The sequence below is a fragment of the Paenibacillus sp. J23TS9 genome (assembly GCF_018403225.1).
In the GTDB taxonomy this organism is placed as follows: Bacteria; Bacillota; Bacilli; order Paenibacillales; family Paenibacillaceae; genus Paenibacillus_AQ.
This window is the reverse complement of record NZ_BOSG01000004.1, coordinates 460,942-502,836: the sequence shown is the minus strand read 5'-3', so window position 1 is coordinate 502,836 and position 41,895 is coordinate 460,942. Positions and strand designations below refer to the sequence as shown.

General features: G+C 48.9%; 41 protein-coding genes and 12 tRNA genes (1 of these 53 only partly in view). 41 read left to right on the top strand and 12 right to left on the bottom strand.

Going from position 1 to position 41,895, the window contains the following annotated elements; all coding sequences use genetic code 11:
- Positions 1-53 precede the first annotated feature (53 nt).
- The 20 genes from KJS65_RS24030 to KJS65_RS23935 all read left to right on the top strand — a co-directional run bounded on the left by KJS65_RS24030 (position 54) and on the right by KJS65_RS23935 (position 7,759).
- Positions 54-130 (top strand) — tRNA-Met (locus KJS65_RS24030).
- A 31-nt stretch (positions 131-161) separates the two neighbouring features.
- A tRNA-Asp gene (locus tag KJS65_RS24025) sits at positions 162-238 on the top strand.
- A 39-nt stretch (positions 239-277) separates the two neighbouring features.
- Positions 278-353, top strand: a tRNA-Phe gene (locus tag KJS65_RS24020).
- A gap of 21 nt (positions 354-374) precedes the next feature.
- A tRNA-Thr gene (locus KJS65_RS24015) sits at positions 375-450 on the top strand.
- A 5-nt stretch (positions 451-455) separates the two neighbouring features.
- Positions 456-540, top strand: a tRNA-Tyr gene (locus KJS65_RS24010).
- 4 nt (positions 541-544) lie between these two features.
- Positions 545-618, top strand: a tRNA-Trp gene (locus KJS65_RS24005).
- A gap of 34 nt (positions 619-652) precedes the next feature.
- Positions 653-728: transfer RNA gene (locus KJS65_RS24000), tRNA-His, on the top strand.
- A gap of 16 nt (positions 729-744) precedes the next feature.
- Positions 745-819, top strand: a tRNA-Gln gene (locus tag KJS65_RS23995).
- A gap of 5 nt (positions 820-824) precedes the next feature.
- Positions 825-899: transfer RNA gene (locus KJS65_RS23990), tRNA-Gly, on the top strand.
- A 10-nt stretch (positions 900-909) separates the two neighbouring features.
- Positions 910-983, top strand: a tRNA-Cys gene (locus KJS65_RS23985).
- 14 nt (positions 984-997) lie between these two features.
- Positions 998-1,071: transfer RNA gene (locus tag KJS65_RS23980), tRNA-Arg, on the top strand.
- Between the two features lie 13 nt (positions 1,072-1,084).
- Positions 1,085-1,167: transfer RNA gene (locus KJS65_RS23975), tRNA-Leu, on the top strand.
- 327 nt (positions 1,168-1,494) lie between these two features.
- The gene (locus KJS65_RS23970; protein ID WP_213652338.1) at positions 1,495-2,697 is read left to right on the top strand and encodes an SLC45 family MFS transporter; all 1,203 of its coding nucleotides are present in this window, start codon (positions 1,495-1,497) and stop codon (positions 2,695-2,697) included.
- A gap of 252 nt (positions 2,698-2,949) precedes the next feature.
- A complete protein-coding gene (locus KJS65_RS23965) occupies positions 2,950-3,246 on the top strand; it encodes a LiaF transmembrane domain-containing protein (protein WP_136603605.1) in 297 nt (98 codons plus the stop codon).
- A gap of 50 nt (positions 3,247-3,296) precedes the next feature.
- Positions 3,297-3,974, top strand: a complete 678-nt coding sequence (locus KJS65_RS23960) for a PspA/IM30 family protein (protein ID WP_136603606.1) — start codon at positions 3,297-3,299, stop codon at positions 3,972-3,974.
- A gap of 4 nt (positions 3,975-3,978) precedes the next feature.
- Entirely contained in the window at positions 3,979-4,455 is a 477-nt protein-coding gene (locus KJS65_RS23955) for a PspC domain-containing protein (RefSeq protein ID WP_213652337.1), read from the top strand.
- Positions 4,456-4,458: 3 nt separating this feature from the next.
- Positions 4,459-5,160, top strand: a complete 702-nt coding sequence (locus KJS65_RS23950; protein WP_213652336.1) for a PspA/IM30 family protein — start codon at positions 4,459-4,461, stop codon at positions 5,158-5,160.
- 218 nt (positions 5,161-5,378) lie between these two features.
- A complete protein-coding gene (gene liaF, locus KJS65_RS23945) occupies positions 5,379-6,026 on the top strand; it encodes a cell wall-active antibiotics response protein LiaF (RefSeq protein ID WP_213652335.1) in 648 nt (215 codons plus the stop codon).
- A 19-nt stretch (positions 6,027-6,045) separates the two neighbouring features.
- Positions 6,046-7,131, top strand: coding sequence for a sensor histidine kinase (locus tag KJS65_RS23940; protein ID WP_213652334.1), 1,086 nt, complete (start codon positions 6,046-6,048; stop codon positions 7,129-7,131).
- Positions 7,103-7,759, top strand: a complete 657-nt coding sequence (locus KJS65_RS23935) for a response regulator transcription factor (RefSeq protein ID WP_244864761.1) — start codon at positions 7,103-7,105, stop codon at positions 7,757-7,759. The genes KJS65_RS23940 and KJS65_RS23935 overlap by 29 nt, the downstream gene beginning before the upstream one ends.
- Positions 7,760-7,854: 95 nt before the next feature.
- Here KJS65_RS23935 and KJS65_RS23930 read toward each other — a convergent pair whose 3' ends face one another.
- On the bottom strand, positions 7,855-8,208 hold the full coding sequence (locus KJS65_RS23930) for a hypothetical protein (protein WP_213652332.1): 354 nt from the start codon (positions 8,206-8,208) through the stop codon (positions 7,855-7,857).
- Between the two features lie 171 nt (positions 8,209-8,379).
- On the opposite strand from KJS65_RS23930, the gene KJS65_RS23925 reads away from it, so the two are divergent.
- From KJS65_RS23925 to KJS65_RS23915, 3 genes are all read left to right on the top strand, one after another.
- Entirely contained in the window at positions 8,380-9,144 is a 765-nt protein-coding gene (locus KJS65_RS23925; RefSeq protein ID WP_213652331.1) for a YwmB family TATA-box binding protein, read from the top strand.
- Positions 9,145-9,392: 248 nt separating this feature from the next.
- Positions 9,393-10,943 (top strand): glucose-6-phosphate dehydrogenase, encoded by a 1,551-nt coding sequence (gene zwf / locus KJS65_RS23920; RefSeq protein WP_213652330.1) that lies wholly within the window; start codon positions 9,393-9,395, stop codon positions 10,941-10,943.
- A gap of 106 nt (positions 10,944-11,049) precedes the next feature.
- Positions 11,050-12,633, top strand: coding sequence for a peptide chain release factor 3 (locus KJS65_RS23915; RefSeq protein ID WP_213652329.1), 1,584 nt, complete (start codon positions 11,050-11,052; stop codon positions 12,631-12,633).
- A 53-nt stretch (positions 12,634-12,686) separates the two neighbouring features.
- Here the strand turns inward: KJS65_RS23915 and sspI are convergent, their stop codons facing one another.
- The gene (gene sspI, locus KJS65_RS23910; RefSeq protein ID WP_136603616.1) at positions 12,687-12,920 is read right to left on the bottom strand and encodes a small acid-soluble spore protein SspI; all 234 of its coding nucleotides are present in this window, start codon (positions 12,918-12,920) and stop codon (positions 12,687-12,689) included.
- A gap of 129 nt (positions 12,921-13,049) precedes the next feature.
- Here sspI and KJS65_RS23905 point away from each other — a divergent pair, with 129 nt between their 5' ends.
- From KJS65_RS23905 to pulA, 3 genes are all read left to right on the top strand, one after another.
- On the top strand, positions 13,050-13,712 hold the full coding sequence (locus KJS65_RS23905) for a potassium channel family protein (RefSeq protein ID WP_136603617.1): 663 nt from the start codon (positions 13,050-13,052) through the stop codon (positions 13,710-13,712).
- A gap of 46 nt (positions 13,713-13,758) precedes the next feature.
- The gene (locus KJS65_RS23900; RefSeq protein WP_213652328.1) at positions 13,759-14,553 is read left to right on the top strand and encodes a TrmH family RNA methyltransferase; all 795 of its coding nucleotides are present in this window, start codon (positions 13,759-13,761) and stop codon (positions 14,551-14,553) included.
- A gap of 312 nt (positions 14,554-14,865) precedes the next feature.
- On the top strand, positions 14,866-16,824 hold the full coding sequence (gene pulA / locus KJS65_RS23895; RefSeq protein ID WP_213652327.1) for a type I pullulanase: 1,959 nt from the start codon (positions 14,866-14,868) through the stop codon (positions 16,822-16,824).
- Positions 16,825-16,892: 68 nt separating this feature from the next.
- On the opposite strand, the gene KJS65_RS23890 is transcribed toward pulA, so the two are convergent.
- From KJS65_RS23890 to KJS65_RS23880, 3 genes are all read right to left on the bottom strand, one after another.
- Positions 16,893-17,747, bottom strand: coding sequence for an SDR family oxidoreductase (locus tag KJS65_RS23890; protein ID WP_213652326.1), 855 nt, complete (start codon positions 17,745-17,747; stop codon positions 16,893-16,895).
- On the bottom strand, positions 17,744-18,832 hold the full coding sequence (uxuA, locus tag KJS65_RS23885; RefSeq protein ID WP_213652325.1) for a mannonate dehydratase: 1,089 nt from the start codon (positions 18,830-18,832) through the stop codon (positions 17,744-17,746). The genes KJS65_RS23890 and uxuA overlap by 4 nt, the downstream gene beginning before the upstream one ends.
- Positions 18,833-18,899: 67 nt before the next feature.
- Complete coding sequence (locus tag KJS65_RS23880; protein WP_213652324.1) at positions 18,900-19,583, bottom strand: GntR family transcriptional regulator; 684 nt, start codon at positions 19,581-19,583, stop codon at positions 18,900-18,902.
- Positions 19,584-19,811: 228 nt separating this feature from the next.
- Here KJS65_RS23880 and ric point away from each other — a divergent pair, with 228 nt between their 5' ends.
- From ric to KJS65_RS23825, 11 genes are all read left to right on the top strand, one after another.
- On the top strand, positions 19,812-20,510 hold the full coding sequence (ric, locus tag KJS65_RS23875; RefSeq protein WP_213652323.1) for an iron-sulfur cluster repair di-iron protein: 699 nt from the start codon (positions 19,812-19,814) through the stop codon (positions 20,508-20,510).
- A 324-nt stretch (positions 20,511-20,834) separates the two neighbouring features.
- Positions 20,835-24,509, top strand: a complete 3,675-nt coding sequence (locus tag KJS65_RS23870) for a nitrate reductase subunit alpha (RefSeq protein WP_213652322.1) — start codon at positions 20,835-20,837, stop codon at positions 24,507-24,509.
- On the top strand, positions 24,499-26,034 hold the full coding sequence (narH, locus tag KJS65_RS23865) for a nitrate reductase subunit beta (RefSeq protein ID WP_213652321.1): 1,536 nt from the start codon (positions 24,499-24,501) through the stop codon (positions 26,032-26,034). The genes KJS65_RS23870 and narH overlap by 11 nt, the downstream gene beginning before the upstream one ends.
- A complete protein-coding gene (gene narJ, locus KJS65_RS23860; RefSeq protein WP_213652320.1) occupies positions 26,027-26,605 on the top strand; it encodes a nitrate reductase molybdenum cofactor assembly chaperone in 579 nt (192 codons plus the stop codon). The genes narH and narJ overlap by 8 nt, the downstream gene beginning before the upstream one ends.
- A complete protein-coding gene (narI, locus tag KJS65_RS23855) occupies positions 26,592-27,284 on the top strand; it encodes a respiratory nitrate reductase subunit gamma (RefSeq protein WP_213652319.1) in 693 nt (230 codons plus the stop codon). The genes narJ and narI overlap by 14 nt, the downstream gene beginning before the upstream one ends.
- Positions 27,285-27,333: 49 nt before the next feature.
- A complete protein-coding gene (locus tag KJS65_RS23850) occupies positions 27,334-27,798 on the top strand; it encodes a GAF domain-containing protein (protein WP_213652318.1) in 465 nt (154 codons plus the stop codon).
- Positions 27,795-28,874, top strand: a complete 1,080-nt coding sequence (locus KJS65_RS23845; RefSeq protein WP_213652317.1) for a sensor histidine kinase — start codon at positions 27,795-27,797, stop codon at positions 28,872-28,874. The genes KJS65_RS23850 and KJS65_RS23845 overlap by 4 nt, the downstream gene beginning before the upstream one ends.
- Positions 28,871-29,518, top strand: coding sequence for a response regulator transcription factor (locus KJS65_RS23840; protein ID WP_213652316.1), 648 nt, complete (start codon positions 28,871-28,873; stop codon positions 29,516-29,518). Before KJS65_RS23845 ends, KJS65_RS23840 begins: the two co-directional genes overlap by 4 nt.
- A gap of 161 nt (positions 29,519-29,679) precedes the next feature.
- Positions 29,680-31,233: a nitrate/nitrite transporter gene (locus KJS65_RS23835; protein ID WP_213652315.1), complete on the top strand. Its 1,554-nt coding sequence runs from the start codon at positions 29,680-29,682 to the stop codon at positions 31,231-31,233.
- A gap of 37 nt (positions 31,234-31,270) precedes the next feature.
- Positions 31,271-32,287 carry a GTP 3',8-cyclase MoaA gene (gene moaA / locus KJS65_RS23830; protein ID WP_213652314.1) on the top strand — a complete coding sequence of 339 codons (1,017 nt, stop codon included), beginning with the start codon at positions 31,271-31,273 and terminating at the stop codon, positions 32,285-32,287.
- 56 nt (positions 32,288-32,343) lie between these two features.
- Positions 32,344-33,069: a YwiC-like family protein gene (locus KJS65_RS23825; protein ID WP_213652313.1), complete on the top strand. Its 726-nt coding sequence runs from the start codon at positions 32,344-32,346 to the stop codon at positions 33,067-33,069.
- 62 nt (positions 33,070-33,131) lie between these two features.
- Here KJS65_RS23825 and clpP read toward each other — a convergent pair whose 3' ends face one another.
- Both clpP and KJS65_RS23815 read right to left on the bottom strand, forming a co-directional pair.
- Positions 33,132-33,719, bottom strand: coding sequence for an ATP-dependent Clp endopeptidase proteolytic subunit ClpP (clpP, locus tag KJS65_RS23820; protein WP_136603633.1), 588 nt, complete (start codon positions 33,717-33,719; stop codon positions 33,132-33,134).
- Positions 33,720-33,752: 33 nt separating this feature from the next.
- On the bottom strand, positions 33,753-34,424 hold the full coding sequence (locus KJS65_RS23815) for a sigma-70 family RNA polymerase sigma factor (protein WP_213652312.1): 672 nt from the start codon (positions 34,422-34,424) through the stop codon (positions 33,753-33,755).
- Between the two features lie 245 nt (positions 34,425-34,669).
- Between KJS65_RS23815 and yunB the strand changes: the two genes are divergently transcribed.
- On the top strand, positions 34,670-35,515 hold the full coding sequence (gene yunB, locus KJS65_RS23810; RefSeq protein WP_213652311.1) for a sporulation protein YunB: 846 nt from the start codon (positions 34,670-34,672) through the stop codon (positions 35,513-35,515).
- 64 nt (positions 35,516-35,579) lie between these two features.
- On the opposite strand, the gene KJS65_RS23805 is transcribed toward yunB, so the two are convergent.
- Positions 35,580-36,668: a M23 family metallopeptidase gene (locus KJS65_RS23805; RefSeq protein WP_213652310.1), complete on the bottom strand. Its 1,089-nt coding sequence runs from the start codon at positions 36,666-36,668 to the stop codon at positions 35,580-35,582.
- A 176-nt stretch (positions 36,669-36,844) separates the two neighbouring features.
- On the opposite strand from KJS65_RS23805, the gene lipA reads away from it, so the two are divergent.
- Positions 36,845-37,726, top strand: a complete 882-nt coding sequence (gene lipA, locus KJS65_RS23800) for a lipoyl synthase (RefSeq protein ID WP_213652309.1) — start codon at positions 36,845-36,847, stop codon at positions 37,724-37,726.
- 42 nt (positions 37,727-37,768) lie between these two features.
- Positions 37,769-38,221: a YutD family protein gene (locus tag KJS65_RS23795; protein ID WP_213652308.1), complete on the top strand. Its 453-nt coding sequence runs from the start codon at positions 37,769-37,771 to the stop codon at positions 38,219-38,221.
- Between the two features lie 42 nt (positions 38,222-38,263).
- Here the strand turns inward: KJS65_RS23795 and KJS65_RS23790 are convergent, their stop codons facing one another.
- Both KJS65_RS23790 and ylbJ read right to left on the bottom strand, forming a co-directional pair.
- On the bottom strand, positions 38,264-39,067 hold the full coding sequence (locus tag KJS65_RS23790) for an NAD kinase (protein ID WP_136603639.1): 804 nt from the start codon (positions 39,065-39,067) through the stop codon (positions 38,264-38,266).
- A gap of 65 nt (positions 39,068-39,132) precedes the next feature.
- Positions 39,133-40,401 (bottom strand): sporulation integral membrane protein YlbJ, encoded by a 1,269-nt coding sequence (ylbJ, locus tag KJS65_RS23785; RefSeq protein ID WP_213652307.1) that lies wholly within the window; start codon positions 40,399-40,401, stop codon positions 39,133-39,135.
- 487 nt (positions 40,402-40,888) lie between these two features.
- Here ylbJ and KJS65_RS23780 point away from each other — a divergent pair, with 487 nt between their 5' ends.
- Positions 40,889-41,590, top strand: coding sequence for a DUF2225 domain-containing protein (locus KJS65_RS23780; protein WP_213652306.1), 702 nt, complete (start codon positions 40,889-40,891; stop codon positions 41,588-41,590).
- Between the two features lie 63 nt (positions 41,591-41,653).
- On the opposite strand, the gene KJS65_RS23775 is transcribed toward KJS65_RS23780, so the two are convergent.
- Positions 41,654-41,884: a hypothetical protein gene (locus KJS65_RS23775; RefSeq protein WP_213652305.1), complete on the bottom strand. Its 231-nt coding sequence runs from the start codon at positions 41,882-41,884 to the stop codon at positions 41,654-41,656.
- Positions 41,881-41,895, bottom strand: partial view of a YycC family protein gene (locus KJS65_RS23770; protein ID WP_213652304.1) — the 3' end only. It continues 156 nt past the right edge of the window; 15 of the gene's 171 nt are visible here — the last part of the coding sequence; the start codon falls outside the window, past its right edge; its stop codon occupies positions 41,881-41,883. Before KJS65_RS23770 ends, KJS65_RS23775 begins: the two co-directional genes overlap by 4 nt.

The window sequence follows — 41,895 nt, the reverse complement described above, 5'->3', positions numbered from 1 at the left end:
GGGGGTTCGAACCCCTCAGCCTCCACCATAAAACTTTATACTTTTATTACTGACGCGGGGTGGAGCAGCCCGGTAGCTCGTCGGGCTCATAACCCGAAGGCCGCAGGTTCAAATCCTGCCCCCGCAACCAATTAACTTTCTTACATAGAAAGTGCCTCTGTGGAACCGTGGTGTAGAGGCCTAACATGCCTGCCTGTCACGCAGGAGATCGCGGGTTCGAATCCCGTCGGTTCCGCCATTTTATATTTGCACTGTTTTCTCATAAGTGATATAGTTAGGCTCGGTAGCTCAGTCGGTAGAGCAGAGGACTGAAAATCCTCGTGTCGGCGGTTCGATTCCGTCCCGAGCCACCATGTAATTTTAAAAGCATAAAAGCCGGTGTAGCTCAATTGGTAGAGCAACTGACTTGTAATCAGTAGGTTGGGGGTTCAAGTCCTCTCGCCGGCACCATTTTCGGAGGCTTAGTGAAGTGGCTAAACACGGCAGACTGTAAATCTGCTCTCTACGAGTTCGGTGGTTCGAATCCATCAGCCTCCACCATTTTAGGGGCATAGTTTAAAGGTAGAACAACGGTCTCCAAAACCGTTGGTGTGGGTTCAATTCCTGCTGCCCCTGCCACATAGTTTTTCAATTAATGAATAGGTTTGATATGGCGGTCGTGGCGAAGGGGTTAACGCACCGGATTGTGGCTCCGGCATTCGGGGGTTCAAGTCCCCTCGATCGCCCCATTTTATTTTAAACTGTTGGGGATTAGCCAAGCGGTAAGGCAACGGACTTTGACTCCGTCATGCATAGGTTCGAATCCTATATCCCCAGCCAGTTATGCGGACGTGGCTCAGCGGTAGAGCATCGCCTTGCCAAGGCGAGGGTCGCGGGTTCGATTCCCGTCGTCCGCTCCAATGATTTTACGGCGCCATAGCCAAGTGGTAAGGCACAGCTCTGCAAAAGCTTTATCCCCAGTTCGAATCTGGGTGGCGCCTCCATTACAACCTCATATGCGCCCTTAGCTCAGCTGGATAGAGCGTTTGACTACGAATCAAAAGGCCAGGAGTTCGAATCTCTTAGGGCGCGTATATTTTTACTTGCTGGTGTGGCGGAATGGCAGACGCGGCGGACTCAAAATCCGCTTCCGGCGACGGAGTGGGGGTTCAAGTCCCTTCACCAGCATCATGATTTTAAAAGCACTTTATCTGTACAATCAGATAAGGTGCTTTTTTGTTTGTTGCAGCCGTCTGAATAATGGAATGAAAAAAATTTACATTCCAATAATGTTTGCTTAAAAAAATAAACAGTATGTAAATAAACTTAATGTATAATATAGAAAAATAATTGCCGATTGGGGGCTTGCTAATTGAAAGACAACCTCACGACCACCTGCCAAGTTACACTTGGCGAATCTTTTAACTCATTCATTTTGAAAACGCTTCAACTACATGTAACAGCAGACTTATGCCATCCGCCTTTGTTGCCCGCTGAAACGGAGGTTCATCCTTCATGAAAAAAACATGGCTGCTTGGATTCGGATTTTTCAGTATCAGTATCACCTGGGCACTGTATAATGCATTTGTCCCTTTCTTTTTAGATTCGTATATCCACAAAGCTTCTTTAATTGGTTTTATGATGACCATCGATAACTATTTTGCTTTATTTTTGCAGCCATGGATCGGTAACCTGAGCGATAAGACAAATACCCGCTTTGGCAGGCGTATGCCGTTTATGATCATCGGAATGCCGCTCGCCGCAGTGTTTGTGATTTTAATACCATTTCATACGAGCTTTATTACATTAGTTCTATTCATGATGCTGATGAACTTGTCCATGAGCGTGTACAGATCGCCTACGGTCGCCCTCATGCCGGATATCACTCCGGATCATCAGCGTACAAAGGCAAACGGCATTATTAACTTTATGGGTGGTTTTGGCGGTATTTTGGCTTTTGGAGCCGGTTCGATGTTATATGGAGCGAATCCAGCCTTTCCTTTTATCGCTGCAGCTGTCATCACATTGATTTGCTTGTTTATACTGGTGCGATTCATCAAAGAAAAAAGAGATGTCATCGTATCGGTTCCTGCGGAAAAACAGCAGAGAACCAAGCTGAGGGGTGAGCTGGACCGTACGACCGTGCTGCTGCTCATAGCAATCTTTTTCTGGTTCGTCTCCTATCAAGGGGTTGAGGCGATGTTTACCTTATACGGTAAGCACTACATGGGATTATCTGAGAAGGCGTCCGGATTCTCACTCACGTTCTTTTCATTATTTTTCGTGTTGTTTGCGATCCCAAGCGGCTGGCTCGGCAACCGGTATGGCAAACGAAAAATTATTATCTCGGGCGTCATCGGATTGTTTCTAGTGTTTGCAGTCATTCCTTTGGCGAAAACCGTGCTGCTTCTCCGTATTCTGCTTGCCTTGGGCGGCATGTGCTGGGCTTTGATCAACATCAATTCCTATCCGTTTGTCGTATCCATCGGCAGCGAAACGAGTATTGGGACGAGAACGGGACTATATTATCTGGTATCTTCACTCGCAGCCATCGCTTCACCTCCACTGCTGGGTTGGATCATCGATCAGTTTGGATACGGCTCTTTGTTCATCTATGCATCAAGTGGTATGCTGGTCGCGCTCTTGTTCATTTTCCTGGTGAAGCATAATGGAAAAAGCGCTGCCGTTCCAAAGGAAACGATCCAGGCGAATGTTTAATGGGAGTGCAGTAGCAGGCAGAATACGATACCAGTTGAAGAGCGCATGGAGGACATCCTGCGCTCTTTTTGCGCGTGTAGGGCATAGCGCATGGGAGAGGTACATAGTGAATAAACACGGGTAGCCTTAGCTCTGAAGAGTTCCCCGACTAAGGTCTAGGATGAAAAACCGTCTGCAGTCTGTTTTGGAAAGAGGCAGAACCACCTAAAATAAAGACATAAGGTTGATGCAATGAAAGGAAGTGAGAAATGCATGAAAAAACGCAACAACGGAACAGCAATCGTATTAATCGCTATTGGGGCTTTGATGCTCTTCGGATTGTTCGCACCACTGTTTGGTAAACTGATTGGTCTGCTTTTCCCGATTCTGATGATCGTCCTTGGCTATTACGGAATTCGTAGAGGCAGAGTGTTAATCGGAACCATCATCCTAGCGTTCGGTGTTTTATCGCTGCTGGCGAAACTGTCCTGGTTCATCGGACCGCTGCTCGGTATCGCGCTAGTGATTTTCGGAATCTCCCTTCTGAAGGGGAAAAGAAATTCCTACTAACATAAATAACTTCTATGAAGGAAAAAACGAATAAGGAGGGGCTACACAAAATGAGTGTTTTTCGTCGGGTGAGGGATATCACCGCAGCAAATTTAAATGAACGGTTGGAGCAAAGTCAGGATCCGGTTCGATTGATCGATCAGTTTCTGGCAACCACACGGGATGACATCGTCGAAGCAGAAAAGCTTGTACAGCAGTCCTCAGCACATATGAGACAGCTGAAGCAGCAGGTTGATCAGGCGGAATCGATGAAAAGCAAACGTGAAGAACAAGCGCTGCTGGCCTTAAAGGCCGGAGAAGATCATCTCGCCAAGCTGGCTTTGCAGGAAAAGATCATTTATGAAGAAAAACTGGACCAGTACAGCGAACTGCTGAATACAACCAGAAAGTCTTTGATCGATCTGGAAAGCCAACTGAATGACCTGAAAATGGAATATCAAACCGTATATAACAAACGTCAATACTATGCGGCACGCATGGAGACACTTCGGCTTCAGCAGCGCATGAATCAACGGATGGACGGCTATGGCAGCGGTCAGGACGTACCTAAAATGTTCAACCGCCTTGAAGACCGGATATCTGATTGGGAACTCGAAGCTCAAAGCCTGCGCGATCTGCGCCGTATGGGGCAACAGTACTTAGATCAGGCGAGTGACACGGTATCCGGTATTTTGGAAAAGGAACTGGCTCGTTTGAAACAAAAGCTGAATAACAGCGGAAAGGAGTAACAGCATGAGTAAACTATACCGTTCGACCCGAGATAAGATGGTAACAGGGCTTTGCGGCGGATTGTCGGAGACAATAGGCATTGATTCAACACTGCTGCGGATTCTGTTTGTCATCTCCATATTCTTCACCGGTGGAACGACGCTGTTCATCTATTTCATCGCATCCCTGGTGGTTCCGAAAGAGCCAGTACCTCCATACAATCCGTATGGACACGGTCCTGGCCCCGGAGCAGGCGGCTATTATGGCGGCCAGCCCGGCAACGGCAATTATTACGGAGGAAACGGCAGCTACAGCGGCCCTTCCTTTGATCCAAGAACCAAATATAACGATCCTTCTTTTGGCAGCAGACCTGCTGGAGGTTTCTCCTCCCAAGCATCCAATCTGGATGCCATGATGGAAGATATCGAAAAGAAAGCCATGAAGAAAGAACTTGAAGATCTTAAGAAAAAACTGTCTCAATATGAGAAGGGAGAAGTGTAAAACATGGGAGTATTTAAAAGACTGAAAGATATGACAAAGGCGTCGGTAAATGAATTGTTGGATAAGGTAGAGGATCCGATTGTAATGCTGAATCAATATCTCCGCGATATGGAGGCTGAAATTCACGAAGCTGAGGTAACCGTTGCAAAGCAAATGGCTAATGAGCGCCGCATGAAGCAGCGTGTTGAAGAAGCGGAGAAAATGTCCGTACAGCGTGAAGCTCAAGCTGAGCTGGCTCTGAAGAACGGTCAGGAGGAAGTGGCCCGCAAGCTTTTGGAAGAAAAGATCTATTTTGATCAGAAGCTTTCGGAATACCGCGATCTCCATGTGCAGTCCGAAAACCAAGCCAAGGAATTGGTGCAGCAGCTGCATGACATGAAAGATGAATTCTATAAAATGCGCAACAAACGCAATGAATTGGTGACCCGCGCACAAATGGCGAAGGCCAAAAAGCAAATGTCCCAGATCAACAGCCTGCATACCATTGAAGGTGGCGGCGCATCTCTTGGATTCCATCGCATGGAAGAAAAAATCATGCAGCTGGAAGCTGAAGCTGATGTTATGCGTGCCCCTTACCGTCCGGCAGCAAGCACATTCACAAGCCCGGTAGACGCTGAGAAACAATTGAAGGTGGAAGAACAGCTGAACGCCTTGAAAAGCAAAATGAACCCGTCAAGCAGCGCTTCCAAAACAACGAAAGAATAAGTATATTCAAGATATCGGACAATATGATATGCTATACAGAATGAAATGAAGTAAACTGATCTTCATCTCATTCTGTGCTATACGGAATGAAATAAAGATAGCGAATTCTTTAGTTCAGTCGATCTGAAAAGAGGAAAGCCATATTGGTGTGATTGCGCACCATATGGCTTTTCCGACCTTTACTATAAGTGTAACAAGACATCACAAGGAGGTGCGGCATGGAAAAAAGAAATCGCATCATTGCGCTTATACTTATCGGCATTGGCCTTCTCATGCTGGTCGGCAAGTGGTTCGGCTTCTTTACCATCGTCGCACTCTTGTTCATGTTAATGGGAATCTATACGATACGTGGCGGTAAGGTGAAGAGAGGCTATCGATTGCTGGCTGTCGGCGCCATTTTGCTGCTTCTTGATCATTTGATGATGGTGCTGGGTATTGCGCTTCTGTCACTAGGCTTCTTCTTTATCAAGGCGAAAAAGGTTCAGCCGAAGGAAGGCTTCATGCAAAAGCAGAATTTTTCCTCTCATTTTGACTGGGATCAGCAGCCCTGGGTGATGCGCAGCATGAGTGTATGGCATGTGCTTGGAGAAGCGGATCTTGACTTGTCACTGGCTATGCCGGAAGACCATCAAACCGTGATGATGTTTCAGGGGATTATGGGGGATATGGATCTCCATATTCCGGAATATTACGGGGTGGAGATTGAGGCGTTTGTCTTGTTTGGTTCCATTGATTTTCAGGGACAGCGTGACAATGGCATGATGAACCGTCTGAACTGGAAATCACCGAATTATGACACCAGCGACCAAAAAGTGAAATTTATTATTTCTTATCTCGTAGGAGATTTGGATATTAATATATCATAGAGAGTAGGGGGTTCCCCGCATGAAATCAAAGAAGCCGGTTAATATGGTCTCCCGGAGCATGGGCGAGGGGGCCTTTCTTTCTTTTATTTTGCTTCTTATTATTTTTTATGTGATGTATACATATGGATATCTGGCACCTTTTGACTCCTGGACGAGAGTGGTACAGGCAGTTACGACCTTGATTCTCGTTCCAGTGGGCATTGGTGCTGTATACGGCTTTTATCAAAGCTATCGTACGAAAAGAAGACTTGAGCTATTGCGGGAGACGCTGTTATCCTGGGAAAAAGGGAATTTAACACGTGATGTTCCCGAGCTTGGAGTGGACGAAGTGGGGCGGCTTGGCGAACAATTGGGACGGATCAGCAAGAAATGGGAGGAGCAGGTCACCTCGCTCCAGCGCTTGTCCACCAATAACGCTCAACTAGCTGAACAGGCAAGAGTGTCTGCAATCGTAGAGGAACGGCAGCGCCTTGCCCGAGAGCTGCATGATGCGGTATCACAGCAGCTGTTTGCGATATCGATGACGGCGACAGCTGTAGGTAGAACGCTGGTCAAGGATTTTGATAAGGCACAACGGCAGGTGGCCTTGATTGAGGAAATGGCTGCTGTGGCGCAGTCGGAGATGAGAGCGCTCCTGCTGCATTTACGGCCGGTATACCTTGAAGGCAAGCCGCTCGAGCAGGGCTTGAAAGAACTGGTTAAAGAGCTTAAGGTTAAAGTACCTATGGATATCGTATTTGAGATGGATGAGGGCATTCAACTAATGAAAGGAATCGAGAATCACCTGTTCCGGATTATCCAGGAGGCTATGTCCAACACGCTGCGGCATGCAAAGGCAGAAAAAATGGAAATCCGGATTCATCAGAAGCATGAAACCGTATGGGTGATGCTGCGTGATGACGGGCAGGGATTTGAGCTGGATGAGAAAAAACAGGCCTCTTATGGCCTTTCGAATATGCAGGAACGGGTGAATGAAATTGGCGGTTCGATTCAATTCATTACAGCCCCCGGAAAAGGAACGCGGATTGAAATTACGATTCCAATCGTAAATGAAGATAAGGGAGGGGATGAGGAACATGGAGGAACTGGAAAAGCCGGCAATTAAGGTGCTGCTTGTGGATGATCATGAAATGGTGCGCATCGGCTTGGCGGCTGTCCTCGGTACGGAAGATGGGATCGAGGTCGTGGGCGAGGCTGGCAGCGGTGAGGAAGGCATCCGTCTGGCTGATGAATATAAGCCTGATGTCGTACTGATGGATCTGGTCATGGATGGAATGGATGGGATTGAAGCTACAAGACAACTGCTCAAGCTTTATCCTGATTGCAAGGTTATCGTACTGACCAGCTATCTGGATGACGAGAAGATGTACCCCGTGATAGAAGCAGGCGCCTTCAGTTATCTGCTGAAAACATCGAGAGCCAGCGAGATTGCAGAGGCAATACGTGCAGCGGCACGCGGACAGTCTGTTTTGGAATCCCAGGTTGCCTCCAAAATGATGAACCGGTTTCGTCATGCGGAGACGGAGGCGCCTGCTCACAAAGAGCTTACGGAGCGTGAGATGGACGTACTGAAGCTGGTCGCAAAGGGGAAATCGAATCAGGAAATCGCAGATGATCTGATCATTGGCATTAAGACGGTCAAGTTCCACGTCACGAATATCCTCGCCAAATTAGGTGTGGATGACCGGACTCAGGCCGCGATTTACGCTTATAAAAATGGACTTGCCGAATAAAGTAGATTCATTGCTCAAAGAAAAATGCACCCGCTGGTGCCAACCGAGAACCTGATAAGGATCCTGGGGAAGCAGCAGCGGGTGCATTTTATTTTTCAGATTAAAAAGAGCAGTGCAAGCAAACCGAGACTTAGGGCAAGACCGGAGCCATAGCCGAAACCATAGCCATAAGACGGATAGCCGTACCCATAGCCATAAGGAGGATATAGTGCTCGAACCTGGGCTTTGGGTGCAGGCTTTTTACTCTTGACCGCGTTTGGACGTTTCTTGGTGGTTTTGACATTAGCCGCATGTAAAGCCGTTTCATTCTCACCATTCAATATGATGTGACCATCTTTGCAATGTGTTAATCTCCCGATGAAGGTTCTGCCGTCATGTGTACATGCCAGCACCATTTTGCCGCGATGCTGAAGGATGTTATCCTCTGAAAGGGGGTAAACAGGGATCATGTAAAAGGTCAATCCTCCCTCTTATATTTTTGTTATCAATGTATTCATGCTTAGGTTTATGCGCCATGGTCATTCACCCAATTATCCGTACCACATAAGGTATAAAAGTCTCTGATCCCGGACATCCTTTTTAGTAGATTGATAGTTTAGGGTCGAGGGGATGGATAGGGTATGAAGTCAGCAGCTAAATGGACGGGCGTTGGTTTGGTATGTATGACCGTATTGGGATGCATGCTGGGTTATTTCTGGAACGGAATGACAACAGCAGAAGCCAAGGCTGAGCATGCTGAGCTGCGCACGCTGCTTGACCTCGGGAACCAAGTGGTGGATCGGCCGGTGCGTGTCGTTGTAAAATGGCAGGGCGCATGGGATGGAAGCGGGGGAGAGGGTGCCGAAGCTGCTGCCCAGAAATTATCCCAATCACTTCAATTGTCACCTATAAATGAACTGATGGAGAACGGACATACAACCTATCGGGTTATCGACGAAAAAAATGCGGTGAATATACGTTTTAACTGGCAGGAGATTTCCGCTGATCAAAGTTATGTTATTATCCAATTGGAGGCTGATGATCCTGCGCAATGGAGCAATCTCTCCGAGCTGCAAGAGCAATACGGCCAGAAAATGCGTGATTCAGGCATTAAAGCTGAATGGAATGCATCCTTACAGGGAAACGCTAATGATCATGATAAAGTAAAGGCTGCAGATACGATGAATCGTATTGAAGGCAGTCTGCAAAATACAATGGAAGCTGTTCAAAAGGAAACTTATGAGGACGCAACAACGGTAAGTAATGCTTATCAAGTGCCGTCTCTCACCTCGCGTGTAAGAAGTGGAAACACATGGCTGAACATGCAGGTAGCTGTCCATGAGGATGATATGAGCGGGAAAAACCGCGTCACCATTGGGCTCCCCATGATCACGATCGAATATTGAAATAAGGGATTCATTTTGTAAAGAATGGTCATAATATCTGAGTATTTTTGTAAGAAAACTAATAGCATCATTTTCATGAATATGCTAAAATGACGTAACATCATTTTTACGATTATAGGAATTACCATTTTCAGCGGAGCTGAATCATCTATAATCGCTAGAAAATGCTTGTACCTGTAGGAGTGCGGGTATCAATTCCTTTTTTGTATAAAAAAATACACTATACTACATAGGAAAGAATGAGGGCCATGGCTGAAAATAAAAATTTGGAAATGTTGCAAACACCAGGCGCTGTATTTTTTATTTTTGGAGCAACCGGGGATTTGGCTAAACGCAAGCTGTTTCCGGCGATTTATAGTTTATACCGTGAAGGAAAGCTGGCTGAGGACTTTGCCGTTATCGGCGTGGCGCGGCGTCCGCGTACACAGGAAGAATTCCGTGAGGATATTTATAACTCCATTCAGGAATTTTGCCGGTACAAAGCGGAAAATAATGAAGATTTCAAATTATTTGCACAGCATTTTGAATATAAATCCCTGGATATCAACAATGTGGATGGCTTCCGTGAACTGAACGAACAAACCATCGCATTGGAAGAACGTTTCCATATTCCAGGCAACCGTATTTTCTACCTGGCACTTGCTCCTGAACTGTTCGGCAGCGTGTCCTTTAACCTGCAAAAAGGCGGCATGCTGGAAGGCGCTGGCTGGCAGCGGCTTGTAATCGAGAAACCTTTCGGTTACGATCTGAAATCGGCTGAAGAGCTGAATGAACAAATCCGCCAGGTATTTAAGGAAGAAGAGATTTACCGGATTGACCATTATCTCGGCAAGGAAATGGTTCAAAACATCGAAGTGATCCGTTTCGCAAATGCTTTCTTTGAACCGCTGTGGAACAATAAGCATATTTCGAACATACAAATCACTCTCGGTGAGACCGTCGGTGTTGAAGAACGCGGCGGATATTATGATCATGCCGGGGCGCTGCGTGATATGGGACAAAATCATATGCTGCAAATGCTCACGATGGTTGCTATGGAGCCGCCTAGCCGTCTGCTTCCGGAGGATATCCGTGATGAGAAGGTGAAAGTACTCCGCTCACTCCGTCCTTATGCCAATGGGGAAGAAGTGAAGAAAAACGTTGTCCGCGGACAATATGTACAGGGCAGTTCACGTGGTCGTGATTTACCGGCTTACCGCGATGAAGATAAAGTGGATCCACAGTCCAATACCGAAACATACTTTATGGCTCGCGTATTCGTGGATAATTTCCGTTGGGCGGGTGTTCCATTCTACATCCGTACTGGCAAGAGACTTCCAGTCAAAACAACCGAGATCGTTGTTGAATTCCAAGGCATGCCGAATAACGTATATCTTGGACAAAAGCACAAGCTTGAACCCAACCTCTTGGTTATCCGTGTCAATCCGATGGAAGGCATCTATGTAAAGATCAATGCGAAGAAACCGGGTTCTGAGTCTGAAATTGAGCCGCTGGCAATGGATTTCTGCCAAAGCTGCATGGTAGGTATCAACTCGCCAGAAGCATATGAGCGTCTGCTGCATGATGCGGCACGCGGAGATTCGACATACTTTACCCGTTGGGACGAAGTTGCCTCCGCATGGTCCTTCGTGGACCGCATTGCGCAAGCCTGGAAGCAGGATGCTGAAGGACCTTGCCATTATCCTGCAGGTTCATGGGGTCCTAAAGAAGCAGATCAATTGCTTGCTGAGGATGGCTTTCACTGGTGGCCGGTCAACGGACAAGATGAAGACAACGTGGTTTGGCAGCTGAATAAATAATGAATATGAAAATAAATCATCCTCATGCAGCTCTTGCATGGGGTGATTTGCGTATGGATTGTGGTACAATAATAGACATGACTTTAGTTATGAAGGGAATAGTGAAATGAGCAAAGCGATAGATCAGGCCTTGCAGCAGGAAGTTGAAAAGCGAAGAACATTCGCAATCATTTCCCACCCGGATGCGGGTAAAACAACATTGACAGAAAAGCTGCTGCTATTCGGGGGAGCTATCCGGTTAGCCGGTACAGTTAAAGCCCGTAAAGCCAGCAAGCATGCAACCAGTGACTGGATGGAAATCGAGAAACAGCGGGGGATCTCGGTAACTTCTTCCGTGATGCAGTTTGATTATATGGGTCATCGCATCAACATTCTGGATACACCGGGTCACCAAGACTTCAGTGAAGACACCTATCGTACGTTGACGGCAGCCGACAGTGCTGTCATGCTGATTGACGTTGCCAAAGGTGTCGAAGCACAGACCATTAAGCTGTTCCAGGTATGTGCGAAGCGCGGGATTCCGATTTTTACATTCATCAATAAATTGGATCGTGAAGGACGTAACCCGTTTGAGCTGATGGAAGAGCTTGAGCAGGTCCTCGGTATCCGCTCTGTTCCTATGAACTGGCCGATTGGTACAGGACGCGAACTATGCGGCGTGTACGACCGGATGAAAAACCAGGTCGAGCTTTTCCAAGGCAACGACCATTCCACGATTAAAGTGCAAAAGGTTGAGGACTACAATGATTCGGTTATTCGTGAAATGGCCGGAGAGTACCTGCATGACCAGCTGTGCCAAGATCTTGAGCTGCTGGACGTTGCGGGCGATCCTTTTGACATGGATAAAGTCCTTAAAGGGGAATTGACACCGGTCTTCTTCGGAAGCGCGATTAACAACTTTGGTGTGCAGACGTTCCTTGAGAACTTCCTGCAGCTGGCACCGAAACCACAGCCGCGTACCAGTACCGCTGGCGTGATTGAGCCTTCGGATGAGAAATTCTCCGGATATGTTTTCAAAATCCAGGCGAACATGAACCCGGCTCACCGCGACCGGATCGCTTTCATGCGGATCGTGTCCGGTAAGTTCCAGCGCGGCATGAGTGTTAAGCATGTTCGTGCGGGAAAGGATATCAAGCTGTCGCAGCCGCAGCAGTTCCTGGCACAGGACCGGGATATCGTCGAAGAGGCGTATCCGGGTGACATTATCGGTCTCTTTGATCCGGGCATTTTCCGTATTGGGGATTCGCTCAGCCAGGGAAGTGAAGTGGTATTTGATGAGATGCCAACCTTCTCACCTGAGATTTTTGCCAAGGTGACGGTTAAGAATGCACTGAAGCATAAGCAGTATCAGAAGGGGATTGATCAGCTGACAGAAGAGGGGACGATCCAAGTGTTCCGTACCGTCAGCTTCGATGATACCATTCTCGGCGTTGTGGGCCAGCTCCAGTTCGAGGTATTCGAATACCGGATGAAGGGCGAATACGGCGTAGATGTACAGCTGCAGCGGATGCCATATCAGTTTGCACGCTGGATTATCGATAAGGACATCGATCCAAGCAAATTCCGGATCAACTCCACGCTGGTCAAGGATAAGAAGGGCAACTATGTCGTCCTTTTTGAAAATGAATATGCGATGCGTACGGCCATGGATAAAAATCCGAACGCCAAGTTCCTGGACACAGCTCCTTAATTATAGTGAAAACCCTTCGCGAAAGCCGCGAAGGGTTTTATTTTGCTAAGGAATCAGGTCAATGGACCAGGGGTTACCGTCTTTAGATGCTCTTGCACGATGTGGACCAGTTCATCCTGCTTTTTCGTATCAATGTTCTTCCAGATCATTTCAAAAATAACTCCGAGCCCAGGCAGAGCCTGCTCCGGTCCGTCCACCGAGCCTTCGATCATCCCGCGGAGATCCGCATCATTGCTGCCATGCACTTTGTGAACGATGGCCTGGCGCAAATCAAGTGTAATCGGCATTATTTTCCCTCCATCCAAAAGATCATGGTGCCTTCATAATGTTCCCCGTGAGGCGGACCAAAATTCAAGTTTTTTGTGCTCTGTGATATAATAATCAGGATAGACTTCTATAACCCGGGGGGTTAAAAAATGGCGAAAAAGCAGTACGCCGTCATAGGTATGGGGCGTTTCGGATTTAGTGTAGCCAACGCGCTCAGCGAGATGGGATTCGATGTCCTGGCTATTGATTCGGATGAGCAGCGTACCCAGGCGGTTTCCAATATTGTAACACATGCCGTATCAGCCGATTCCACGGATGAGGAAGCGCTGCGTGCGCTCGGTATTCGGAATTTCGATGTAGTGGTTGTTGCGATCGGTGAGGATATCCAATCGAGTATTCTGACAACGCTTATTCTCAAAGATATCGGCGTGGAGACGATTATTGTCAAGGCTCAAAACGAGCTCCACGGCAAGGTGCTGAATAAAATCGGCGCAGACAAGGTTATTTATCCGGAGCGGGATATGGGCATGAGGGTTGCGCATCATCTAACTTCTCCTAATATTTTGGATTACATTGAAATTTCTGATGATTACAGCATAGTTGAAATGAAGGCTTCACAGGATATGGTTGGCAAAAACCTGAAAGAGCTGGACGTGCGCGCAAGGTTTGGCTGTAACGTCATGGCAATCAAGCGCGGAAATAAAATGAATATTTCACCGTATGCGGATGACCTTCTTGAAGAAGGCGATATCCTCGTCATTGTGGGAGAGAAAAGAGATCTGACAAAGCTGGAGCTCGCGTATCCAAAGTGATGCTACGGGCATATTAAGCTTATGAGCAAGCAAAAGGACGGTATTCATGGATATATTATCACCGCAAAATCCCCGCGTGAAGGAATGGGCGCAGCTGCTTGAGAAGAAGCACCGGGACAAGCAGCATAAATATGTAATTGAGGGCATTCATTTGGTGCAGGAAGCTTTGCGGTCGGGGGCTGATCTGGAATGCGTGGCCTTTGATGTGGAGCAGGGTATTCCCTCAGAGCTCTCTTCCCAGATGGCAAAAACAGATACGGAAGTGCAATGGATTGGTGTGTCAGCAGCAGTCATTGCTAAATGCTCGGATACAAAAACACCGCAGCCTGTGTTTGCGGTCGTCAGAAAACGGCCGACTGACATTGACGTGCTTCTGCAGCTGGAAAACAGTCTGGTTATCGTTCTTGATGGTGTTCAGGATCCCGGCAACGTCGGCACCATTATCCGCACGGCAGATGCAGCGGGAGCTGACGGCGTGATCATAGGACGCGGTTCGGCGGATATCTATAATCCGAAAACGATTCGCTCCACGATGGGGTCGATTTTTCATCTGCCAGTCGTGGAGGGGGATTTGCTGGAGCTGCTGCCTCAAGCTAAAGAGAATGGTGTGCGCATCATCAGTACAAGCCTGCAGGCAACATCAACCTGTTATGGGTATGATTTTACCGGACCATCTTGGCTGCTCTTAGGCAATGAAGCAAAGGGCGTGTCGGTGGAAGCGCAGAAGCTGGTGGACGAATCGCTGATTATTCCGATGAAAGGCCAGGCGGAGTCGCTGAATGTGGCCATGGCTTCGACGGTGATGCTGTTTGAGGCGATGCGGCAGCGGCATTTTCAATAGGCCACTAACTCGCATCTGAAAGCCGATATTCATTTAGTCTGTAGCTGGACGGGCTTATATTCTTAGGGGCACGAATCGAAAGGAGTCATGTGTATGACTCCTTTTTATTTTGCATAAAAACGCCATCTTACGAGTATATTCATAATCGGAATTTTATCCATACATACCTTTAAAAGGGTCAATCAAAACACAATAGGGTATTTACTGAGGTGGACAATACAGATGGACTTTCCATCTAAAAAAAGCTGACGCAACCTCCAGTGTTGCTTGCTATAATGGACATAATTACTTAAATATTGGAGAGTGGCTGAAGTGGCAGTACAAAAGGAACATGATGTCGTTATAGACTACGGTGATCCGGCGGTCACGAACGGCGTTTCTGTATTTGATGCAGCGTTTGACGAGCTTTTTGCTTACGATGGCGACGATCTTGGCATGCGTTATACGCCGGAAGAAACGAGGTTTCGATTATGGGCTCCCACAGCTTCCGAAGCGAAGGTAATGCTCTATCCGGTTTGGGCTTGTACGTTTGCAGAGGAGATGGAGATGACCCGGGATGTCGGGGGGACCTGGATACTTCATCTTGAAGGCGATTACAAAGGCATTGGATATAAGTATAAGGTGAAGGTTGGCGAGCAGTGGAATGAGGCGGTGGACCCTTACGCGGCAGCCGTTGGCATTAATGGGGACAGGGGGGCAATCTTGGATTTCTCGGCTACAGATCCAAGTCACTGGACAAAAGACAAGCCTCCTCTGCATTCTCCAGTGGACGCGGTAATCTATGAGCTGCATGTGAGGGATTTGTCCATTCATCCGGGCAGCGGGATTTCCCATCCGGGGAAGTATCTCGGTTTAGCTGAGGAAGGGACAAAGGGTCCCAAAAATATACCGACAGGACTCGATCATATCCGAAGTCTTGGGGTTACTCATGTCCAATTGTTACCCGTGTATGACTATTCTACCGAAAGTGTTGATGAATCAAGGCTGGACCTGCCTCAGTACAATTGGGGTTATGACCCGAAAAACTATAATGCTCCGGAAGGTTCATATGCGACGGATCCGTATGAGCCTTCCGTGCGGATTACGGAAATGAAGCAGATGATACAGACACTTCATGACAAGGGCTTACGGGTCATTATGGATGTGGTGTATAACCATGTATATGACTGGTACCTGATTAACTTTACGAAGCTTGTCCCTGGCTATTATTTGCGTTATAAAGAGGATGGTTCTCTCTCGAACGGGGCATTTTGCGGTAATGAATTTGCTTCGGAGCGGAAAATGGGCCGCAAATTCATTGTGGATTCCATTCTTCATTGGGTAAAAGAGTATCATATTGATGGCTTCCGGTTTGATTTGATGGGGTTGATGGATATTGAAACGATGAATGAAATCCGCCAGCGTCTGGATGAAATCGATCCTTCTATCATCACCATCGGAGAGGGCTGGAACATGAATACCGTACTGATGGCTGAGAAGCGGGCTAATCAGATGAATGCCCGGCAGCTTCCGGGAATCGGACAATTCAATGATGGATTAAGAGATGCAATCAAAGGGAGCATTTTTATCCATGAGAACAAGGGCTTTATCAGCGGTGCAAGCGGATTCGAGAATGATATCCGAAAAGGCATCGCAGGCGGAATTGAATATAACGGCAAACTGCGGCAGTTCGCCGTTGAACCTGTTCAAAGCGTCAATTATGTGGAATGCCATGATAATCATACGATGTGGGACAAGCTGGTCCTTTCGACGGAAGGGAGAACAGACGATGAGCGCCAAAAAATGCATCGTTTGGGGTCGGCAATTATTTTGACAAGCCAAGGTATTCCGTTTATTCACGCAGGCCAGGAATTTATGCGGACCAAAAACGGAGTGGAAAACAGCTATAAATCACCGGATGAGATAAACTGGCTCGATTGGGAACGCTGCGCCGCTCATCCAAGTGATATCAGGTACATGCAGCAGGTCATCCGGCTTCGGCAGGAGCATTCGGCTTTCCGTTTGCGTACTGCGGCGGAGATCAGGGAACATCTTGAATTTGAGGAGACGCCAGTCGGCAGCGTGGCTTTCACGCTTCGCAATCATGCAGGAGGCGACGCCTCCAAGCACTTATATATTCTCTATCACGGTAGCCCGGGTGAGAGTATTATAACGCTTCCTGATTTGGGGAAATGGAGCGTTTTGTTCGGTGAAGAAGAAGTACATGAACTGCAGATGCAGCTGATGACCCTATCAGGAATCGGAATGGTTGTATTGTCTGTTGAATCATAATCAAGAGGGGCTTCGCAAGGTCTGAATGACCTTGGACAGCCCCTCTTTTGCTTGTGATATATGTATGGTTAAACGCCGGAATATGCCATAAAGCCGCCGTCCACGGGGATGACCGTTCCTGTGACAAATCCTGAAGTGGATTCGTCTACGAGCCAGAGCAGGGTACCAAGCAAATCTTCGGGAACACCAAATCGCCGCATCGGCGTGTGGGTGATGATTTTATGCGAACGTTCAGTGAGTGAACCATCCGCATGAGTGAGCAGTGTACGGTTCTGTTCCGTCAGGAAGAAGCCCGGAGCCATGGCGTTGACGCGAATTCCGGATTCGGCCAAGTGCACGGCCAGCCACTGCGTGAAATTATTAATGGCGGCTTTGGCGGCGCTGTAGGCAGGTACCTTTGTCATCGGACTTACCGAGCTCATGGATGAGATATTAAGTACGGTAGCTCCCGGGCGGCCAATCATATGTTTAGCAAATATCTGTGTAGGGAGGAAGGTCCCGATAAAATTCAGATCCATAACATTGCGGAATCCCTGTACGCTGACATCAAAGAATGAGGTGATATCCGGAAGACCTTCATCACCCGTATGATAAATCTCGTTTGTCGTATTCGCGCTTGGATGGTTGCCTCCCGCTCCATTGATCAGTATGTCACATCCGCCAAACAGCTCGCGCACCAACTCCTCGGCTGCTGGTACACTGTCCTTATCTGTAACATCGCAGGCGATTGCTGCGGCCGTGCCTCCCGCTGCGCGAATTTCTTCGGCAACAAGTTCCCCTTTCTGGATGGTCCGGTTCAAGATGGCTACACGGGCACCCTGGCGTCCAAGCTCCAAAGCCATAGCATGGCAGAGCACGCCGGAGCCACCGGTGATAACTGCAGTCTTTCCTTGCAGAGCAGGGTGTAAGGGCAGAATACTCATACAGATCCCTCTTTCCTATGAAGGGGTTGAACTCGCTCCAGAGCGTCCCATAGACCCCAAAGATACATGATACCGAGAGCGCGGTCATACAGTCCGTAACCCGGGCGGCATTCCTCGTCCCATAGATGGCGGCCGTGATCCGGTCTGGCATAACCTTCAAAACCATTGTCGTGATAGGCTTTGACGATTCCTGCAATATCAACGGTTCCGTCTTGGGTGCGGTGGGATGTCTCGATGAAATCACCATTTTCATACACGCGGACATTACGGATATGGGCAAAGGGAATGCGGTCATGGAACTCGTTAATCATGGACACAATGTCGTTGTCCGGATTGGCACCCAGCGAACCGCTGCACAGCGTAATACCATTGGACGGGCTGTCCACCAGCGAGAGCAGGCGGCGCAGGCTTTCCTGACCGGTAATGATGCGGGGCAGACCAAATATCGGCCAAGGCGGATCATCCGGATGGATGGCCATTTGAATACCGCAGCGTTCCGCAACCGGAACAACGGCTTTAAGGAAGTACTTGAGGTTCCCCCATAGCTCCTCGGAAGAAACCCCTTTGTAAGCCTTGAACAGAGAGGTCAGATGCGCAAGACGCTCCGGCTCCCATCCCGGCATGGTGAGTTTGCTGTTTTGATTAATCCCTTTTACAAGCTCGAATGGATCGATATCGCTGATCTTGGATTTTTCAAAAAAGAGTGCGGTTGAACCATCATCCATACGTTTATGTAAATCGGTACGTGCCCAATCGAAAATCGGCATGAAATTATAGCAGATCACTTTAACACCAACCTGGGCCAGCCGTTCGATCGTAGTGATGTAGTTTTGAATATATGGATCACGGCTCGGGAGACCGAGCTTAATATCTTCATGCACATTGACGCTTTCGACCACGTTCAGGTGGAAGTTATATGCTGCTGCCTGGTCGCGGACCTGATTGATTTTGTCCATGGGCCAGGCTTCTCCAGCCGGGATATCATGCAGCGCCCATACGATACCTTCGACTCCGGGAATTTGTTTGATCTGGCCGAGCGAAACGGTGTCGTTCCCTTCGCCGAACCAGCGGAATACCATACGCATTCCTGCACCACCTTATCATGTAATGAATATCGGGATAGCCAGCTGTAGCCTTTTGGCTGTCCGGTCATCAGGATGATTTGAAATATTCGGGAAAGCGCTCCTTGAGTACGGGGAGGTTGGCAATGCTGAGTTGCATATGCTCCTTCATGATTTGTTCGGCATGGTCCGCATTCTTCTGCTTCACAGCGAGGAAAATTTCCCGGTGCTGCTCATAGAGAAGCTCCCAATGAGGTTCAGTCCAAAGCCAAAGGACACGGGTACGGTTGAGATGGGCATTCATCTGCTGAATGACATTCCATGTGCCGTTCTTGCGGCAGCCATCAAACAGGATGCGGTGAAAGGCCTCGTCCAGTTCGAACATTTTTTTGCCGTCATGCTGCTGTGTGGATTCATGCTGCTGTGCGAGATTGTTTTCCAGGGCTGCAAGATTGCCAGCAGGAAAAGCTTCGCAAGCGAGCCGGATCACGGCCTTCTCCAACTGCTCGCGCATAAACCGGGCTTCTTCAACCATATCCGAGTCAATGAGCGATACGCGGGTTCCACGTTGGGGGAGAACCCATACAAGTCCTTCTTGAGCCAAGCGGACGAAACTCTCGCGGACAGGAGTCCGGCTTACCTGAAAGTTTAATGAAGTTTCTTTCTCGGACAAGGTGGTGCCGGGCGCAAGCTCCAGGCTGACAATCTGCTGTTTGAGCTGCTGATATACGGCGCTGCCAGCCGAGCCGGATTGTTGAAATATGCTTTCATCCATCTTGGTCACCTCCTTTGTTCCATACTACCATACAAGTATGGCAGATCGTAACTGTAAGCGTCAACAAAAAGTATTTTGAGAATCGAGATCGAAAGAGAATAGAAGTTCACAGATCGTTGAATTTCGTTATGACTGTAATCACACGAACCGAGCCGGGATTTTCTTATACTGGGTCTGTAAACAGAAATAGCATTCTGCGCATCCAACCACTATTTGGAGGTCCTTGATATGAGTTCATTCACGTTAGAAACGCAAGTGTCCGATATCGTAACGGCTGTACCGCAAACGGCAGATTTATTCCGTGCACTGCGCATTGATTTTTGCTGCGGGGGGAAGGTTCCTCTGGAGGAAGCGGCGTGTAAACGAAAGCTGGACCCTGCTGTTGTTCTTGAAGAGATAAAGACCCTGGAGACCAAGATGGCTGACTACCAGGAGAGCCGTCCCGGTGAGCTGACTGAACCGGAGCTAATTGAATATATCCAGCAGAAGCATCATGCTTTTCTGCGAGACGAGCTGCCAGCGTTGACACCATATATGACGAAGCTGGCCCGTGTTCATGGCGAACATCATCCTGAGCTGCTGAGAGTGCAGGCGATTTTTGCGGATTTGAGCAAAGAGCTGCTGGAGCATACTAAGGATGAGGATCTGAATGTATTCCCGCTTATTTTGAAATTTGTTTCCAATCCGAGTCTCCAAGCCGCAGAGGAACTTAAGCCGCATGTGTCCGAGCTGGAACAGGAGCATGAGCAGGCAGGCGACTTGCTGAAGGAGCTGCGGGAAATAACCAGTGATTTTGCTCCTCCCGCCGATGCCTGCGGTACGTACCGGCTCGTTTACCAGCGGCTGGCGATGCTTGAAAAGGATACTTTCGAGCATATCCATCTGGAGAACAACGTGCTGTTCGAGCGTATGCGTGCCGCGGTGTAGTTCGTAAGGATACAGGCGATCATTATGGCCCTTTCTTCACAAGGTGAAGAGGGGGCTTTTTTTGTCCGAACCCGGAAACCATCCCCGCAACATGCGCAAAAGCAGCAGTCTCCACCAGGCTTTTTTACCATCTTGCCAAACAGCGAAACAATCATATTCCCTCCAGCACCATCTACCCCCATCAACCAAGGGAATTCTCGAAGGGATATAGGAGTTTCCCTAATAGGAACCGTAAGAGGCGGCGCTCATAATAAAGTTATACGAATGGACGACACCTTGATTCCCCAATCATGGTCATATACACAGAAGGAGTTGAAGCGTCCTATGAAACGAAAGTCGGGACTGAAGTTCTTCAAAAAATTAGAAAGCTACTCAGACAACTGGTCTGTTCTCGAGGAAAAAAGCCGAGAGTGGGAGGATATGTACCGCAAGCGCTGGTCACATGATAAAGTCGTGCGGACGACGCATGGCGTGAACTGTACAGGCTCCTGCAGCTGGAAGGTGTTCGTGAAAAATGGCATCATCACTTGGGAAAATCAGCAGATCGATTATCCTTCCTGCGGACCTGATATGCCGGAATTTGAACCGCGCGGATGTCCGCGGGGTGCCTCGTTCTCCTGGTATGAATACAGTCCGCTGCGTGTGAAGTATCCTTATATGCGCGGCCGTTTATGGCGTATGTGGAATGAGGCTTTAAGCCAGCACAGCGACCCGATCGCAGCATGGGCCAGCATTGTTGAAGACCCGGAGAAATCCAAATCCTATAAACAAGCGCGGGGTAAAGGCGGCCATGTACGTGTATCCTGGCAGGATGCCACAAAGCTGATTTCCGCCCAGTTAATATATACGATTCGCAAATATGGTCCTGACCGGATTGCCGGGTTTACACCTATTCCCGCCATGTCGATGATCAGTTACGCGTCAGGTGCCAGATTCATCTCCCTGCTTGGAGGCGAGATGCTGAGCTTCTACGACTGGTATGCGGATTTGCCGCCTGCATCTCCACAAATCTGGGGAGAGCAAACGGATGTGCCGGAATCAAGCGATTGGTACAATGCCGGTTATCTGATCATGTGGGGCTCCAATGTACCTTTAACCCGGACGCCGGATGCCCACTTCATGACCGAAGTGCGTTACAAAGGCACCAAGGTGGTATCGGTCGCGCCGGACTATGCAGAGAACGTCAAGTTTGCAGACAACTGGCTGGCTCCGAATCCCGGAACAGACGCGGCGATTGCCCAGGCGATGACGCATGTCATTTTGAATGAATTTTATCATGAGCGTCAGGAGCCGATGTTCCTGAATTACGCTAAACAATATACGGATATGCCTTTCCTCATTCTACTGGATGAGCATGAGGGTGGTTATAAGGCAGGGCGCTTTCTGCGGGCGAGTGATCTCGGAGATACTTCACAGCATGCCGAGTGGAAGCCGGTGATTATCGATGAAGTGACGAATGAAATCACGGTTCCGAATGGCACGATGGGTCAACGCTGGGAGCAGGATAAGAAATGGAATCTGATCCTTGAACGTGAAGACGGATCCGTTATTGCTCCGGCACTGTCAGTGGAGCCGCAGGGGGCGCAGTGGCATAACATTAGCTTTCCTTTCTTTGATAACAATGCGAATGGGACCTTTGAACGCAAAATCCCTGCAAAAAAGATTCAACTCTCTGACGGAACGCAGCGTTTAGCGGCCACCGTCTACGATCTGATGCTGAGCCAGTATGGAATCGCACGTACTGGAAGTAAGCTTGAAGCAGCCGGATACGATGATGCGAGTTCATTCTATACACCTGCCTGGCAGGAAAACATAACCGGAGTGAAAGCATCGGTCGTGGTTCAGATCGCCAGGGAGTTTGCACAAAATTCGCTGGATACCGGAGGCCGCTCCATGATCATCATGGGTGCGGGGATTAACCACTGGTTCAACAGCGATACGATCTACCGCTCCATTCTGAATCTGGTTATTCTGACCGCATCACAAGGGGTGAACGGCGGAGGTTGGGCGCATTATGTGGGACAGGAAAAATGCCGTCCGATCGAAGGCTGGTCTACGGTTGCTTTTGCGAAGGACTGGCAGGGACCGCCGCGCCAGCAGAACGCGACATCGTTCTTCTATTTTGCGACGGATCAGTGGAAATACGAAGAAATGGGTGCCGATTCCCTGAAATCGCCTACGGGCGGTGATATCCGTTACCAGCATCCGGCTGATTATAACGTGCTTGCTGCAAGACTTGGCTGGCTTCCATCTTATCCGCAGTTTAACAAGAACAGCCTGACATTCGCAGAGGAAGCAGCGCAGCAGGGGAAAACAACCAACGAAGAAATCGTGAAGCATACGCTGGAACAAATCATCTCAGGGGATACACAATTTGCGGCTGAAGATCCGGATGCGCCGGAGAACTTCCCGCGGTCGCTGTTTGTATGGCGTTCGAACCTGATTTCGAGCTCCGCCAAGGGGCAGGAGTATTTTATGAAGCATCTTCTTGGAGCATCGGATGGTCTTCTCTCCACACCGAATGAAGATGAGAAGCCTGAGGAGATGGTCTGGCGCGACGATGTAGAAGGCAAGCTGGATCTGCTCGTTGCCCTTGATTTCCGGATGACATCGACCCCGATGTATGCGGATGTGGTTCTCCCGGCAGCAACCTGGTACGAAAAAACGGATTTATCTTCAACGGATATGCATCCTTTCGTGCATCCATTTAATCCGGCAGTGGATCCGCTCTGGGAATCACGCTCGGACTGGGATATTTACAGAACGATTGCCCAGAGCTTCTCGGAAATGGCTAAAACACATCTGCCCGGCGTGTACAAAGATCTTGTGACCACACCGCTGGCCCATGACTCTATTAACGAGATTGCCCAGCCTTACGGAGAAGTAAAGGATTGGCGCAAGGGCGAGATTGAAGCCATTCCTGGTAAAACAATGCCCAACCTGACGGTGGTGGAGCGGGACTACACGAAAATCTACGACAAATTCGTTACGCTCGGCCCGAACCTGGCTACTGGTAAAGTGGGGGCGCATGGCGTCAGCTTCTCGGTTGCCGAGGAGTATGAAGAGCTAAAACGCATGAACGGCACCTATTATGATGACACGATCAAAAATGGTCTGCCTAAGCTTCATACCGCCAGGAATGCGGCAGATGCCATTTTGAATATATCTTCGGCCACGAATGGTAAAGTTTCGCAGCGTGCATGGGAATCTGCGGAGCAGGATACTGGGGTTGCATTGAAGGATATCTCTGCAGACCGCGCAGCTGAGCGCATTACATTTCAAAGCATTACAGCCCAGCCGCGTGAAGTCATTCCAACGCCGGTATTCAGCGGATCGAACAAAATGGGAAGACGATATTCACCGTTCACGACGAATATTGAGCGTCTGGTGCCTTTCCGCACACTGACCGGCAGACAGCATTTTTATATCGATCATGAAATTTTCCTGCAGTTCGGGGAAGCACTTCCGGTATATAAACCAACGCTTCCGCCCATGGTGTTCGGTCCACGCGACAAGCAGATTACCGGGGGCAAGGATACGCTTGTGCTCCGTTACCTGACGCCGCACGGCAAGTGGAACATCCACAGCACCTACCAGGATAATCTGCACATGCTGACGTTGTTCCGCGGTGGTCCGACTGTATGGCTGAACAATGATGACGCGGCGGCGAACGATATTCAGGACAACGACTGGCTGGAAGTATACAACCGCAATGGCGTTGTTACCGCCCGGGCTGTTGTCAGCCACCGGATGCCTAAAGGGACGATGTATATGTACCATGCTCAAGATAAGCATATCAATGTTCCGGGCTCCGAGATCACGAAGGATCGCGGCGGCAGCCACAATGCGCCGACGAGAATACATGTAAAACCGACCCAGATGGTCGGGGGATATGCTCAGCTTAGCTATGGGTTTAACTACTATGGACCGATCGGAAATCAACGGGATGTGTACGTGGCTGTCCGCAAAATGAAAGAGGTGGATTGGCTTGAAGATTAAAGCACAAGTCGCCATGGTCATGAATCTGGATAAATGCATTGGCTGCCACACCTGCAGCGTGACCTGCAAGAGCACCTGGACGAACCGTCCGGGGGCTGAATATATGTGGTTCAATAACGTAGAAACGAAACCGGGCATCGGCTATCCCGTCCGGTGGGAGGATCAGGAGAAGTACAAGGGAGGCTGGATGCTGAAAAAGGGTAAGCTGCAGCTGAAATCCGGCAGCAGGCTGTCCAAAATCGCGCTCGGCAAAATCTTTTACAATCCCGATATGCCTGAAATGAAAGATTACTATGAGCCATGGACATATAACTATGAACATCTGACGAATTCCGGGGAGAAGAAGCATCAGCCGGTCGCCCGTCCACATTCTGCCGTGACCGGTGACAAGATGAATCTGGAATGGGGACCGAACTGGGAAGATGATCTGGCTGGCGCGCATGTGACCGGACCCAAGGATCCTAATATAGAGAAGATCGAAGAAGAAATTCAGTTTAACTTCGAACAGGCATTCATGATGTACCTGCCCCGCCTGTGCGAGCACTGCCTTAATCCTAGCTGCGTGGCATCATGTCCTTCCGGAGCCATGTATAAGCGGGACGAGGACGGCATTGTACTGGTGGACCAGGAGGCCTGCCGCGGCTGGCGGTATTGTATGACAGGCTGCCCTTACAAAAAGGTATATTTCAACTGGAAAACGAACAAGGCCGAGAAATGTACCTTCTGTTTCCCCAGAATTGAGGCAGGACTGCCAACGGTATGTTCAGAAACCTGCACGGGCCGCATCCGGTATTTAGGCGTTATGCTGTATGATGCTGACCGGGTGCAGGAAGCTGCATCCACACCGGATGAAAAGGATTTATATGAGGCGCAGTGCAGCTTGTTCCTAGATCCAAATGATCCAGCGGTTATTGAACAGGCCCGCAAGGACGGTCTGACGGAGGAATGGATTGAGGCAGCTCAAAATTCGCCGGTATATAAACTGGCCATCGAATACAAGCTTGCCTTCCCGCTCCACCCCGAGTACCGGACTTTGCCCATGGTATGGTATGTTCCGCCGCTCAGTCCGATCATGAACTACTTTGAGGGCCGGGATTCGATCGAGAACCCGGACATGATTTTCCCGGCTATTGAAGAGATGCGCACCCCGATCCAGTACTTGGCGAATCTGCTGACGGCAGGTGATACCGTTACCGTGAAGGAAGCCCTGCAAAAAATGGCCATGATGCGCTCTTATATGCGTGCCGAGTCATCAGGTACAGAATTTGATGAGTCGCGGCTCGCGCGGGTCGGTCTGACCACCCATCAAATGAAACAGATGTACCGGCTTCTCGCGATTGCGAAATACGACGACCGGTTTGTGGTCCCTACTTCACATAAAGAAAGCCATATGGATGTTTACCGTTCCCAAGGCTCGGAAGGCTTCGGGTCAAGCTGCAGCGGCTGTGGGCCGGCAAGCCCGCAGGGCAAGAGCGGCAAAGAACTGTACGAAGAAAACTTCTATGGGGGGATCTGGCGTGATTAATTTCGGAAAGCTGCATGAATATAAAGATGTGTTCGGATTTTTTGCCCAGATGCTCACCTATCCGGAAAAGCTGGATTTTCATCCGTCAGTCATGGAGGAGTCGCTGGACTCCTCCCATCCTGCCTATGCATCGATTCGAACCTACTGGGAACTCATGCATGAATACAGCATGGAACAAATTGAGGAGCTGTATGTCCAGACCTTTGATTTTCAGAAGAAGTCTACTTTATATATGACATATTCTAAATTCGAGGAGGGCAGGGAACGTGGGCAGATGCTTGCCAGACTTAAAGAGACGTATCAGCTGTTCGGCCTGGATATCATGAGCTCGGAGCTCTCTGATTACCTGCCCCTCATGTGTGAATTTTTGTATGCTGCCCAGTGGCGGGGACATGAGAAAGAAGCAGCGGAAAGCCTGGAATTGATGATTGCGGTCATGGAGGACGGAACCTATCATCTTCTGAAAGCTTTGGAAAAGTTTAAAAGCCCTTATTTTCATCTCATTCAAGGTCTCCGCGAGACGTTCAAAGCATGCATCATTCAGGAGGCTGCCGCGCATGAGCATGATTGATCAGTTTCTGTGGGTCATCTTTCCCTACGTTTGTGTTGCTGTCTTCATAGTCGGCCATATATACCGCTACCGCACAGATCAATTCAACTGGACGGCAAAATCCAGCGAGTTTATTGAGAAAAAGAAGCTTAAGCTGGGCAGCCTGATGTTCCATCTGGGCATCATACCGGTCATCGGCGGTCATGTGGCAGGCCTTGGCATTCCCGAATCCTGGATGGAGGCGGTAGGGGTCAGTGACCATATGTATCACATCGGGGCGGTATATATCGGAAGTGCGTTCGGCTTCTTAACGCTGGCGGGTATGATTTTGCTCACCTCCCGTAGATTTACGATTAAAAATGTCCGCCAGCTCAGCACCGCATCCGATATGATCGTCAATGTTCTTCTGCTGTTTATTGTATTCATGGGGATGTACAGTACGCTGGTTTCCAATGCGATCCAGCCGGATTTCAATTACCGGGAAAGCATTTCAGTCTGGTTCCGGGATCTGTTTATTTTACGGCCTGATGCTTCACTGATGGAGAATGTACCGATGTCTTTTAAAATTCATATGCTTGCGGGTTTTGGTATTTTCGCTCTGTGGCCGTTTACCCGCCTGGTGCATGTGTGGAGCGTTCCGTTGAATTATGCAGGCAGAAGATATATCCTGTATAGAAAGCACCGCAAATATGAATCGTAGATGAGAGAAGGCGAACAGCCTTCTTTTCTACGTCAGAGGAGTTATCGCTATGATGAATCAGCCGATCTTTCATTACCAAGAGGAAATTGACGAGCTCCGGGACCGGTTTCAATTCGACTTCGTGTCCATGGCATTGGTGCAGCCGGCTGAGGACCGATTCGTATTAACCTGGCAGTTTGCTTCTGGAAATATCAATGAACGTTACAAGCGTATTGTTCTCCATTCCGGGAAAGGAATCGCAGGGATTGTATTTAAGACGGGTAAGCCGATGCTTATTCAAAATGTGGACACGGATATTGAATCGCGGGATTTGTTTAATTACCCCATCATTGTTGCGGAGCAGCTAAAAAGCCTTGGAGCTGTGCCGCTGTGGGATGGTAGTCGTGTTATGGGAGTTCTGCTCGTAGGATACCGCGAGGAAAATCGGTTGAATAAAGCTTCCTTTGACATATTTCAAGATGGGCTCGGAACAGCTTTTGGGGCTTTTTACGCCAAGGAGGTGTCGCAGCCTTGATTCAAATGACGGATGAGCAATTAAGCGATCTGCTCAGAAAAATGTATGTAAACAGCATGGAAGCTATCTTTTTTATCGATGAAAAGGGCAGTGTGGTCGCCATGAATCCGGCGGCGGAGGACATTCTTGACATCGAAGTGATCGAGCGGATGCATGCCGGCGTGGATGATTCCTTCTGTCAAACCTGTAAGGGCTACACGGATGAAAAGGATCAGATGGCCTGCTCCAAATGTTATTTGGACTATCCGAAGGGGGACTTTTCCTCGTTTCAGGTTTATCTCAAGACTCGCGGCGAAGGGGTTGTTCCTTATGCAGCCAGCTATCATACCATTGATGAGGACCGGGGCATTCGGGTGTTGATGCTTCTGGATCTGACGAAGCAGCAGAAGACGCAGGAGATGCTTCAGCGCTCGAATTTGCTTAAATACGTTATAAAAGCGCAGGAGGATGAGCGAAAGCGAATATCCCGGGAGCTTCATGACAGTGTGGCCCAGGAGCTGCTTAGCTCGCTTGTTGATCTGCGCGTCATTAAGTATATGAATGTAGAAGAAGACGTAATGAGGAAGCTGCAGCAGACCGAGGTCTCCTTGACCCGGCTGCTCGATGATATCCGTCATTTGTCGGTTGAGCTTCGGCCATCCTCATTAGATGATTTGGGACTTGAGGCTGCGTTTCGCTCACATTTTAAATGGATCGGGAAAAACTACGGGCTCCTGGTGGATTTCTCCGCAGAACTGTCTGCAGCCAGATATGGCAGCGAGATCGAAACCGTGGTATACCGCGTGTGCCAGGAAGCCGTGCTGAATGCGCTGAAGTATTCGGGCACGGATGAGGTACATGTCCGGTTATGCGAAGAGAACGGCAGTCTTCAGCTGACCGTCAAGGATGACGGGGCCGGTTTTAACATGAATTACAACGAAGCCAAAGGCACCGGTCTCGGCCTATACGGAATGCGTGAGCGCGCCGAGCTTGTCGACGGCCAGTTTATGCTGAATTCCGCTCCCGGCGAGGGGACAACGGTGGAGCTCCGCATTCCATTATCACAGGATAACAAGAGGGAGGCCGATGTACGATGAAAATTGTCATAGCAGATGATCATGCGGTGGTCCGGAGCGGCTTCTCCATGATCCTGAACTATCAGGAGGATATGGAGGTCGTCGCGACGGCGGCCGACGGCATTGAGGCTTACATGATGGTGGCGAAGCATCAACCCGATGTGCTGCTGATGGATCTCAGTATGCCTCCTGGCGAAAGCGGCCTGATTGCCACCGGTAAGATCAGCAGTGATTTTCCGGGAACAAAAATACTGATATTAACGATGTACGATGATGATGATTACCTGTTTCATGTGCTTAAAAATGGGGCTTCCGGTTATGTGCTCAAAAATGCGCCCGATGAAGAGCTGGTCTCAGCCATCCGTATGGTACATAAGGGAGGTACCTATATCCATCCACAGATGGCGACCTCGCTTGTAAGGGAATTTATCAAAAAGGACAGCGAGAGCGCGGACAATGATCCGTTTAACAGCTTGTCCAAACGTGAGGTTGAGATCCTGCCCTTGATTGCCAAGGGCTATGGCAACAAGGAAATCGCGGAAAAGCTGTTTGTATCGGTTAAGACGGTAGAAGCTCACAAGGCCAAGATTATGGAAAAGCTGAATCTGAAGAGCCGCCCGGAGCTGGTGGAATACGCGCTAAAGAAAAAACTGCTGGATTTCTAGTATCCCTTAAGGGATAGAAGAGGTCCCTGCTGCTTGATATAGGGAAGTTCCCTGACGAGGTTCAGGGAACTTCCCTATTATCTTTGTGAATGATGTCACTTACAATAGGAGATGGGGATCAACAAAACTGCCATTCATTACGTTCAGAAAAGGTGATTGGAATGATCAAAAAAATGCAGCTGCCGCTGCAAACAATGAATTTGGTGCTTGGCTTTATGGTATGGGTCATCATCTCCGCGCTGCTGCCGTTTATTCGGGAAGACATTTCCATCCCGGCGGATCGGCTCGCGATCCTGACTGCGATTCCGGTTGTACTGGGCTCGGTTCTGCGTTTGCCGCTAGGGTATTACGCCAACGTGGTTGGCGCACGGATTGTTTTTATAGCCAGCTTTATACTGCTGCTGTTTCCGGTTTATTTTATCAGTACGGCATCATCCTTTACGTCTCTTGTCATCGGAGGCTTGTTCCTCGGAGTCGGAGGCGCCGTGTTCTCCGTTGGTGTGACTTCTCTTCCAAAATATTATTCAAAAGAAAAGCTGGGGCTTGTGAACGGGATCTATGGGATGGGCAATGTCGGTACGGCAATCACTACGTTCGCTGCACCTGTTATTGCTACCCAAATCGGATGGTCCAGAACCGTTCAGCTATATTTGATTCTGCTGCTTATTTTCGCCGTATTGAACGTATTCCTGGGCGACCGCAAAGAAACGAAGGTTAAGACGCCTCTGATGGAACAAATCAAGGGAGTCTATACCAATGAAAAGCTGTGGTTTTTCTCTCTGTTCTATTTCATCACGTTCGGTTCATTTGTAGCCTTTACGGTATACCTGCCAAACTTTTTGGTGACGAATTTTGAACTTGCAAAGGTAGATGCGGGCATGCGGACGGCCGGCTTTATCGTGGTGGCAACTTTCTTGCGCCCGGTTGGCGGCTGGCTGGCGGATAAGTTCAAACCGCTGTTCTTGTTAATGGGTGTATTTATCGGTCTTACGATTGCAGCCATTCTGCTGGCTTTTTCACCATCTATCGGCTTGTACACAGTCGGATGCTTAACCATCGCGGTTTGCGCCGGACTTGGGAACGGGATCATCTTCAAGCTCGTGCCTTTCTATTTCAACAAGCAAGCCGGCATTGCGAACGGGATTGTGTCCATGATGGGCGGATTGGGCGGATTCTTCCCGCCGCTGATGCTCTCCTTTATCCACTCGGTTACCGGCCAGTATTCCATTGGATTTATGGCATTATCGCAGGTAGCGCTTGCCAGTCTGGTTATCGTTGTGTGGATGTATTTTCAGGATAAATTAGCGGTATCCTCCGAGGTATTTAACTCTACCGGTCAAGGGATTCTGGTTACAGACCTGAGAGGAAGAATTAATGCCGTCAATCCTGCATTCACAAAGCTGACGGGATATACGGAGGAAGAAGTGATCGGCAAAAATCCGAGTGTGCTGAAATCCGGCCGTCAATCCACTGATTTCTACAGCAGCATGTGGGCTGAAATCAAAGAGCAGGGAAGCTGGCAGGGGGAAATTTGGAACCGCAGAAAGAATGGCGAGGAATATTTAGAGCTATTAACCATTAATGCGGTAAAAGATGAATCAGGTGACATTATTCAGTACGTAGGTACCTTTAGTGATATCACCTTTAATCCACCCAGCAGTCATTTAGGCGTAGGAAACAAGAAGTTCAAGAGCACTCCACAACTGCGGGGCTAGAAGCGGGCAGAGGAGCACCAAGAAAGGAAGCGAGAACATGACAGGGAATCCCATGATAGATCCGTTGTCACGGCCGATGCGCGATCTGCGGATTTCCGTGACGGACCGTTGTAATTTCCGCTGTGCTTACTGCATGCCGAAGGAAATCTTCGGAGATGATTATGCATTTATGCCAAAGGATCAGCTGCTGTCATGGGAGGAAATTGTCCGTCTGGCCCGGTTATATGCTTCACTTGGTATCCGAAAGATCCGCCTGACCGGGGGGGAACCCCTGCTGCGGCGCGGGCTTCCCGAGCTTGTGCGGATGCTGACAACGATTCAGGGAATCGAAGATATCGGCTGCACGACGAATGGGCTCCTGCTTGGACAGCAGGCAGAGAGTCTATACGATGCGGGACTCCGCCGGGTGAATGTCAGCCTGGACGCGCTGAATCCGGAGCTGTTCGGTCATATCAATGGCCGTGGTATTAAACCGTCAATCATTCTTCGCAATATGGAGATTGCCAGGGAGACCGGATTCGAGGTCAAAGTGAATATGGTTGTGCAAAAGGGCGTCAACGATCAGGAGATTCTTCCGATGGCGGCTTACTTTAAGAAACTGGGCATCACGCTCTGCTTCATCGAATTTATGGATGTGGGCAATGACAACAGTTGGAGTCTGCAGCGAGTGGTAACGAAAAAGGAAATTTTTGAAATGTTAGGTGGAGCAGAGAAGCTTGTACCGGCTGCGCCCCGTTTTCCCGGAGAAGTGGCCAAACGCTTTCGCTATAAGGACGGAGAGGCTGAGGTCGGCTTTATTTCATCCGTATCGGAAGCCTTCTGTTCCTCCTGCACAAGATTGCGATTGTCTTCGGACGGCAAAATATATACCTGCCTTTTTGCCTCCAAAGGCTATGATCTTCGCACACTCCTTCGCGGCGGCGCAACGGATGAAGAGCTGCTTGCGGCCATCCGCGGGGTATGGGCGAAACGAGAAGACCGATACTCGGAAGAGCGGACGGAGCAAACGGCATCGATGCGGAAGAAAATAGGGATGTCCTATATCGGCGGCTGACAGATGTTGATCGGAACCGTGAACAGCCAGCCAAGGAAAAAAGGGGCGGAAGATTAATGAAAAAGACAAGCATTGTCATTCCAAGAGAGCATGGAGGCTGGGCAATGGTCAGCATGCCCTTTATCATCAGCATGATGGCGGCGAAGCCTGTCCTTCTTCATCTTCCGCTATTTCTGGCCTGGATGTTCCTGTACTTGTCATCGTATCCGCTGATGCAGGCTTTGAAAAAGACAACCAAGCGGAGCCTATGGCTTCGTTGGGGAGCAGGTTATGCCGCTGCCGCCGTTTTGTGCCTCATTCCAGTGCTGCTGGTGGAGCCTTGGCTATTCTGGTTTGCCCCTATCTTAATTCTGCTGATTCTCGTCAATGTATGGCATGTCTGCCACAAGGCCGAGCGGGCCCTGTTGAACGATGTTTGTGCGATCATGCTCTTTTGTACGGGCGGTGCGGCGGCGTACCTGCTGGGAGGAGGGATATGGGGCAGGGAGCTGGCAGATGTCCTGCTGTTTAATTTCTTGTATTTTACCGGGACTGTGTTCTTCGTCAAATCCGTATTCCGTGAGCGGAAAAATAAACATTGGAAGATCTATGCAAAGGCCTATCATTGCATCTCATTCGTATTGCCGCTGTTCACGCTCAATCCTTGGATGTGTATTCCTTTTGTGTACCCGTTGATCAAGACATGGATGTACTCCGGCAAGCAGCTGCAGCCGATGAGGGTCGGTATCATGGAGATTTTCGGTTCTGTTCAATTTCTGATTCTTTCACTGATACTTCTGTAAGCGAAAAAGCTGTCCGAATATGCTTCGGACAGCTTTTTTTGGTTCTTCATCGCATAGTGTCTCTACGCCAAAGGCTGTGTAATAATCCGATCCACCATGCCATACTCGAGCGCTTCCTCGGCAGTGAGATAGAAATCACGGTCGGCATCGCGATATATTTTCTCAAGCGGCTGGCCTGTTTTGTCCGCAATATATTGGTTCACCTTTTCCCTCAGCTTGAGTATCCGGCGGGCGGAAATATCAATATCGGTGGCCTGGCCTTGAGCACCACCGAGCGGCTGATGCAGCATAAATTCGCTGTTCGGAAGCGAATAGCGCTTGCCCTTGGCACCGCCGAGGAAGAGGAAGGCTCCCATGGAAGCTGCAATCCCCATACAGATCGTACTGACCTGCGGCTTGATGTAATCCATCGTGTCGAGGATCGCAAAGCCGGCAGATGTAGATCCGCCCGGGCTGTTAATGTACAGTGAGATTTCCTTTTCCGGGTCATCGGCAGCCAGGAAGAGAAGCTGAGCGATAATGCTGTTGGCCACCTGGTCGTTGACCTCGGAACCCAGGAAAATGATCCGGTCCTTCAGCAGTCTGGAATATATATCGTAGGAGCGTTCGCCAAGGCGGGTCTGCTCTACTACGTAAGGTATTGTATTCATCGTTATAGCCTCCTTCTGATAAAAAGCGAAGGGCTATGCCGCGCGTAAACGAAGGGAAGATGAAGCAGAGCCGGAACGGTATCCAAGCTGCGCAGGCGTTGGTTTAGCCTGATTCGCAGTCCGCAGGGAAAGGGCGAGCCTCTTCAGCAGCTCTGGCTGCTCCATACGGATTGCGACCAGCAGCTGCCGCTGGAACCAGTCCGCATCGACCTGATCCCATTCTTGCCCCGATGCCGGAATTTCCGGAGTCTCATCTTCATTCAATTTACGGCGTGCCCTGTGCAGCAGCGATTTAACGGCTGTTTCATTCATTTCAAGCGAATCAGCGATGTCAGACAGCCTGTATTCGAAACTATCCTTCAGGACAAATACAAGCAGCTGTTTTGGAGTCAGCCGCTCCATCAGCGTTTCCAGCCCGCTCATTAGCAGCTCCAGCGGTTTTTCACGTGACTGCGTCTCGATGGGTTGACCTGCCGTTTCGCGGTTTTTTTTGCGCAGCTGGTCAATCCAGTGATTGCGTGCAATGGTCGCCAGAAGCGGAAAGCTGGCCTGACGTTTGCCAGTAGGGTCCTTTTGATAGAACCTTTCAGCCTTGAGTATGGAATCATGCGCCAGATCCTCGGCGTCCCAAGAATTGCCGGTCACACGCAGGCAAAAATATTTGAGCTTAGGGTACATTTCTTCCATTTCCTTGTGGATTAACATGTTAATCACTCTCCTTGAGAGGCCTCTATATATAAAACGTTTGGTCAGTGGTAAAAAGATACGGGCACATTAAATTTTTTTGAATTACATCATTAGATTGTTTTTCTTATTATATCAGAAGTATATGCTGATTCCGCATTCCGCCAACCAGGAAGTGGCTTAGGCTTGCTCTTCTTTTTTGAGGGACAGGGACATATGCTGATAAGGTAAGCGACCTCTTCTTCAAAAGGGGGATAGGGCGGGACATGAAAAGAAGAGCGAGATGGCGGAGCAGAGGAGCGGGCAAGCCGCGGAGCCGGAGGAAGGTATGGCTGATCGGTGCGCTCATATTCCTGATCCTGCTGCTGCAATTTTTTGCGTATGTAGAAAACCATTTAAAGCCTCCAATTATGCATCTGGCTAAAATCCGCATGAAGCAGATCGGAACAGATGCCATCAATGAAGCCATTGCTTCACAGGTGGCAGAGGGCAGAAACGCGGAGCAGCTGATTGACTGGAAAATGGATTCCTCCGGAAAAGTCTCCGGATTTATGCTGAATTATGCCGAGCATATGAAAATCACTTCGGATACCTTTAAAGTCGTTCAAACCACACTGCAAAACAAACATATGCTCTCTGAGAGTATCCCGCTCGGTCAAGCACTGGGAAGTCCACTCATCGCTTCGTTTGGGCCGAATGTTCCAATCCGTATTGAGCCTCAAGGGGCCGTTAAGGTGGATCTGAATACGAGGGAAAAGGATGCCGGTATTAACATGGTACTGGTAGAAGTCTACATCCATGTGACAGTTGAGGTGGCTGTTGTTGTTCCTTTCGATATGGAGCCGGAGGTCATTGATACGGAAATTCCGGTTTCTTATCTGATGGTGGTAGGGGATGTGCCGATGTACTATTACAACAGCCAGGGGCAGCCAGTAGGAAATGCGGGCGCTCCGAATATTGCACTGCCTGGAATTACGGGAAACGCTGCCTCCTCACAAACAGGCCAAAGCGGACATGGAAAAGAAACACCTGCCATTCCGGGAATATCTACCGGGGAATCGGGAGAGTCCAGTGAAAAGAGCGATGAATCAAAAACCTCAGAAACAAAGTAATGCCGAGTAAGTTTCACGGCCCGAGCCATAGTAAAGTTGTAAAAGAAAAAGGAACCCCTGTACTTCAGGAGGTTCCTTTTTTGCTTTTTTTGATTGCCTGCCGTTCCTCCGTTTCCCAGTGGCGCAGCAGTGGGTAGGGATCAAAGGACCATTCAACAAGTCCGCTGTCCCGGTAAATGCCATAATGCAGATGAGGCGGGAATTTACCCTGTGTTCCTGGCTTTCCATATCCTGAGCTTCCGACCCAGCCGATCGTTTGACCCGGGAGTACGATATCGCCCTGTTTCAGGCTTTTTTCATAACCCTGCAAATGCGCATAGTAGTGGTAGCGATTATCCAGATCCCGTATTCCGATACGCCAGCCGCCAAACGGATTCCATCCCTTCAGTTCCACAATGCCGTAGCAAGTGCTTCTTACCGGCATGCCATAAGGTGCAAAAATATCTGTCCCCTCATGAATCCGGTATCCGCCCCAGCTTCGGCCGGTTCCCCATGTGCTTCGATATGCGTAAGAATCCGAGATGGGAAGGGGGAATGCATGACCCGACAGGTCGAGTGTATGGAACTTTTCATACAGCTTGGAAAATTGACGGATGCGCTGTACGGAGCGGCTATTATGATAATATTCCCAAAGGGCTATGCTGAAATCATCCTCGGACTGCCCGTAACGAAGCAGGTAGGAGGCCATGCTGTATAGCACATCCATATCATTGTTCATATCTGCCTGCCCATCGCCCGAGCCGTCTTTGCCATAACCGTTAAAAATACTGATGGAGCGTGGGTTGCTGTCGCTCTGGTCAGGGTTGAACAAGCCGGTCCACACCGGTTCATTCATAAAAATGCCCGTTAACCGCGCTGGATGATGTCGATCCTTCGGATGAACCTTCGTTAGCGTATGTTCATATTGATCAATTGCAGCCAGACGATACCACGGGATATGGGTGACTGCGGCAATGCTCTCGTAGAGCTTTTTTCTTGAGGTAAGTATTTCCTCTCGGCTCATCTTGTCCAGGGACTCCGCGGATTGCGTAAGAGTGGGACTGGAAGAAGAACCCCATGCAGGAGAAGCAATGGTTCCGAAGACAATCACTGCGGCAGCAGCGCAAATTATTGAACGGCGGGTTATACTCAGCTTTGAAACAGATAATCTCATCGTCAACCTCCTGCTAGCAGCTCATAGGCTTTTTTTCCGGACTGGACGGGCATATGCATAGAGTGATACAAGAGAAGTCATTTTATCCCGCTTGGTAAATGGAAGTATTTTGGGTAAGTTCATGATATAATATGGGGCATGCAGCAGTTAATCATGAGCGAAAGAAGGTCAGATCATTGCCTAATCAAACCGTCAAGGAGCCAAAGCCGGACTGGATTCGCATCAAACTGACGACCGGTGACAATTATCAAGAGATCAAGAGCATGATGCGCTCGAAGACACTACATACCGTGTGTGAAGAAGCGCGTTGCCCTAACATATATGAATGCTGGGCAAACCGTACAGCGACTTTTATGATTTTGGGTGATATATGTACACGTGCCTGCCGTTTTTGCGCAGTCAATACGGGCAGACCTACCGAGCTTGACCTGCAGGAGCCTGACCGGGTGGCTGAAGCCGCTGAGAACATGGGGCTGCAGCACTGTGTTGTCACAAGCGTCGCACGGGATGACCTTTCCGATGGAGGAGCGATGATTTTTGCCGAAACCGTCAAGGCTGTCCGCAAGCGCTTGCCGCTGTGCAGTGTCGAGGTCCTCATTCCTGACTTTATGGGAAACTGGGATGCTCTGAAAGTCGTGATGGACGCCAAACCGGATATTTTGAATCATAATATCGAAACCGTTGAACGTATGTCGAATCGTGTTCGCGCCAAAGCGAAATATGACCGTTCTTTAGAGCTTTTGAAAAGAGCAAAGGAAATGCAGCCTAATATTCCGACCAAATCGAGCATTATGCTGGGTGTAGGGGAAGAATGGGATGAAATTTTGCAGGCGATGGACGATTTGCGTGCTGTGAACTGCGATATCATGACGATTGGCCAATATTTGCAGCCATCTCCGAAGCATTTGAACGTCGTTAAATACTATCATCCAGATGAGTTTGCCAAGCTGAAGGAAGAAGGCATGAAGAGAGGGTTCAGCCACGTGGAATCAGGCCCGCTCGTCCGCAGCTCCTACCATGCGCATGAGCAGGTAAAATCGGCGGCAAGCCAGAAATAATAATGATTGATTTTTTTTGAATGAAAGGCAGGGGGAGCACATTTGATTCTCATTGGCGGAAAAAGCTACGAGCTGCTGAAAGACCATAAAAACGGCTGGAACCCTGAAGCCTTTCGTGAGCGGTACAGCGAGGTGCTGGATCGCTACGATTACATTATCGGAGACTGGGGCTATAACCAGCTTCGGTTAAAGGGATTTTACCGGGATAAGCATCCTAAATCCACCAAAGATACAGCCTTTTCCGGCATGGTGGATTACATCAACGAATACTGCAATTTCGGATGTGCTTATTTCGTCTTGCAAAAGAACCGGGAGGCCCAGCCGAAGGATAAAGAAAAGCCAGAAAAGCCCGAAAAACCGGATAAACCCGAAAAGCTTGATAAGACTGAAAAGATTGAAAAGTCTGATAAGACTGAAAAGGTTGAAAAGACTGAAAGGTCTGAAAAGACCGAGAAGTCTGAGAAGCCGGAGAAGGTAAAAAGCGGTTCCCAATAGGGAGCCGCTTTTTTTATATACTTAAATATCATAAGTCATCGTTTATCCAAGAAAGGCTTCGCGAACGCGGTTCCAGAACGGAAACGGGCGATAACGGGCAAAGCTTACCTTTTCTTTTGCAACCTGGCAGCGCACCGAGATCAAATCATCTACCTGAATGTTGACATGATCAATGGTGAGCAAAAGACGCTGTTCCTTCCGCGAGAAAATATCCGTGTGATGATGCTTTGGCAGCAGCAAAGGGGAACCCATCGTACGGAACACACGGTTGTTGATGGAGGCAATTTCCGCTATTTGCAGCGCCTCAATCGTCGGATGCACCATGGCCCCGCCAAGACTTTTGTTGTAAGCCGTGCTGCCGGATGGAGTCGAGATACAGATCCCGTCACCACGGAACATTTCAAAGGTCTGGTCGTTAATATCTACTTGGGCAACGACCGTTCCATCCACGCCTTTTAGCGTGAATTCATTGAGTGCAATATAAGAAGCATTGCCCGATTTTCTGTGAATTTCCAGCTCAAGCAGCGGGTATCTGACGATCCGCGGACGGATGGAGCCGGACTTGCTGGCAGAGCTCATCAGGTCGATCAGCTGGGGCAGCTCGTCTGCCTGCCAGTCAGCATAGAATCCGAGATGGCCGGTATGAACGCCAACAAAAGCAATATCGGGAATGTGGTCAATAAACGTATGAAAGGCATGAAGCATGGTACCGTCTCCGCCAATCGAAATGACAATCTCGGGAGATTCGGCATCCAATCGAAACCCGCGTTGTGCGGCTAGCTTATGGAACTGCTCGCTCAAATCAACGGACAACTGATCACCGCGATCCAGGACATAATATCTCAAGAGAGTTAAGCTCCTTTATTTGGGTATATAACGATCATAAACAATATCGGAGCATAACACAATGTTCATTTGGCTGGATTGCGCTTTCCAGCACGCCATAAGGTGCGGATCAAGGACCATACTGAAGAGGCCACGATCATGAAGACAATCAGGATGCAGAAGAATGCAATTCGATCCGTAATGCCGCCTGCAGCCGAAGCGATGCCCATTTCCGGTAGAGGGCTAAATACGGGAGAAGGCATGAAGCTGCCCATGAGCGGATTCCATAGCAGCATGACAAGAACCGATGCCAGAATGGCATGAATCAGACGTGCAATCATAAAGGGCAGGTAGCGCAAATTGGTTGCATGTAAAATGCTCGCAATCTGGGCGTGAACCGAAAGTCCTCCCCAGGATAGAATAAATGCCGCTGCAGCCGCTTTATATGGCAAAGGTACAGAAGAAGCCGCTTCTCCCGCAGAACGTGCTCCTAAGGTTACTTCAAATAGCCCTCCCACCAGCGCTTCAGACAATGAAGGGGGAAAGCCAACAGCCGTGAGCATTTGATCGAGAATAAAATAAAGGATTCTCATTACACCGGCCTGTGTTAACAGCTCCAGGAACACCGAAAAGAATACAACTAACCCTCCTACGACAATAATAAGCTTTAAAGAGGATTCAACCGCTTGCCGCAGCATTTCACCCATGCCTCGGCCGTCCTGCATTCTCGCCTGATGCATAGCGGCAAACGCTCTCTGAACGCGTCTGTCTTTTACAGCGGCTTCAGCAGTAGCCTTTGGAGCCATGCGTGAAGCGTTTGAACCGTCCGGTGTGGCACTCTGTTTACCGTGAAAGCGCATGAGGAGCCCGATCAGGAATCCACCGCCGTAATGGGCAGCCGCCAGAATGACAGCAATTTTAGGGTCATGAAAAAATCCTACGGATACCGCACCGATCAGAAAGATAGGGTCCGACGATGTTGTAAAGGCCACCAGCCGTTCTCCCTCGTCCCGCGTAACCATATTTTGCTCCCACAGCTTGGCCGTCAGCTTGGCTCCGATTGGATAGCCGGAAACATAACCCATAGCTGCGACAAAGCCTCCGCTGCCCGGAATGCGGAAGAGCGGCTTCATCAACGGATCCATGAGCGTACCAAATAAATGCACGATTCCAAAGCCCAGCATCATCTCCGAAATGATAAAGAACGGGAACAGGGAAGGGAAGAGAACATCCCACCAGATGGCCAGTCCACGCAGGGCGGATTCGAGGTAAGCCCCGGGAAAAAAGAGCATGAGAAGGAGCAAACTGACGAGCGAAGCCATCATAAGCGGAAGACCCAGCTTTTTTACGGACATAGTCACACCTTCCTGTTCATGAATGGGTCATTCGAATCAATCCTGTTTTCCTAATTTTATGTTTTGCATCGGACAAACAGTACAAAATATGTTAGAAAGCGTTTACAAAAAATAATGTTTTTTTGACGAATGTATGTTAAAATATACAAACCAACTACTATTCAATATTCAAATTTCAATATATGGATGGAGTGATGAGATCATGAGTTTTGTCGCCGGTGTTCTTGTCTGCGCTTTCGTGTATGTCATTCGCGCCTCACTGGTCCATTCCGGCGAAGAGGATTGGAGCAGCTACTGAATACGCCAAGGTGCTAAACAAACGTTTAGCGCCTTTTTTTGTTTTTTGATATAATGGAAATAATTTTCACTTGCTAAAAAATGGAGCCATGACGCCTCATTCGGCTTTCGGGTCCTGCTTGTCATTTTTGCATCATACACCTTGGATCGTGGGAGATCTAGACGAAAGACATGAAAGGAACGTGGGGATGTGACTTTAGAACCTCTATACTCCATCAAAATAGCCTGTTATTACTGCGAACATGAATTTAATTCCTCTCGCGTGCGTCCAAGCTTCAAAAAAGCCATCCGGACGGATTCTGATTTTTGTTCCTATTACAAGGATGAAAATCCAGATTATTATGTTGTCAGAGTTTGTCCGAAATGCGGATTCGCTTCCACGGAAAATTCGACGGAGCGGCTGAATGACTCCCAGAAAAAACGCTTTGCCGACAAAATCAGCAGCCGCTGGATAGAGCGTGATTTCAACGGGCACAGGGAATGGGAAGCTGCCCTTGAGACGTACAAGCTTGCTCTGCTGGTTGCTCAAACGATTGGAGAAAAGGAGCGGATCGTTGCAAGTCTCCTTCATCACATTGCCTGGCTGTATCGTTATAGAGGGGATGAAGAGCAGGAGCAGCGTTTCTTGAAATATTCTTTGGATTCGTACATAAAGGTTTATGAACTTGAAGGCGTAGGGGCTAATAATGCCCGTCTGCTCTATTTGATCGGGGAAATGAACCGTCGAATCGGTGAATTCAGCCAAGCGGTCAAATGGTTCTCAAGAGTCATAAACGACAAGAATATTATTGATGCAGCGATGATCCGTGCTTCCCGTGAGCAATGGGGGGTTCTGCGCGAGCAAATGGTGGCGAGGAAATTGGAGCTTCCAGACGAAATGAAGCAGGCCTAAAATGAACATGAAGCAAAAACACGCATAGATCATGCGTGTTTTGTTTAAGGGGTTATCGTTTTCCTAGCGCACGGGATGATCGAACCGAAGATAGTCGTTATCCGTCTCGATCACATTTAACCGGCTGCTGCAGCAGGGGAAGACGACCAGCTTTTTTCTGCCTTCATTGACGGCTTTCAGTTCACTGGGCTTGATGTTCAACATCACATTCCCGGCTCCGCAAAAAGGGCATTCATGCACATAAATGCCGCCCATTTGCTTATCGTAAGGCCATGTATTGGCAAAAGGAATCATTGTCCGTCCTT

Bases quoted from the DNA above. Each gene is read 5' to 3' on its own strand.
- KJS65_RS23970 (WP_213652338.1), top strand. From the start codon at position 1,495: ATGAAAAAAACATGGCTGCTTGGATTCGGATTTTTCAGTATCAGTATC.
- KJS65_RS23965 (WP_136603605.1), top strand. From the start codon at position 2,950: ATGAAAAAACGCAACAACGGAACAGCAATCGTATTAATCGCTATTGGG.
- KJS65_RS23960 (WP_136603606.1), top strand. From the start codon at position 3,297: ATGAGTGTTTTTCGTCGGGTGAGGGATATCACCGCAGCAAATTTAAAT.
- KJS65_RS23955 (WP_213652337.1), top strand. From the start codon at position 3,979: ATGAGTAAACTATACCGTTCGACCCGAGATAAGATGGTAACAGGGCTT.
- KJS65_RS23950 (WP_213652336.1), top strand. From the start codon at position 4,459: ATGGGAGTATTTAAAAGACTGAAAGATATGACAAAGGCGTCGGTAAAT.
- liaF (WP_213652335.1), top strand. From the start codon at position 5,379: ATGGAAAAAAGAAATCGCATCATTGCGCTTATACTTATCGGCATTGGC.
- KJS65_RS23940 (WP_213652334.1), top strand. From the start codon at position 6,046: ATGAAATCAAAGAAGCCGGTTAATATGGTCTCCCGGAGCATGGGCGAG.
- KJS65_RS23935 (WP_244864761.1), top strand. From the start codon at position 7,103: ATGGAGGAACTGGAAAAGCCGGCAATTAAGGTGCTGCTTGTGGATGAT.
- KJS65_RS23930 (WP_213652332.1), bottom strand. From the start codon at position 8,208: ATGATCCCTGTTTACCCCCTTTCAGAGGATAACATCCTTCAGCATCGC.
- KJS65_RS23925 (WP_213652331.1), top strand. From the start codon at position 8,380: ATGAAGTCAGCAGCTAAATGGACGGGCGTTGGTTTGGTATGTATGACC.
- zwf (WP_213652330.1), top strand. From the start codon at position 9,393: ATGGCTGAAAATAAAAATTTGGAAATGTTGCAAACACCAGGCGCTGTA.
- KJS65_RS23915 (WP_213652329.1), top strand. From the start codon at position 11,050: ATGAGCAAAGCGATAGATCAGGCCTTGCAGCAGGAAGTTGAAAAGCGA.
- sspI (WP_136603616.1), bottom strand. From the start codon at position 12,920: ATGCCGATTACACTTGATTTGCGCCAGGCCATCGTTCACAAAGTGCAT.
- KJS65_RS23905 (WP_136603617.1), top strand. From the start codon at position 13,050: ATGGCGAAAAAGCAGTACGCCGTCATAGGTATGGGGCGTTTCGGATTT.
- KJS65_RS23900 (WP_213652328.1), top strand. From the start codon at position 13,759: ATGGATATATTATCACCGCAAAATCCCCGCGTGAAGGAATGGGCGCAG.
- KJS65_RS23890 (WP_213652326.1), bottom strand. From the start codon at position 17,747: ATGAGTATTCTGCCCTTACACCCTGCTCTGCAAGGAAAGACTGCAGTT.
- uxuA (WP_213652325.1), bottom strand. From the start codon at position 18,832: ATGCGTATGGTATTCCGCTGGTTCGGCGAAGGGAACGACACCGTTTCG.
- KJS65_RS23880 (WP_213652324.1), bottom strand. From the start codon at position 19,583: ATGGATGAAAGCATATTTCAACAATCCGGCTCGGCTGGCAGCGCCGTA.
- ric (WP_213652323.1), top strand. From the start codon at position 19,812: ATGAGTTCATTCACGTTAGAAACGCAAGTGTCCGATATCGTAACGGCT.
- KJS65_RS23870 (WP_213652322.1), top strand. From the start codon at position 20,835: ATGAAACGAAAGTCGGGACTGAAGTTCTTCAAAAAATTAGAAAGCTAC.
- narI (WP_213652319.1), top strand. From the start codon at position 26,592: ATGAGCATGATTGATCAGTTTCTGTGGGTCATCTTTCCCTACGTTTGT.
- KJS65_RS23850 (WP_213652318.1), top strand. From the start codon at position 27,334: ATGATGAATCAGCCGATCTTTCATTACCAAGAGGAAATTGACGAGCTC.
- KJS65_RS23840 (WP_213652316.1), top strand. From the start codon at position 28,871: ATGAAAATTGTCATAGCAGATGATCATGCGGTGGTCCGGAGCGGCTTC.
- KJS65_RS23835 (WP_213652315.1), top strand. From the start codon at position 29,680: ATGATCAAAAAAATGCAGCTGCCGCTGCAAACAATGAATTTGGTGCTT.
- moaA (WP_213652314.1), top strand. From the start codon at position 31,271: ATGACAGGGAATCCCATGATAGATCCGTTGTCACGGCCGATGCGCGAT.
- KJS65_RS23825 (WP_213652313.1), top strand. From the start codon at position 32,344: ATGAAAAAGACAAGCATTGTCATTCCAAGAGAGCATGGAGGCTGGGCA.
- clpP (WP_136603633.1), bottom strand. From the start codon at position 33,719: ATGAATACAATACCTTACGTAGTAGAGCAGACCCGCCTTGGCGAACGC.
- KJS65_RS23815 (WP_213652312.1), bottom strand. From the start codon at position 34,424: ATGTTAATCCACAAGGAAATGGAAGAAATGTACCCTAAGCTCAAATAT.
- yunB (WP_213652311.1), top strand. From the start codon at position 34,670: ATGAAAAGAAGAGCGAGATGGCGGAGCAGAGGAGCGGGCAAGCCGCGG.
- KJS65_RS23805 (WP_213652310.1), bottom strand. From the start codon at position 36,668: ATGAGATTATCTGTTTCAAAGCTGAGTATAACCCGCCGTTCAATAATT.
- ylbJ (WP_213652307.1), bottom strand. From the start codon at position 40,401: ATGTCCGTAAAAAAGCTGGGTCTTCCGCTTATGATGGCTTCGCTCGTC.
- KJS65_RS23775 (WP_213652305.1), bottom strand. From the start codon at position 41,884: ATGATTCCTTTTGCCAATACATGGCCTTACGATAAGCAAATGGGCGGC.